The organism is Photobacterium sp. DNB23_23_1 (assembly GCF_052873815.1).
In genome coordinates, this window is sequence record NZ_JBNNXT010000011.1 from 57,672 (window position 1) to 115,342 (window position 57,671).

49 protein-coding genes, 1 tRNA gene and 1 riboswitch are annotated in these 57,671 nt (G+C 50.1%); of the genes, 27 read left to right on the forward strand and 23 right to left on the reverse strand.

The genetic code is table 11. The features are described from left to right. The first annotated feature begins 62 nt into the window (after nt 1-62). Nucleotides 63-138 (forward strand) — tRNA-Ile (locus tag ACVA53_RS09395). A gap of 454 nt (nt 139-592) precedes the next feature. On the opposite strand, the gene ACVA53_RS09400 is transcribed toward ACVA53_RS09395, so the two are convergent. Continuing rightward, nucleotides 593-1,732: a ParB/Srx family N-terminal domain-containing protein gene (locus ACVA53_RS09400; protein ID WP_446504948.1), complete on the reverse strand. Its 1,140-nt coding sequence runs from the start codon at nt 1,730-1,732 to the stop codon at nt 593-595. 410 nt (nt 1,733-2,142) lie between these two features. On the opposite strand from ACVA53_RS09400, the gene ACVA53_RS09405 reads away from it, so the two are divergent. After that, the gene (locus tag ACVA53_RS09405) at nt 2,143-2,919 is read left to right on the forward strand and encodes a PAS domain-containing protein (RefSeq protein WP_255043059.1); all 777 of its coding nucleotides are present in this window, start codon (nt 2,143-2,145) and stop codon (nt 2,917-2,919) included. A gap of 255 nt (nt 2,920-3,174) precedes the next feature. Here ACVA53_RS09405 and ACVA53_RS09410 read toward each other — a convergent pair whose 3' ends face one another. Continuing rightward, on the reverse strand, nt 3,175-3,738 hold the full coding sequence (locus tag ACVA53_RS09410; RefSeq protein ID WP_446504949.1) for a tyrosine-type recombinase/integrase: 564 nt from the start codon (nt 3,736-3,738) through the stop codon (nt 3,175-3,177). 45 nt (nt 3,739-3,783) lie between these two features. Beyond that, nucleotides 3,784-3,996, reverse strand: coding sequence for a hypothetical protein (locus ACVA53_RS09415; RefSeq protein WP_446504950.1), 213 nt, complete (start codon nt 3,994-3,996; stop codon nt 3,784-3,786). A 530-nt stretch (nt 3,997-4,526) separates the two neighbouring features. On the opposite strand from ACVA53_RS09415, the gene pykF reads away from it, so the two are divergent. Both pykF and ACVA53_RS09425 read left to right on the forward strand, forming a co-directional pair. Beyond that, on the forward strand, nt 4,527-5,939 hold the full coding sequence (gene pykF / locus ACVA53_RS09420; protein WP_255043056.1) for a pyruvate kinase PykF: 1,413 nt from the start codon (nt 4,527-4,529) through the stop codon (nt 5,937-5,939). Nucleotides 5,940-6,176: 237 nt separating this feature from the next. Next, nucleotides 6,177-6,845, forward strand: a complete 669-nt coding sequence (locus ACVA53_RS09425) for a GntR family transcriptional regulator (RefSeq protein ID WP_446504951.1) — start codon at nt 6,177-6,179, stop codon at nt 6,843-6,845. Between the two features lie 7 nt (nt 6,846-6,852). Here the strand turns inward: ACVA53_RS09425 and ACVA53_RS09430 are convergent, their stop codons facing one another. From ACVA53_RS09430 to ACVA53_RS09475, 10 genes are all read right to left on the reverse strand, one after another. After that, entirely contained in the window at nt 6,853-6,981 is a 129-nt protein-coding gene (locus ACVA53_RS09430) for a hypothetical protein (protein ID WP_255043054.1), read from the reverse strand. Nucleotides 6,982-7,128: 147 nt separating this feature from the next. After that, nucleotides 7,129-7,623 (reverse strand): acetolactate synthase small subunit, encoded by a 495-nt coding sequence (gene ilvN, locus ACVA53_RS09435; RefSeq protein WP_255043053.1) that lies wholly within the window; start codon nt 7,621-7,623, stop codon nt 7,129-7,131. A 1-nt stretch (nt 7,624) separates the two neighbouring features. Then, complete coding sequence (locus tag ACVA53_RS09440; RefSeq protein WP_255043051.1) at nt 7,625-9,343, reverse strand: acetolactate synthase 3 large subunit; 1,719 nt, start codon at nt 9,341-9,343, stop codon at nt 7,625-7,627. A 582-nt stretch (nt 9,344-9,925) separates the two neighbouring features. Next, the gene (locus ACVA53_RS09445) at nt 9,926-11,740 is read right to left on the reverse strand and encodes an AMP-dependent synthetase/ligase (RefSeq protein WP_446504952.1); all 1,815 of its coding nucleotides are present in this window, start codon (nt 11,738-11,740) and stop codon (nt 9,926-9,928) included. Between the two features lie 298 nt (nt 11,741-12,038). Further along, nucleotides 12,039-12,995, reverse strand: coding sequence for a transcriptional regulator LeuO (leuO, locus tag ACVA53_RS09450; RefSeq protein ID WP_255043049.1), 957 nt, complete (start codon nt 12,993-12,995; stop codon nt 12,039-12,041). A 346-nt stretch (nt 12,996-13,341) separates the two neighbouring features. Further along, nucleotides 13,342-14,448: an MJ1255/VC2487 family glycosyltransferase gene (locus ACVA53_RS09455; protein ID WP_446504953.1), complete on the reverse strand. Its 1,107-nt coding sequence runs from the start codon at nt 14,446-14,448 to the stop codon at nt 13,342-13,344. A gap of 14 nt (nt 14,449-14,462) precedes the next feature. Further along, nucleotides 14,463-14,966: a phosphatase PAP2 family protein gene (locus ACVA53_RS09460; protein ID WP_255043047.1), complete on the reverse strand. Its 504-nt coding sequence runs from the start codon at nt 14,964-14,966 to the stop codon at nt 14,463-14,465. A gap of 128 nt (nt 14,967-15,094) precedes the next feature. Beyond that, nucleotides 15,095-18,205, reverse strand: a complete 3,111-nt coding sequence (locus ACVA53_RS09465) for an efflux RND transporter permease subunit (RefSeq protein WP_446504954.1) — start codon at nt 18,203-18,205, stop codon at nt 15,095-15,097. Beyond that, on the reverse strand, nt 18,202-19,548 hold the full coding sequence (locus ACVA53_RS09470) for an efflux RND transporter periplasmic adaptor subunit (protein ID WP_446504955.1): 1,347 nt from the start codon (nt 19,546-19,548) through the stop codon (nt 18,202-18,204). Before ACVA53_RS09470 ends, ACVA53_RS09465 begins: the two co-directional genes overlap by 4 nt. Then, complete coding sequence (locus ACVA53_RS09475; protein WP_255043044.1) at nt 19,542-20,189, reverse strand: TetR/AcrR family transcriptional regulator; 648 nt, start codon at nt 20,187-20,189, stop codon at nt 19,542-19,544. The genes ACVA53_RS09470 and ACVA53_RS09475 overlap by 7 nt, the downstream gene beginning before the upstream one ends. A 593-nt stretch (nt 20,190-20,782) precedes the next feature. On the opposite strand from ACVA53_RS09475, the gene leuA reads away from it, so the two are divergent. From leuA to thiQ, 8 genes are all read left to right on the forward strand, one after another. After that, nucleotides 20,783-22,333, forward strand: coding sequence for a 2-isopropylmalate synthase (gene leuA, locus ACVA53_RS09480; RefSeq protein WP_446504956.1), 1,551 nt, complete (start codon nt 20,783-20,785; stop codon nt 22,331-22,333). Between the two features lie 2 nt (nt 22,334-22,335). Next, complete coding sequence (gene leuB / locus ACVA53_RS09485; RefSeq protein WP_446504957.1) at nt 22,336-23,424, forward strand: 3-isopropylmalate dehydrogenase; 1,089 nt, start codon at nt 22,336-22,338, stop codon at nt 23,422-23,424. Between the two features lie 23 nt (nt 23,425-23,447). Further along, nucleotides 23,448-24,881: a 3-isopropylmalate dehydratase large subunit gene (gene leuC, locus ACVA53_RS09490; protein ID WP_255043041.1), complete on the forward strand. Its 1,434-nt coding sequence runs from the start codon at nt 23,448-23,450 to the stop codon at nt 24,879-24,881. 16 nt (nt 24,882-24,897) lie between these two features. Next, on the forward strand, nt 24,898-25,500 hold the full coding sequence (gene leuD, locus ACVA53_RS09495; protein WP_446504958.1) for a 3-isopropylmalate dehydratase small subunit: 603 nt from the start codon (nt 24,898-24,900) through the stop codon (nt 25,498-25,500). Between the two features lie 164 nt (nt 25,501-25,664). Beyond that, on the forward strand, nt 25,665-26,447 hold the full coding sequence (locus ACVA53_RS09500; protein WP_255043039.1) for a DUF547 domain-containing protein: 783 nt from the start codon (nt 25,665-25,667) through the stop codon (nt 26,445-26,447). Nucleotides 26,448-26,554: 107 nt separating this feature from the next. Continuing rightward, a riboswitch (TPP riboswitch) is annotated at nt 26,555-26,654 on the forward strand. Nucleotides 26,655-26,763: 109 nt separating this feature from the next. Further along, nucleotides 26,764-27,744: a thiamine ABC transporter substrate binding subunit gene (gene thiB, locus ACVA53_RS09505; protein WP_255043038.1), complete on the forward strand. Its 981-nt coding sequence runs from the start codon at nt 26,764-26,766 to the stop codon at nt 27,742-27,744. Between the two features lie 13 nt (nt 27,745-27,757). Continuing rightward, the gene (gene thiP, locus ACVA53_RS09510) at nt 27,758-29,353 is read left to right on the forward strand and encodes a thiamine/thiamine pyrophosphate ABC transporter permease ThiP (RefSeq protein WP_446504959.1); all 1,596 of its coding nucleotides are present in this window, start codon (nt 27,758-27,760) and stop codon (nt 29,351-29,353) included. After that, complete coding sequence (gene thiQ / locus ACVA53_RS09515) at nt 29,347-30,066, forward strand: thiamine ABC transporter ATP-binding protein (RefSeq protein ID WP_255043036.1); 720 nt, start codon at nt 29,347-29,349, stop codon at nt 30,064-30,066. Before thiP ends, thiQ begins: the two co-directional genes overlap by 7 nt. An 85-nt stretch (nt 30,067-30,151) precedes the next feature. On the opposite strand, the gene ACVA53_RS09520 is transcribed toward thiQ, so the two are convergent. Next, the gene (locus ACVA53_RS09520; protein ID WP_446504960.1) at nt 30,152-31,528 is read right to left on the reverse strand and encodes a PhoH family protein; all 1,377 of its coding nucleotides are present in this window, start codon (nt 31,526-31,528) and stop codon (nt 30,152-30,154) included. Between the two features lie 346 nt (nt 31,529-31,874). Between ACVA53_RS09520 and rapA the strand changes: the two genes are divergently transcribed. The 3 genes from rapA (at nt 31,875) to ACVA53_RS09535 (ending at nt 36,691) form a co-directional block, all read left to right on the forward strand. Further along, the gene (rapA, locus tag ACVA53_RS09525) at nt 31,875-34,793 is read left to right on the forward strand and encodes an RNA polymerase-associated protein RapA (RefSeq protein WP_255043033.1); all 2,919 of its coding nucleotides are present in this window, start codon (nt 31,875-31,877) and stop codon (nt 34,791-34,793) included. A 159-nt stretch (nt 34,794-34,952) separates the two neighbouring features. Next, entirely contained in the window at nt 34,953-35,666 is a 714-nt protein-coding gene (rluA, locus tag ACVA53_RS09530; RefSeq protein ID WP_255043032.1) for a bifunctional tRNA pseudouridine(32) synthase/23S rRNA pseudouridine(746) synthase RluA, read from the forward strand. Between the two features lie 71 nt (nt 35,667-35,737). Beyond that, complete coding sequence (locus ACVA53_RS09535; RefSeq protein ID WP_446504961.1) at nt 35,738-36,691, forward strand: D-2-hydroxyacid dehydrogenase; 954 nt, start codon at nt 35,738-35,740, stop codon at nt 36,689-36,691. Nucleotides 36,692-36,809: 118 nt separating this feature from the next. On the opposite strand, the gene djlA is transcribed toward ACVA53_RS09535, so the two are convergent. Continuing rightward, nucleotides 36,810-37,646: a co-chaperone DjlA gene (gene djlA / locus ACVA53_RS09540; protein WP_446504962.1), complete on the reverse strand. Its 837-nt coding sequence runs from the start codon at nt 37,644-37,646 to the stop codon at nt 36,810-36,812. Nucleotides 37,647-37,846: 200 nt separating this feature from the next. Between djlA and lptD the strand changes: the two genes are divergently transcribed. From lptD to ACVA53_RS09570, 6 genes are all read left to right on the forward strand, one after another. Further along, the gene (gene lptD / locus ACVA53_RS09545) at nt 37,847-40,207 is read left to right on the forward strand and encodes an LPS assembly protein LptD (protein ID WP_446504963.1); all 2,361 of its coding nucleotides are present in this window, start codon (nt 37,847-37,849) and stop codon (nt 40,205-40,207) included. A gap of 65 nt (nt 40,208-40,272) precedes the next feature. Next, a complete protein-coding gene (surA, locus tag ACVA53_RS09550; RefSeq protein WP_446504964.1) occupies nt 40,273-41,577 on the forward strand; it encodes a peptidylprolyl isomerase SurA in 1,305 nt (434 codons plus the stop codon). Continuing rightward, a complete protein-coding gene (gene pdxA / locus ACVA53_RS09555) occupies nt 41,564-42,556 on the forward strand; it encodes a 4-hydroxythreonine-4-phosphate dehydrogenase PdxA (RefSeq protein WP_255043026.1) in 993 nt (330 codons plus the stop codon). The genes surA and pdxA overlap by 14 nt, the downstream gene beginning before the upstream one ends. Further along, nucleotides 42,553-43,365: a 16S rRNA (adenine(1518)-N(6)/adenine(1519)-N(6))-dimethyltransferase RsmA gene (gene rsmA / locus ACVA53_RS09560; protein WP_255043025.1), complete on the forward strand. Its 813-nt coding sequence runs from the start codon at nt 42,553-42,555 to the stop codon at nt 43,363-43,365. Before pdxA ends, rsmA begins: the two co-directional genes overlap by 4 nt. An 82-nt stretch (nt 43,366-43,447) precedes the next feature. Then, entirely contained in the window at nt 43,448-43,831 is a 384-nt protein-coding gene (gene apaG / locus ACVA53_RS09565; protein WP_255043024.1) for a Co2+/Mg2+ efflux protein ApaG, read from the forward strand. Nucleotides 43,832-43,840: 9 nt separating this feature from the next. Continuing rightward, a complete protein-coding gene (locus ACVA53_RS09570; RefSeq protein WP_446504965.1) occupies nt 43,841-44,659 on the forward strand; it encodes a symmetrical bis(5'-nucleosyl)-tetraphosphatase in 819 nt (272 codons plus the stop codon). A gap of 75 nt (nt 44,660-44,734) precedes the next feature. Here ACVA53_RS09570 and folA read toward each other — a convergent pair whose 3' ends face one another. The 7 genes from folA to rplU form a co-directional block, all read right to left on the reverse strand. Beyond that, nucleotides 44,735-45,214: a type 3 dihydrofolate reductase gene (gene folA, locus ACVA53_RS09575; RefSeq protein ID WP_255045164.1), complete on the reverse strand. Its 480-nt coding sequence runs from the start codon at nt 45,212-45,214 to the stop codon at nt 44,735-44,737. A gap of 30 nt (nt 45,215-45,244) precedes the next feature. Further along, nucleotides 45,245-45,718 carry a threonine/serine exporter family protein gene (locus ACVA53_RS09580; RefSeq protein ID WP_373689591.1) on the reverse strand — a complete coding sequence of 158 codons (474 nt, stop codon included), beginning with the start codon at nt 45,716-45,718 and terminating at the stop codon, nt 45,245-45,247. Continuing rightward, nucleotides 45,715-46,506 carry a threonine/serine ThrE exporter family protein gene (locus ACVA53_RS09585; protein ID WP_255045166.1) on the reverse strand — a complete coding sequence of 264 codons (792 nt, stop codon included), beginning with the start codon at nt 46,504-46,506 and terminating at the stop codon, nt 45,715-45,717. The genes ACVA53_RS09580 and ACVA53_RS09585 overlap by 4 nt, the downstream gene beginning before the upstream one ends. Before the next feature lie 127 nt (nt 46,507-46,633). After that, nucleotides 46,634-47,818, reverse strand: a complete 1,185-nt coding sequence (gene cgtA / locus ACVA53_RS09590) for an Obg family GTPase CgtA (RefSeq protein ID WP_255045168.1) — start codon at nt 47,816-47,818, stop codon at nt 46,634-46,636. Nucleotides 47,819-47,958: 140 nt separating this feature from the next. Then, nucleotides 47,959-48,882, reverse strand: a complete 924-nt coding sequence (locus tag ACVA53_RS09595) for a DMT family transporter (protein ID WP_446504966.1) — start codon at nt 48,880-48,882, stop codon at nt 47,959-47,961. A gap of 66 nt (nt 48,883-48,948) precedes the next feature. Then, entirely contained in the window at nt 48,949-49,206 is a 258-nt protein-coding gene (rpmA, locus tag ACVA53_RS09600; RefSeq protein WP_007467532.1) for a 50S ribosomal protein L27, read from the reverse strand. Between the two features lie 18 nt (nt 49,207-49,224). After that, on the reverse strand, nt 49,225-49,536 hold the full coding sequence (gene rplU, locus ACVA53_RS09605) for a 50S ribosomal protein L21 (protein ID WP_039456406.1): 312 nt from the start codon (nt 49,534-49,536) through the stop codon (nt 49,225-49,227). Between the two features lie 401 nt (nt 49,537-49,937). On the opposite strand from rplU, the gene ispB reads away from it, so the two are divergent. Both ispB and ACVA53_RS09615 read left to right on the forward strand, forming a co-directional pair. Further along, complete coding sequence (gene ispB / locus ACVA53_RS09610; RefSeq protein WP_446504967.1) at nt 49,938-50,909, forward strand: octaprenyl diphosphate synthase; 972 nt, start codon at nt 49,938-49,940, stop codon at nt 50,907-50,909. A gap of 152 nt (nt 50,910-51,061) precedes the next feature. Next, nucleotides 51,062-51,253, forward strand: coding sequence for a hypothetical protein (locus ACVA53_RS09615; protein ID WP_255045171.1), 192 nt, complete (start codon nt 51,062-51,064; stop codon nt 51,251-51,253). Between the two features lie 87 nt (nt 51,254-51,340). On the opposite strand, the gene mdh is transcribed toward ACVA53_RS09615, so the two are convergent. Continuing rightward, on the reverse strand, nt 51,341-52,279 hold the full coding sequence (gene mdh, locus ACVA53_RS09620; RefSeq protein ID WP_255045172.1) for a malate dehydrogenase: 939 nt from the start codon (nt 52,277-52,279) through the stop codon (nt 51,341-51,343). Nucleotides 52,280-52,647: 368 nt separating this feature from the next. Here mdh and argR point away from each other — a divergent pair, with 368 nt between their 5' ends. The 4 genes from argR (at nt 52,648) to ACVA53_RS09640 (ending at nt 57,665) form a co-directional block, all read left to right on the forward strand. Continuing rightward, nucleotides 52,648-53,118 carry a transcriptional regulator ArgR gene (gene argR, locus ACVA53_RS09625; protein ID WP_255045173.1) on the forward strand — a complete coding sequence of 157 codons (471 nt, stop codon included), beginning with the start codon at nt 52,648-52,650 and terminating at the stop codon, nt 53,116-53,118. Between the two features lie 332 nt (nt 53,119-53,450). Next, nucleotides 53,451-54,419 (forward strand): TAXI family TRAP transporter solute-binding subunit, encoded by a 969-nt coding sequence (locus ACVA53_RS09630; protein WP_255045174.1) that lies wholly within the window; start codon nt 53,451-53,453, stop codon nt 54,417-54,419. Between the two features lie 113 nt (nt 54,420-54,532). Then, nucleotides 54,533-57,112, forward strand: coding sequence for a TRAP transporter permease (locus tag ACVA53_RS09635; RefSeq protein WP_255045175.1), 2,580 nt, complete (start codon nt 54,533-54,535; stop codon nt 57,110-57,112). A 91-nt stretch (nt 57,113-57,203) separates the two neighbouring features. Next, nucleotides 57,204-57,665 carry a universal stress protein gene (locus tag ACVA53_RS09640; protein WP_274137513.1) on the forward strand — a complete coding sequence of 154 codons (462 nt, stop codon included), beginning with the start codon at nt 57,204-57,206 and terminating at the stop codon, nt 57,663-57,665. Nucleotides 57,666-57,671 lie beyond the last annotated feature (6 nt).

Here is a 57,671-nt window from a genome sequence, read left to right on the forward strand (position 1 = left end):
GCAAAATAAACACTTTATTCGCTAGACAAGGCCACAACCTTCCCATATAATTTCACCCAATCGGCCCCTTAGCTCAGTGGTTAGAGCAGGCGACTCATAATCGCTTGGTCCCCAGTTCAAGTCTGGGAGGGGCCACCAAATACAGAAAGGCCTGAGCGGTTAATAACCACTCAGGCCTTTTGCATTTCTGAACGCTGTGTAGCATATTTGTTCAGACGCTCTTCCTTCGCACTCTTTCAAGACACATTTTCACTCGCACTTTCTGCCAGACCTAATTGCCCCATAAAATGTTGTGATTTAATAAGCAATAAAACACACATGGATACCTTGCATGGCAAAGCGGGCCCCAAACTTTTTCACCTTCCTTGGTGGTATAGCGTGATCGCCTCTCTGGGCGGTCTAAAGCAGATTGCCCCTTATGTTGCTGCACTCTGCTGATCCCGGCTCCTTTGCCTTTCTGCGGGACTGGCAACTACAGGAAAAGTTTAAAGACACATCTCATCGCCGAGATATCAACAAACTCAAGACTTCAAGCAGCTTACAGAAAAAAGGCATTGGACAAACATCAATTGCCCAATACCTTAATTGAGTATTAGCGAGACAAATCGTAACGTTCTTTGTAGTCACTTACGTTGTTACAAGGAGATGGGAAGTCCTCGATATCAGTGCCACTTTGATAAAACGCCCAACCAAGTTTACCCAGCTTTAGCTTTCCATCTTCAGCATTTTTTTCATCCCATTCACAAATGAACTCTTCGATGATGCTTTGTGTATCATTGAACTCCAGTGCTGGTTGTTGACCTAGCTCAGCTGCAGTTTTATCACTATCACCTAACACGTAATAGCTTGGAAGACCGACCATGAAGCGTGATGCATCCAGAACGACTTGTACATATTCTTCAATGGTATCTGCACCCGCAACTTCAATCACGTGACGCAGCTCTTCAGCCCAATAATACTCAAGGAATGGGATCGACTCTGCGCTACCTTTATGCCAACCGATATCACGGGTGTGATAGACAAGAGCGCGATAATCATCATTGATTAGACCATCTGGGTTATCTTCACTAACTTGCCCTAGATCTTTTGGCAAGTCTTTAGGATCGATCGGATGACCGTTTTCGAACAGATATACGTTTTTGGTTTCTTGCATCTTGTTCCAAAATGCTTGCATATCAGTACGATTGTTATCTGCATCATATGCAAAGTTTTCTTCTACTCGCACCAACACTCTTGTGTCGCTACCACCATCATCCATACCATAGAAGCGACTGAACGTATGGTGCCCATCGGTTAGATACAAAGCACCATCGGGTCCGACAATAACAGGGTTAACCCAAGTCATAATGCGCTCAACGCCATTTTGGTCTTCTGATATTTCACCATCAGACTCTCGAGGCTCTTTACATTCGAAGCTGTCAGGATCATTGAAATCACTGTTTTCATCAAAAAACTCAACCGAATCACGAAGACCGTAGGTCTCACAAAACTCTTCGAAAAGCTTCTCTTCCTCAAACTGCCAGCGACCTAGCTTATAGTCATTTTGGAATTGACCTAACGTTTTTTGTGTTGGCATAAGATCACCAACAGTAACCCAGTGCACTTCACCAGGCGCAAAGCTAAGGTGCTCTTCCTTTCCTTTTTCGCCAAGGCTAATATCATTATTATTACTACTGCTATTACATCCAGCCAAAAGACCCGCAACAACCAATGCTACCACTGCTTTTTTCATCTTAATTCCATGTTACTAAAGGTATAAATTGCTCACAGATGGTAGTTTATTTTTGTTAAGCTTATCTTACAGAATTATTGTAAGTAGACCGTCATTACAGCCATTATGGAAGTTCATACCGTATTTTGAGTTTATCCCCCCAAAACACTTATTCACAAAACGCCGAGGTTATGATCTTCAAGCCACTCACATAAAGCGGACTCTTGTCGTTCTACAATATCAAGCAAATCATCAATTAGCTGAGATAGAGATTATGATACTTGTAGTTCAGTGAACAACTCACTGAATTGGCGTTAAGTAAGTTTTAAAAACAACGATCGATAAAGTTAATAGTCATACTTCTGAGTAATGAACTATTGGTTATCAAACAATACTTATTTATAATGTAAACCAAGCCAAACAGGCGCACAATGTTGTCACTAGTAAAATATATGAATATAACTAATCAACAATATCTATACACCATAGGTTTAAGATATAAACATTGCTCAAACCCTAGTGCTGTCTATGATAAAGATGGTAATTTTGTTTCTGTGAACAAAGCTTTCAAGAATGTTTTTGGCCTTGAAGGTAAAGAAATCATCGGGAAATCTCTTCTAAGATTAGAACATAACCTCACAGAGCACTCTGACATAATTAATGAGCAAAATAATAGTGTAGTTTATAATAGGGTGCAGTTATTTTCCTTGCATATCATAAAAACACATTCATCTTGCACAGCTTTTTACGTTTCAAAAATGCCTCTTATAAATGAAAGAGGCGATGTTATAGGTATAGATGTTAACTTGTATGAATCGGGATTAATACATACTTTCTCAGCAAGCCTAAACGACACATTTAATAAAAAATCAGCAGCTTTAAAAAATGCAACAACCGTAATAAACTCAAACAAATTGAATGATACTTTCACACCTCTTCAAGAAACATATTCTTATTTTATTCTATGTGGGTTTTCAAATGAATTCATTAGTGGGGTTTTAAACAGGTCAAAAAAAACAGTTGAAAACAACATTTCACGCTTAATAGACAAGGCACAAACAGTTTATTGTGGAGGGATATTTAACAGGAGAAGCTTCCGAGAATACTTGATAAGCAATAATATTACCAACTTATCACCCGCAGGAATAATGAACTCAAGAATTCAAACAATATCAGTATCTCCATTTCTGTTTGATAATACCATTTAGCCCAATTATAAGATAGGTTAAATAAAACCATTATAGGTTGAGGTATAACTCAGGAAAAGATACGCCTATTTTAGATGAAAAAACAACCTGTTCAACTTTACATCAATATTGGTTGATTCATATCGAGTGCCCCCCCTTTTTTATGAGCGAAGTAGAAAACCTTGCATAAGCTTTGTGACAAAGTCGCATTGCAGCCACTCAACTGTATAACTTCGCTGTAAAAAATCACTCTAACTCTCCAGTGAGTGCTGATTTTTATCCTGTTAATTCTGCGATAATCACAAGAAATACAAGTAATACTATTGGACTAATATACCACCAGTAAGCTTTACTTGAGCCACCATTAAAGAAGTAGAATATGACGATAGCAATACTTGCTAAACATGAAGCTGGCACCAAATTATACGCTAACGCCCACATTTCAGAATTACCTATACCAACGCCTAGGCCCAGAACAACCGCTAAAAAAGGGGCTAGGATCAACTGCACCAAGGTTCCGAAAGCAACCCCAAAAAAAGACATAGTTGCTCTTTTATTCATAACATAAACCAACCAATAGGAATTAACTATGTAATCTTCATTTTGAAATTTTATAAAAATCATGTCAAACGACATTGTAGGGCCGTATAGCAGAATAATCTGCCCCACCACTGCCGCCTTATGCTTCGGTGTCAAATGCGTATAGCGCAAAGTCATATTAAAATCAGCATAACCCAACAACTCGCGAACCATGTTGAGGTAGACGCCAGCCATAACCAGCTTGCTGACAAAGTGATGGCGCAACTTGAAATTACCGATAAAAGCGTCTTTCAGTACCAAGACCGTGGCTTTTTCACATCAGTCAGCGATTGGTCCGATTCTCCCTCATATATAGAGAGGGAGCCTGGATTCCCCCCAAACCCGGGATGGCGCCCCTTTTAAGGTATTTACGGTGTAGTTAATCGTCGCGGTTGCTTTACCAAGCTTGCGCTGTTCGCTGCGCCACTTTTCTATTCCCCATGCGGTGATTTGGTCGAGATCTTTTTCAAGCAAGAAATTAAACCGTGAACAAAGATGGTTAACAGTACGGCTAGTCATAGCCTTAATTTCGCCCAACCTTGCTATAACCTTAACCGACCAACTACTTTTGATTTATTTTCCCTTCCGAAATAAATCGTCAATTGATAAAAAACAAAAAAAATCTGTGAAATGTGTAGATAATCTTGGCTTCTCTTTGAGTGGGCGTTAAAAATTTGCGCGCTATCACAAGGTGATTAAACAGATTGACTGTGATAACATACGCCGCTTGTTTGACCTGCCAATTTATGTCAGGCAGACATACAAGCGTCATCCGGCTACATTATACTGATGACAGTTTGCCAATAACCCTAGGTGTTAACGGCTGCTTTAGTTCACAAGAGATGCCTTACACAAGCAATCCAACTGCTTTTGTAAGACAATATTTTGAAAAATTTGTATTGTCACAGACAACAACTGGAGTGACGTTGTATTTGTTTGACGTTCGCCACATTTTTTCGGCGTATTTCAACATCAATCGCACGTTTTTTCAGGTATAACCTGTGACTCAAATTTCCCATGGGTAAAAGTTCGTCCGGAGACCATTCTCAATGAAAAAGACCAAGATCGTATGTACGATTGGACCTAAAACAGAATCTGTAGAAATGCTTACTAAGCTAGTTGACGCTGGCATGAACGTAATGCGCCTTAACTTCTCTCACGGTAACTTCGAAGAGCATGCTGTACGCATCACTAACTTCCGTGAAGTAATGGCCAACACAGGTAAGCAACTTGCGATTCTTCTAGACACTAAAGGTCCAGAAATTCGTACTATCAAGCTTGAAGGCGGTCAAGATTTTTCTCTTGTTGCTGGTCAGGAGTTCACGTTCACAACTGACACTTCTGTAATCGGTAACCAAGACCGCGTGGCGGTAACTTACCCTGGCTTCGCTAAAGACCTGGCAAAAGGCAACACTATCCTTGTTGACGACGGCCTGATCGAAATGGAAGTACTAGAAACCACCGAAACTGAAGTTAAGTGTAAAGTACTTAACAACGGTGACCTAGGTGAAAACAAAGGTGTTAACCTACCTGGCGTTTCTGTAAACCTTCCTGCACTATCTGAAAAAGACAAAGCTGACCTAGTATTCGGTTGTGAGCAAGGCGTTGACTTCGTTGCGGCTTCTTTCATCCGTAAAGCGTCTGACGTTAAGGAAATCCGTGAGATCCTTACGGCAAACGGCGGCGAAAACATCCACATCATCTCTAAGATCGAAAACCAGGAAGGCGTTGACAACTTCGACGAAATCCTTGAGCAATCTGACGGTATCATGGTTGCTCGTGGTGACCTAGGTGTTGAGATCCCAGCTGAAGAAGTTATCTTCGCTCAGAAGATGATGATCGAGAAGTGTAACCGTGCTCGTAAGATGGTTATCACTGCGACTCAGATGCTTGATTCTATGATCAACAACCCACGTCCAACTCGCGCAGAAGCGGGTGACGTTGCGAATGCTGTAATGGATGGCACTGACGCAGTAATGCTATCTGGTGAGACAGCTAAGGGTAAATACCCTGTTGAGTCTGTTTCTATCATGGCTCAAATCTGTTCTCGCACTGATGGCGCGCTTAAAGCTGAGCTAGGTTCTCGCCTAGACAGCCCACGCCTACGCATTACTGAAGCAGTATGTAAAGGTGCGGTAGACACAGCTGAAAAACTAGCTGCTCCATTGATCGTTGTTGCCACTGAAGCTGGCAAATCTGCACGTTCAGTACGTAAGTACTTCCCAACGGCAAACATCATCGCTGTAACAACTAACACTAAGACTGCTGCACAGCTAGTTCTTACTAAAGGTGTTACTCCAGTTGTTGTTGAGTCTATCGACAACACTGACGCGTTCTACGCTCACGGTAAAGAGATTGCACTGAAAACTGGCCTAGGCGTTAAAGGTGATATCGTTGTTATGGTATCTGGCGCGCTAGTTGCTTCAGGCACAACTAACACAGCATCTGTACACGTACTATAAGTGTCATTTCGCTGATTGTTAAAACGGGGGCCTCGGCTCCCGTTTTTTTATGCCGTCGATATGGCATCCCTGCGGGTTTCCTAACCAATTACCAGAGTGATCTGTGGTGACCTCTCACAATTATGAAACTTAGCAATCGCCCTCCACTTTTTTCCTCGATATACTTCACCATATAGTATTCTCCCAAGGCATAGCCCTATACAAATAGCACTGTGCATTTTGCGCTGATCTAACACAATGAGGAAGAACGTGTCCAGCCCTACCCTTGCCGATAAAGTCATGGAAATGATCCGCCAGGATATATTGACAGGTGAACTACTCCCCGGCCAAAAACTGGTTGTGGCCGACCTGAAGCAGCGATACAACGTCGGTGCTTCCCCGATACGTGAAGCCCTTGTCCAGCTGGCTTGGCGCAAATACGTGCATTTTGCCCCACAAAAAGGCTGCTGGGTTGCCAACGTCTCGGCAACTGAGCTAGAAGATCTGTTCAATACCAATCAAGAGCTATCGAAGATCCTACTAAAACGTGCCATCGAGCACGGGGATGAGGCTTGGGAAATCAATATCCTCACCAGCTTTCACAAGCTGAGCAGATTGAACCCGGCACAAGCCGACACAGACTTTTGCGAATGGGAGCAACGACACAGCGACTTCCACCATGCGCTGCTAGCAGGTAGCCAGTCACCGACAATGTTGGCGTTATATCGCCAGGTCTATGAGCAGATCGAACGCTACCGCCATATCTGGGTTAGTCGCTACCGCCAGTATGAAGAGCGCTATCACGACAATGGTGAGCATGAAGCCATGATGAAGGCGGTACTGGATCGTAACACTGAGCAGGCGCTCGCAATTATGGCGACGCACTCAGAGCGCGCCCTAGAAATGATCAAAGGTGATTTGGTATAGCCGCCACTTACCAGAAGATTTCCTTATGGTGAGTATTGAGCACCAATATCGCCAGCAAGAAGTACAGCGCGCTAACCTTGAAACCGAGCAACAACAGGCCAAGTACTGTCAGCCTTGCCAAGAATTTATGATTCATCGCTTCCCCCTAGTGCCATACTACCCAGTTGGCACCTAGCCTTATTAGACTTTAGTCTAATAAGGCTAGACTTTCAGGGAGGCACAAAAACAAAACCCGGTGAAAGCACCGGGTGTTTTATACCTGAGACATTCTGTTGTTCAGGGACTAGGCCTTAAGCGCCCTCTCACCTCTGGCAATACCCACCACACCACTGCGGGCGACCTCGATAATCTCGGTCGCTTCTCCGACTGCCGAAATAAAAGCATCAAGCTTCTCACCGGTACCAGCCAGCTGGACGGTATAGATCTGGCTGGTCACATCGACAATTTGGCCACGGAAGATATCGGCAGTTCGCTTAACTTCCGCACGGGCAAAACCGCTTGCTTTAACCTTGACCAGCATCAGCTCACGCTCAAGATGCTCACTCTCGGTTACATTACTGACCTTGAGGATATCAATCAGCTTATGCAGCTGCTTCTCAATTTGCTCCAATGCCGCATCTTCAACATTGGTGGTAATGTTCAATCGAGATAAAGTGGAATCATCGGTCGGAGCAACCGTCAAAGACTCAATGTTATAGCCGCGCTGGGAAAACAGCCCCACAACCCGTGACAATGCGCCCGGCTCATTTTCAAGAAGTACTGATACAATCCTGCGCATATTAAGTTCTCTCCGTTTTACTCAGCCACATTTCGCTCATTGACCCACCTCGGATCAACATTGGGTAGACATGCTCGGTTTCATCGACACTGATATCAATAAACACCAGTTTATCTTTCATGGCCAGTGCCTTCTCCATCTCCTCTTCCAGTTTATTCGGATCGGAAATACGCACCCCGACATGGCCATAGGCCTCAGCAATCGCGGCAAAGTCCGGCACCGAATCCATGTAAGAATGGGAATGACGACCTTGGTATATCATATCCTGCCACTGTTTCACCATGCCCAAGAAACGGTTATTCAGGTTGATGATTTTGACCGGGATATCATACTGCAATGCCGTAGACAGCTCCTGGATGTTCATCTGAATACTGCCATCACCCGTTACACATACGACCTCGGCATCAGGCAGGGCAAATTTCACCCCCATTGCAGCGGGAAGACCAAACCCCATAGTGCCAAGACCACCGGAGTTCAACCACCGACGAGGTTTATCAAACGGGTAATATAGCGCAGCAAACATCTGGTGCTGGCCGACATCTGAAGCCACATAGGCATCACCGTCTGTCAGCTTGTGCAGTACCTCAATCACCTCCTGCGGCTTGATACGTTCGCTATCCTTGCTGTAGCTCAGACATTGACGACCACGCCACGACGCTATCTCACTCCACCAGCTATCAATCGCCGCATCGTCATTATGACCGTTTTGGTCATCGAGCATTTTCAACATGCAGTTAAGTACCGTATCAGCCGAGCCGACAATAGGAATATCAACCGAAATTGTTTTAGAGATAGACGACGGGTCGACATCGATGTGCATGATAGTGGCGTTCGGGCAGTACTTCTCGACATTATTAGTGGTACGGTCGTCAAAACGCACACCGATACCGAAGATCAAATCCGAGTTATGCATCGCCATATTGGCTTCATAGGTACCGTGCATCCCCAGCATACCCAGGTTGTTCCTGTGAGTACCTGGGAAAGCTCCCAGCCCCATCAGGGTATTGACCACTGGCATATTCAAGCTTTCAGCCAGTTTAAGCAATTGCGGGCTACAGTCTGCCATGATCGCACCACCACCAACGTACAACACTGGCTTCTTGGCGGCGAGCAAGGCTTTTAAACCACGCTTGATCTGTCCTTTGTGCCCCTGAGTCGTCGGGTTGTACGAGCGCATCGCAATCGACTCTGGATACTTATATGGGTAGCTCTCGGCGGGATTGAGCATATCTTTGGGGATATCAATGACAACCGGGCCAGGACGACCGCTTGCGGCTATATAAAAGGCTTTCTTGATGATCTCTGGGATATCTTCCGGCTTTTTCACTAAGAAGCTGTGTTTGACGACAGGACGGGAAATACCCACCATGTCACACTCTTGGAAGGCATCGTTGCCGATGAGGTTACTCATAACCTGGCCAGAGAATACGACCATTGGAATGGAGTCCATATATGCAGTTGCAATACCGGTAATTGCATTGGTCGCCCCGGGACCGGAAGTTACCAGCACCACACCGACATCGCCAGTGGCACGGGCATAACCGTCTGCCATGTGTACTGCCGCTTGCTCATGGCGTACCAGTACGTGCTCAATATCACTTTTCTCATGCAGCGCATCGTAGATGTCGAGCACTGAACCGCCAGGGTATCCGAAGATATGTTTCACGCCTTGATCGATCATTGAGCGAACAATCATATCGGCGCCGGACAACATTTCCATATTTCTGCCTCCAGGTCGCGTATACCATCCTGTATAGCTAATTCATTCCGGGAGCTGTGCTAGCGGCCTAATGCCAACTGCTTGACTGGAGGGACAAACAATAAACATCAGCATGGGTTGCGCTAGCCTGTTGCCGGAAATACAGCAGCCAATGAAACATAACCGCCTCAATTAGCTATACAGGCTGATATCACATAGTTAGGGCTTATTCTTAGCCTAATGAAATGAAAACAAAAAATTGTTTCCATGCTATGTCATCTGCTCAGTGTGATAACACAAGCAGTAAACCGTAACAACTGTAACGTTTTTTTAGCAAGCAAGTCTATTGGCTGAAGGCAGTTAACAAGTATTATCTGAAATGAGCAAATATCCATCAGGATAATGACTGAGCGAATAGTATCAACAGGAATATACTTTCATCATTACCTTTATTATCGGCATATTACACTGCTCAAACCAGAGGGTAGTCCAGAGCCGAGCTATCCCCCTCATCGCCATACGAGGGCGATAAACAGGCCGAATCGGCAGATAGAAAAAAAGAGAGCCGAGGCTCTCTTTTCCCAATCCAATTGGCACTGAGTACTACTTACTCGTCGCCTTGTGGCTTTCTTCGTACATACGTTCGATTTGCTGGTGATAACGATCATGGATCACCTTGCGACGCAGTTTCTGGGTCGGTGTCAGTTCACCTTTATCCATCGAAAAGGCGCTCGGTAGCAGGGTGAATTTCTTCACCTGTTCAAAACGCGCCAAGTCTTTTTGCAATTCAACCACCCGCTTTTCAATCAACTCGATGATCTGACTATGTTTAACCAGCTCCATCCGATCTTGATACTTGATGTTCAACTCACGGGCATGCTCTTCAAGCGTTTCAAAGCAAGGTACAATCAAGGCTGATACAAACTTACGCGTATCGGCAATCACCGCGATCTGCTCGATAAAATGATCTTTACCAATGGCACCCTCAATTACCTGCGGAGCAATGTACTTACCGCCGGAGGTCTTCATCAGCTCCTTGATACGGTCGGTAATAAACACATTACCTTCCTCATCAATGTGGCCCGCATCACCGGTTTTCAGGAAACCGTCCTCGGTGAAGTTCTTGGCAGTTTCTTCCGGCATATTGTAATAACCGCGCATCACCATCGGGCCACGTACCAAAATTTCATTGTTTTCGCCAATCTTCACTTCGGCACCCGGCATCGACATACCGATTGAATCTGGGTTGAAACTCCTGTCATCCCAGCACGATACCGTTGCCGTAGTTTCCGTCATACCGTAGCCCAGCTTGACGTTGATACCGATAGCATGGAAGAAACGGCCGATGCTCTCATCGAGCTTGGCACCACCACACGGCATAAACTTGATGTTGCCACCAAGAATAGCGCGTAGCTTCGACAATACCAGCTTGTCCGCCAGCGCATGGCTTTTTTTCAACATCCAAGATGGCTCTCGGCACTCCTGACGCGCCAGGGCCATGCGGGCGCCCATATTGACAGCCCAAGTAAAGATCACCTTGCGTTGGAAAGGTGCGCGGGAAACCTTATCGTGGACGGTAGAGAAAATCTTCTCGTAAACCCTTGGCACAGCCGCCATGACATTTGGCTTCACTTCGGCCAAGGCGTCTTTAAGCAAGTTCGTATCAGACAGGTAACAGTTCACCCCGCCACGGTGTAATACATAGAAGGTCCATGCACGCTCAAAAACGTGCGAAAGAGGAAGGAAACACAGCGATACATCGCCCTCTTCCAATGCCAGTTTCTGATCGTGGCCTTCAAGTTGTGAACCGATGTTGGCGTAATCGAGCATCACCCCTTTCGGTGTCCCCGTAGTGCCCGAGGTGTAAATCAAGGTCAGCAGATCATCCATTGCCGCGTCATCTAAACGTTGGGCCAAGGTGCCTTGCGCCGCCGTTTCAGCCGCCGCCACAAAGTCCTCAAAACGGATGACTAACGGGTGTTCGGTCAGGCTCTCTACCTCACCCATCACCACGATATGCTCAAGATCAGGGCATTCACCAGCCACTGAAACAGCAGCATCAAGTTGAGATTGCTCGCCAACAAACAGGATGCGGATTGCTGCATCATTGATAATGTATGCAGCTTGCTGCGGGGTATTGGTTGGGTAAATCGGGACAGTTACAGCTCGGTTATACAGTGTTGCAAAGTCAGCCACTGTCCATCGTGGCATGTTATTGGAGAAAATACCGACTTTGTCTTGGACATTCAGACCATGTCCAACCATAGCCAGCGCGAGCTGTTGGATCTGCTCACCAAACTCACTCCAGCGGATATCCTGCCATTGACCTGCCACTTGGTGGCGTAATGCAACCTGATCACCTAAACGTTCAACTTGGGAACGAATGCGGTTGACGATATGAAATTCACGTTTAGCCATAACTACTCTGCCGTTCTGGCTTACACCTGTAAGCCTATTTTGCAAGGAGTCTACCCGTGACGTAGGGAGAAAGGCAACTCTGTGACCTCACAAAATCCCCATTTGCCTGGTACGACCAGAATTGAAAAGCCAGGTATTACAAAGGCTCTACCTTTCCCTAATAGTGCTGCTACAAAGTGTAAGGAAATACGTCTAACTTCCGCTTACTAAAGAGTATAACGGCACAAATTCACACGCTCATAATAATTAAGAAGCCAGCAACTGCTGACTTCTGCTCGAACAACGGTATTAAATTCGATTAGATAGAACTGTCACCGCACACGGCAAGCAGCTGATCACGCATCCAGATATGGCCCTTGTCCTTCTGTGAAGACTCGTGCCAGCTGAGATAACCCGAAATCTTGGCTGACTCAACCGGTAGTGGCAAGATCTTCAGCTGTTGGCTGGCAGCAGTCACGTTGGCCAGCCAGCGTGGTACCACAGCAATCAGTTCAGACTGGCTAACGACATACATAATGTTGCTCAGGCTCGTCCCTTGGTAGGCTTCCTGGTAGCTTGCGTGGTTATTGTAGATATGATCGGCAAACATCTTCACGCCAGGGGTAGACTTCATAACCGCATGCAGCTCTTGAGTGAAAACCGCTTCACTAATGCTCTCACCAATACGTGGGTGGTTACCGGCTGCAACCACGACAAGCTCATCACTGAACAATTCGGTACTGCAGAAGCCCGGTTCGTCAAAGCGCACATAATCAATCACAAAATCGATATCTTGGTAATGCATCTTCTGGGTCAGCTTGGCATCCAACTCGACTTCAACCTGTACACGCACGTCTGGTGCCTGCTCGGCCACATTGCTTAAGATTCGAGGCGCAAAACGCATATCTGACGGGCTGCAAACAGCCAGCTTAAAGGTACGGGTTGACGTCTCCGGCGAAAAAATAGAAGACGGCAATTCATTTTTCACCAGCTGCAGCGCCTGGCGAAGTGGACCGAATAACTGCTTAGCACGCTGGGTCGGCTGGATCCCACGACCATAACGGATAAACAACTCATCGTTAAACATCACTTTCAATCGAGCAACGGCATTACTCACTGCCGGTTGGGACATACCCAGGTTGTGCGCAGCGCGGGTGATATTTTGCTCCTGCATGACCGCGTCAAACACGGTCAATAGATTGAGATCAACACTACGTAAGTTGGATTCCATTTTATACCCATCAGCAGGGTGAATAGATGAATTTCTGCGTGCCATTATTTGCCTCTATAGATTACCGTTATGGGGCAAAATCCGTTATGCCGCCGGTGAATAGTTGGGCAATCCGATGCCTCTGAAAACTGACTCCCTCTTGCGGGGTGAGGCCAGTATGTTTCAAATAGATTGACGAAATAAATAGGCGAGTATCAGCAAATTGGTGCAGTTATATATAAAAAACTGAATTCAGAATACAAACACATACAATACATACGCTTAAGGCTGATATAAAAAGATCTAAAATATCTATAATTAAAATAAAGCTATAATTATAAGCAAAATTAAAAAGTTAGAAGAAAGAAAAAAGGGCCTATTTAGGCCCTTGTCCAACCACAGCTGTGGAATGCTAAACCGTCGTTATCGCCGATTTATAGCTATTGACGTTATGATTGGTATACCACTCAACCATTGCTTCTTCGACGACCTCTGGGTACTCCACCTGTTCCCACAGCTGCTGCCATAATTCATCACAGTTATGCCAGTTCCCCGCTAACACCCAGCGAGCAATAGCCGTCGCTACATCTGGCATTATCACCCGGCCGACAGAATCACTGTCCAGCCAGTTTCTCACCGCAGCGGGATCAAGGTAGCTCATCGAACTGGCCAGTCCCATCATTTCTAGGGTCATAACATTACTGATTTGCTCATACTGGCCATGCAATGGCTTGAGCAACAGTCTCTTGCCCAAGTTCATCGCCTCTGAAGGGAGCTCGAAACCACCGTTGGCTATCACGCCACGGCAAAGGTGTAATTGATGGTGAAAGCTATCCCGGTTAAGTCTGCGGATACTGACATTGCCATACTCGCTGTCATGGCTAGCCTCGGGGTGATAGCAGTAAAAACGGACTTGAGTAAAGCGGGTAAGCAAATCAAGCACCGCCTGCAGGTTCTCGAAAGGCAGGTAAACCAACACCGATTGATCACAGTCTTGCGATACTTCGCTAATCGGTACAATCGGCGGCAGGATCATCTGGTCGAAATGAAACCAGTGGACGCCCAACTGCTGAGCTGTCGGGGCAAAACGGCGCAGTACCATGCTATCAAACCAAGTCTGCCCCTGAGTCGGAATGTCTTGCAAAAATGCATTCTGATGGCTGAGCCCGATACTATGGACTTTCTGCTTTTTCGCCGCCCAGGCAGAGACTGGCTCAAAATCATTGAGTACCACATCGTAGGCCGATAAATCGAGGTTACGAACATCACGCAAGAACGTCGCTGAATGATTACTGGTGAGAGTTTTCCAACGGCTTACCTCACCATTTTCAGTGACAAAGGTCAGCCCGCGTCGGACTTTGAACTCACCGAAGCATTCCATATCAAAGTAGCGGTTATCGGGGCGACCTGAAAACAGGAAGTCGACATCCCCCCCCAATGTCGAAAACGCTCTGGCCATTTCGCGAGCCCGTGAAATATGGCCATTGCCCGTCCCCTGAACACCATAAAGGATCTTCATCTATTGGCTACTCCTTAGAAACTCACCAGCTGAAAGCACAATACGCCCAGCAGTGCCCCTGCAATGACATCGGTAATGTAGTGCACCCCCAGCAGCACACGGGAAAAGCCTATCGCTGCCGCCCACGGCCAGATAAACCAAGCGGTATCCGGATAAAATGCTGTGATGAGCGAGGCCATAACAAAAGCTGCGGCCGTATGGCCCGATGGTAAGCTGTACTTATCCGACGGCGTAATAAAGCTCGGCAGCGCTTCCGGACGGTTGCGCTTAAAGCAATTTTTCAGAACAAGGTAAACCGGAATTTCGAAGGCGAAGGCAAGTAACCCAGTTGCCACCACATCTGCTCCCTGCAGAGGATCAGCAACCCATGCCAACGCCGCAAAAATCACATACAGGTGACCATCCCCGGTATGGGATATCGCACGACTAAAACGCGCGACTTGAATATTGAAACGGTGACATAGGCAAAGCGCCGAAAATGCGTAATCAATTCGCTGTAACGGTGTCAGTAAGGTCATTGTCGAGATCCTAAGCTGATTTAACTCTGGATCAGATTAGGAAAGGGATATGACAACGCAGTGACGCTTTAAAGGAGGGATAATGACAATCCTTCCACACCGTGCAGGAGGATTGCCAAAGGGGACAATTAAGCAGAGGCTAAATTTTCGTGGCGGTGTACCAACTTGAAGTCAGACAAGATCACGTATGCCGCAGGGATCATGAACAGTACCAACAGGGTTGAGGTAAAGATCCCAAAAACAATCGAGATCACCAACGGCTTGATGACCTGGGCCTGCAAGCTGGTTTCCAACATCAACGGCAACAAGCCAGCAGCGGTGGTTAGCGATGTAAGGAAAACCGCCCTGAAGCGCTCTCGACTGGCCTCTACCACGGCTTTTTCAATATCGTCGCCATCATCGAGGTGGTGGCGAATATACTGCACCAGCAAGATGGAATCATTAACCACTACCCCAGCCAACGAAACAAAGCCCATCATGCTCGGCATACTGAGCGGGTGCCCTAGCAGCAAATGGCCCCAGAACACCCCAATCAAAGCCAGTGGAATAGCCAGCAGTACCACAAAGGGTTCGAGGTAGCTGCGGAACTGAAAGCTTAGGATCACAAACACCCCAAAGATCCCCAGCATAAACCCTGTTGCCATCGACTGTCCGGTTTCTGCGGTGTCCTTGGCCGCCCCTTCGAAATCAAAGCGAAGCCCCGGGTAATCCTGTTGCAGTTTAGGCATCAACTTGGTTCTAAACTGGTTCAACACCTCGCCAGAACTGATCACACTCTCTTGCAAATCACCATAAACGCTGAGAGTACGCAACCCGTTAATTCGTTGGATACGGACATAGTTTCGCTGATGCTCGAGGATGGCCACCGAGGCCAGCGGGATCTGACTACCATCAGATAAAATGATCGGAAAACTTGCAAGGGTCTGCAGATCCGCCGCCCGCTCTTTGTTGAACATCACCTCAATTTCAATGTTTTCAGGCCCGATTTGGATTTCATCGGCGGTCTGGCCGAAATACGCAGCCCGAAGCTGTGAAGCAATCATTTGACCATCGACCCCGAAAGACTCAGCTCCCGGGCGCAGGCGGATCAACACTTCGGGCTTACCCATCCGCATATCATCCAGCACACCCGAGACCCCGGCAAATTCATTGAAAAACTGCTGGGTCTCGATAGAAGCCGCTTTGAGCATCGCCAAGTCATCATGCTGCATCCGCACTTCAATGGCCCGGCCACCCGGCCCCATCGCTGGTTGCTTGAAGACCAAGGCTACCGGTGAAGCAAGCTCACCGACTTCTTCCCGCCACGCATCAATAAACTCATCGACCAAGCTATTGCGGATCTCGGCACTGAGCAAATCGAGCCTAACAGTCGCGACATGCGGGCCACTCTCATCGGCATCGGCATTGAAGTTGAACTGCTCGGTAATATTCTTAACCAGTGGCATGCCACCTTCGTTACGTTCACTCCACTGGACATTAAGGCGTTTTGCCGAAGCAACCACTTCGCTCACAACGGCTTCCGTCTGGCTAAGCGTAGAGCCTGGGGGCAAGATGATCCGCGCTTCGGCAATATCGCCATCCAATTCCGGAAAGCCGACAAACTTGAGCCCACCACCAGCCAATAAGGCAAAAGAAGCAAACAACAAACCAATCACCCCGCCGACAAACAGGTAGCGCCACTGCACCACCAGCGCGACCATCTTGACGAGGCGTTCATTGCGAAAGTGCTCGAAGCGGGCCAGGAAGTTTTGCTTCCATTTTGGTGGCAGTTTCTCCTGCTTTTGCCGGTGCAATGAATGGCTGAGGTGACTGGGTAAAATCAGGAAGGCTTCAATCAAGCTGATCGTCAGTACCAAGATCAGTACCTGCGGTACCACCCGCAATACCGCACCCATCTCCCCTTCGAGGAAGATCAAGCTACCGAAGATACAGATAGTGGTGAGGAAAGATGACACCACTCCCGGCAGCACTTTCTTCACGCCGTTATACACCGCATCCTGGATCTTCTGCCCACGATCCAGATGGGAAGCAATCGACTCGGAGATCACTATCGCATCATCCATCATGATCCCGATGGCCATCAGCAGGCCGACTAACGACATAATATTGATAGACAAAGAGAAAGCAGCCATCAAGTACATACTGCCAAGAAAAGCGACCGGCAAGCCTGCGGCGATCCAGAAGGAATAGCGGAACGAGAAGAATAGCCACATTACGGCAAAGACCAGCACGACCCCCTGCCAGCCATTTCTGACCATCATGGTCAGGCGATCCCATAACAGTGACGAGAGATCGTTGGTCAGCGTCAGGGTCACTCCGGTCGGTGCCCGCTGGTTTTCAGCTTCGACAAACGCCGCCACCCGCTCTTTGATCCGCAACGCATCATCAGCCTTGTTCTTGCTGATCCGCAGCATTGCCGACGGCATACCGTCAAACAACACCTTCTGCTCATCAAGGGCAAAGCGATCGGTAATGGTGGCGACATCTCCCAAGCGCAAAACTGCGCCAAGGGTGTCCGCCCCGACAACTGTTCGGGCAATGGTCTCCGGGGTAATTTTCTGCTCATCGAAGCGGATCAATAAATTACGATCTGCCAGTTCTATATTACCGCTCGGCAACTTAATATTTTGCCGGCTCAATTTGTTGGCAATATCACTGACACTCAAGCCTAGCTGGCGTATCGCAACTTCATCAAGTTCGACCCTAAGCTGGTGGTCGGAGAAACCACTGACGTCGACCAATGAAACACCATAGTCAAGCTTAAGAGTACGCTTGAGTTGTTCGGCATACGCCTTGAGGTGTGGCAGGCTGGTATCGGCTTTGATCGCCACATCAACCACCGGCTCATTCCAGTCCAGCTCACGGACTATCGGAGATTCAATTTCAGACGGAAAATCATTAATCGCGTTGATCTGGGTCTGTACATCCACCAGCATCCGCGATACCACCTCGCTACTGGTCAGCTTAAGGATCAGCGATGCCGAGCCTTCTACCGCTTCACAGCGGGTCTCTATGATATTAGACAACCCATCCACGGCATCTTCCATCCGCATACAGATGCTCTCTTCCACTTCCTGAGGCGAGGCTCCAGGGTAGACCACCGAGGCAATGATGTAAGGGGGGGCAAAATCCGGGAAGGTTTCACGCTTGATCTTAGGCAGGGACACCAGCCCCAAGATGATCAACGCCAGCATCATCAGGTTAGCGGCGGTTGGGTGACGGGAGAAATAACGGATCATGAAGCTGGCTCCTGATCGTGCTCTTGAACCTCTTCAACTGGCTGGCCATTTACGGTCACAATTCTCAACGCCATTCCCGCAACAGCAGGCAGCAGATCATTGACCACCAACTGAGTACCGGACGCCAGTTCGCCACTGATCGCCACTTGGCCATCACGGCGGAACAGTACTGTCACCGGCTGGATTTTCAAATTACTCTCACTATCGATCAAGTAGACTTTATCGCCATGCAAAGCCCGCTCAGGGATCACCCAGTGCGGGTTGGGCTGGCCAGATACCCGCGCTTCGACAAACATCCCATTAACCAAGGGCGGAGCAGTTTCCGGTGATAGCTGGCTGTAATCCTGATCAACCTCAAGGATCACTCCGACGGTGGCCTGATTGGCACTCACCGTATCACTGATACGGGTCACTTTTGCTGGCCATTGCTGGATAAAGCTGCCACTGGACAACTGGATTCTAGCACTGAGATCGAGCTGGTCAGCCCGAGGCTTGCCATCGGCATGGGCGGTATACTGAGTCAAGCTAGCAGCCAGCACCTGCATATCATGCAGGGCGATTTGGGCATCAATTTCCACGGTATCAATACCGTGCGCCACCACCATCACCTGCTGGGTATTCACTACCTGATCCTGTTCGATATCCACGTTGGAAATCCGAGCATCGATCGGCAAAGTGATCACGGTTTTCTGCAAAGAGCGCTTCGCTTCGCTCACCTGCGACAAGTTCACCTCCAGCTGAGCCTGGGTGACCTTGCGTTCGTTAGGCAACACGATGAGCTGGTTCTCGATTTCCTGCACCACTTTCTGGCTCGCCAACGTATTTTGCAGCTCCAAATCGACGGTCGACTGCGAAGTTAGCCCCTTGGTGCGCAGTTCCTGTTTGCGCGCCAGCTCTTTCTTGCTGATTGCTAATCTGTTTTTTTCTATCTTGAGGGTGGTTTTGAGGTTTTGCTCTTCCTGCGATAGCTTAGCCAGCTGTGCCTGACTGGCACTGACATCAGCTTCAGCCTGCGCCAGACGCAACTCATAATCCAAGGGGTCAATATTGAGCAATATAGTACCCGCGTCCAATACCCGACCTTTATTCAGATCAGGGTGACGGTATACCACCTTACCCGTCACTTCCGCGATGGCTTGCCACTCCACCTTCGGCGCAACCCGGCCAAACCCCGCCGCCACTGGCGCAAGTTGTTGCTGCTCAAGGTTGATCACATCGACCACCCTAGCACGCTCGAGTGCCGGCTTGACGTCCGGCGACGGACGCAAATTTATCGCCAACACCAAGATCACCACACCAGCCAGTACAGCAGGAAACAGGAGTAGTTTACGGTTCTTCAGCATGGTTTATTCTCTTCCTTTAGTATCATCAATCCACGTACCAATAAGTTGACATTGTGCTCGGCAAGTTCAGCCAAATACGCTTCATCCATTTCTATATTTTGCAGGGTCAACATTGAGGGTGGGATCAGAAAAGGAAACACCATCAAGCTGATAAAACTCATTCTTGCCTTATTGGGACAAACATCAGACCTCAGCTCCCCTTGGGTCTGCAATTGCTTAAACATCACGTCGATCGCCGGGCGGGCCACCTCGTTGAAAATCTTTTCCATGGTTTGACGCTGGAGATCGGCGGGCTCCATCATCATGGCGCGAGCAATCAACTTGGGCATATCTGGGTTGGGTGCCATGATCCGATAATAAGTACGCATCAAATCACCAATGGAGGCAAAATCCCCCTTGGCCAGGGCGACTTTCAACTGGGCATGGATAGGCTTCACCGTTTCCCTCAGCATGGCTTCATACAACCCAGCCTTGTTGGCAAAGTAGTAGCGGATCAACGCCACATTAACGTCTGCACGGTTAGCTATCATCCGCGTCGACACCTTGTTGTAAGGCAAGCTGACAAACAGCTTCCTCGCTTCGGCAATCAACCTATCTCTGGCGTCAGACTCCCCGACCGGACGCCCGGCTTTACCCACCATGCAGCCTCCTCTGTTTTTGCTGTTTGATGAACATGCTGCTCCTAGATAGCTCAATTAATCACATGATTAATTTTAAATCCTCTCCCGTATACCAACAGGACAATAATTCCCCACAATTTAATCAATTGATTAATTTTACTATAAGAGAGAATGCCTCACCTTGATGTGGATTCAACAAACAAATAACATTCCCACGCTGTATCTCCACCATACCCTCCGTTCGTCCGCCAACTACACAGGATCCTCCACACTGCATACAACTGGTCAGATTTGTTGTGACCACCATTAAATATCAACTGAATAACCATAAAAATAAAATAAACATGCAATTAATGGTTGACGGTCCACCTGTCTATTTGGTATTCATTTGTTAACCAAGTTTGTGGATATATTTCAATTATGAAAATGCGTTTCTCATCTCTTCTCCTAAGCCTCCTCCTTATCGTGAATACATCGCGCGGGTAGCTTATGAGTGGGAAACACCACTAAGAATTCAAAAAACCCGCGCAGTCAGCGCGGGTTTTTTCTTATACAGGCCAGCGCAAGCGGATGCAGATAATGCCAATACCGGCAGCCAAAGAAAGGAAGTAGCAATGAAAGATCAGGTCATCATTTTCGATACCACGTTACGTGACGGTGAACAGGCGCTATCCGCCAGCCTGACGGTAAAAGAAAAACTGCAGATCGCTTATGCCCTTGAACGCCTCGGGGTAGATGTCATCGAAGCTGGCTTCCCGGTTTCATCTCCGGGTGACTTCGAGTCGGTCCAAACCATTGCCAAACACATCAAGAACAGCCGAGTCTGTGCCCTATCTCGCGCAGTCGCCAAAGACATTGATGTCGCAGCCGAATCATTGAAAGTGGCCGAGGCATTTAGGATCCACACCTTTATTTCTACTTCCACCGTCCATGTTCAGGACAAACTGCGCCGCAGCTACGATGACGTGATAGAAATGGGTGTCGCCGCCGTTAAGCGTGCCCGCAACTACACCGATGATGTCGAGTTCTCGTGTGAAGATGCAGGCCGAACTCCAATTGATAACCTATGTCGGATGGTGGAAGCAGCCATTAATGCCGGTGCCAGCACCATTAACATTCCTGATACTGTTGGCTATACCCTACCGAGTGAATTTGGCGGCATCGTCAGCCAGTTGTTCGAACGCGTCCCGAATATCGACAAGGCTATTATCTCGGTGCACTGCCACGACGACCTAGGTATGTCGGTTGCCAACTCGATGGCTGCGGTGCAAGCCGGTGCCCGCCAGGTTGAAGGAACAATCAACGGATTGGGCGAACGGGCGGGCAACTGTTCGCTAGAAGAGATCGCCATGATCATCAAAACCCGCGCTGAGTTATTGGGTGTACACACCAACATCAAACACGATGAGATCCACCGCACCAGCAAGATGGTCAGCCAACTTTGCAACATGCCGGTACAAGCCAACAAGGCTATCGTGGGTGCCAATGCCTTCAGCCACTCGTCGGGTATCCATCAGGACGGCATGCTGAAGAACAAGAACACCTACGAAATCATGACACCCGAGTCGATTGGCCTGAAGAACCAAGCGCTGAACCTGACGTCGCGTTCAGGCCGCGCCGCGGTGAAGAGCCACATGGATGCACTGGGTTACACCGAAAACGAATACAACCTGGATGACCTATACGCCGACTTCCTGAAGCTAGCCGACCGCAAGGGCCAAGTCTTCGATTACGATCTTGAAGCACTGATGCACTTTGCCAACCTGCGCGACGAAGATGACTTCTTCAAACTCAACTACCTAAGTGTGCAATCCGGTAGCGTGATGGCAACCACCAGCATCAAGCTGCAGTGTGGTGATGAGGAAAAATGCGAAGCCGCTGTCGGTAACGGCCCTGTCGATGCACTATACCAATGTATCTATCGCCTTACCGGTTATGAAATCGTACTGGACAAGTTCGATCTTACCGCCAAGGGTGAAGGGGAAGATGGTCTGGGTCAGGCCGACATCATCGCCAACTACAAAGGCCGCAAGTACCACGGTACAGGCTTGGCGACCGATATTGTCGAAGCGTCAGGACAAGCACTAATTCACGTGATAAACAGTATTTATCGCGCCGATCAAATTGCAGAAATTAAACAGAAATCCCAAATGGAGACAGTATAACCATGGCAGGTACATATAAAATTGCCGTTCTACCGGGTGACGGTATTGGCCCAGAAGTTATGCAGCAGGCCCACAAAGTATTGGCCGCTGTACAAGAGAAATTCGGTTTCACCCTAGACTGCGACGAGTACGATGTCGGTGGTATCGCCATCGATAACCATGGTTGTCCATTGCCTGAGGCTACAATGAAAGGCTGTGAAGCCTCAGATGCCATCCTGTTCGGTTCAGTGGGCGGCCCGAAATGGGAGCACCTACCACCTAACGATCAACCTGAGCGCGGCGCATTGCTGCCATTGCGCAAGCACTTCCAGCTGTTCTGCAACCTGCGTCCGGCACAGATCCACAGTGGCCTTGAGGCATTCTCGCCACTGCGTGCCGATATCTCCGAGCGCGGCTTCGACATCGTGGTGGTACGCGAGCTAACTGGCGGTATCTATTTCGGCCAGCCGAAAGGCCGCGAAGGGGAAGGCCCGCAAGAGAAAGCTTACGATACCGAGATTTACCACCGTTACGAAATCGAACGTATTGCCCGTATTGCCTTCGAATCAGCCATGCTACGTAACAAGAACGTTTACTCCATCGATAAAGCCAACGTGCTGCAGAGCTCTATCCTGTGGCGTGAAGTGGTAGAAGAAGTGGCGCAGGACTACCCAGAAGTCACGCTGAACCACATGTACATTGATAATGCGACGATGCAACTGATCAAAGATCCATCGCAGTTCGACGTCATGCTGTGTTCGAATATCTTCGGTGACATCATCTCGGACGAGTGCGCGATGATCACAGGCTCCATGGGGATGCTGCCATCAGCCAGCCTGAACCAAGATAAGTTCGGTATGTACGAACCTGCAGGTGGCTCAGCGCCAGATATCGCAGGAAAGAATATTGCCAACCCGGTGGCACAGATCCTATCTGCTGCCCTGATGCTACGTTACAGCTTGGGCGAAGAGCCCGCTGCACGCGCTATCGAACAGGCCGTATCGCAAGCGCTGGAAGCCGGTGAGCTGACCGCTGACCTAGCGGGTAACAGCGCAGCACTAAGCACGAGCGAAATGGGCGATAAGATAGCCCAGTACGTTCGCCAAGCCTAATCGCAGCAAGGAGCAAATGAGCAATGTCTAATACTAAAGCGCCTCAGACGCTATACGAAAAAATCTATGATGCCCATGTTGCGGTTGCCGCCCAAGGCGAAAACCCGATCTTGTACATCGACCGCCATCTGGTACATGAAGTGACTTCACCGCAGGCCTTTGATGGTCTGCGTGAAAAAGGCCGCAAGGTACGCCAAGTCGGCAAAACCTTCGCCACCATGGATCACAACGTCTCGACTCAAACCAAGGACATCAATGCCTCGGGCGAAATGGCCCGCATCCAGATGGAAACACTGGCCAAGAACTGCCAAGAGTTCGGTGTCACCCTTTACGATCTGAACCACAAATACCAAGGTATCGTCCATGTCATGGGCCCTGAGCTCGGCATCACCCTGCCGGGCATGACGATTGTGTGTGGTGACTCGCACACCGCCACCCACGGCGCATTCGGCTCGCTGGCATTCGGGATCGGTACCTCGGAAGTCGAGCACGTACTGGCAACCCAGACCTTAAAACAAGCCCGTGCCAAGACGATGAAGATCGAAGTCAAAGGCAAGGTGGCTGAGGGCATTACGGCCAAGGACATCGTGCTGGCTATCATCGGCAAAACCACCGCTGCTGGCGGTACTGGTCACGTAGTGGAGTTCTGTGGTGAAGCCATTACCGATCTTACCATGGAAGGCCGTATGACGGTCTGTAATATGGCCATCGAGCTAGGTGCCAAGGCAGGCCTTATCGCTCCGGACCAAACGACCTTCGATTACATCACGGATCGCAAGTTCTCTCCGACCGGCGGCGATCTTGACGCGGCTATCGAATACTGGAAGACGCTAAAGACTGACGACGATGCCAAGTTCGATGCGGTTGTGACCCTAGATGCCAAAGACATCAAGCCGCAGGTCACTTGGGGGACAAACCCAGGCCAGGTCATTGCTGTCGACCAACCCATCCCAGGCCCGGCTGACTTTGTCGATCCGGTAGAGCAGGCGTCGGCTGAAAAAGCACTGGCTTACATGGGTTTGGAAGCAGGTAAAAAACTGTCTGATTTTGCAATCGATAAAGTCTTTATCGGCTCATGTACTAACTCACGTATCGAAGATATGCGTGCAGCAGCAGCGATTGCCAAAGGCCGCAAGGTTGCATCAAACGTGCAGGCACTGGTTGTTCCGGGATCGGAGCAAGTGAAAGCCCAGGCTGAAAAAGAAGGACTGGATAAGATTTTCATCGAAGCCGGTTTCGAATGGCGCCTACCAGGCTGTTCAATGTGTCTGGCGATGAACAACGATCGCCTAGGTCCGGGCGAGCGCTGCGCATCAACCAGTAACCGTAACTTTGAAGGCCGCCAAGGTCGCGACGGACGTACCCACCTAGTCAGCCCTGCGATGGCTGCGGCAGCCGCTTGTGCTGGCCACTTTGTTGATATCCGCGAACTAGACAACGTTGCAGTGACGGCTTAAGAGAAGGAACGAAACAATGACAGGATTTAAACAACATACCGGACTGGTCGTTCCATTGGATGCAGCCAACGTCGATACCGATGCCATCATCCCTAAGCAGTTTTTGCAAAAGGTCACCCGTACCGGTTTTGGCAAGCACCTGTTCCATGACTGGCGCTTCCTTGATGATGCTGGCGAGCAGCCAAACCCAGAGTTCATCATGAATGCCCCACGCTACCAAGGGGCAAGCATCTTGCTGGCGCGCGAAAACTTTGGCTGTGGTTCTTCGCGCGAGCACGCACCATGGGCACTGGCCGATTACGGTATCCAGGTTATGATTGCGCCTAGCTTTGCCGATATATTCTACGGTAACTCCATCAACAACCAGATGGTGCCGGTACGCCTGACCGAGCAGGACGTTGATGAGATCTTCCAATACGTCGAAGCCAGCGAAGGTGCTGAGGTCACCGTTGATCTAGAAGCGATGCTGGTAACAGCCAACGGCAAGCAGTACGGTTTTGAAATCGATGAGTTCCGCCGCCACTGCCTGCTAAACGGTCTGGATAATATCGGTCTAACCTTGCAACATGAAGACAAGGTTGCCGACTATGAGCGTAACATCCCAGCGTTCCTAGCTTAGCCGAGCATACCTTAACGGTAAAAAATGACGCCCCAAGCCTGTGCTAGGGGCGTTTTATTTTGTCTTTTTTGCAATAAAATCATTCCCTACCGGGTCGTCTAAGCTAATGATAGCCAAGAATCTTGTCGCCACTTCAGACAATGATGTTTCACAGAGGATCCCCTATGCGTTTTATTGTCAGTTTGCTGTTTATCCTGCTATCGGCCAGCGCCTTTGCAGCCCCCAAGGCCAATCTATGGTCCTACTGGCAGCAATACGCCACCACCAATTCACAAACGGTTGATCATAACCGCTGGCAGCGCCTGCTCGATAAATACCTTGTCGTCCAGCCAAACCAAACCTTGTTCCGCTATGGCCGGGTAACGGACAGTGACAAGTATGAACTGGATCGCTACCTGCGCGATCTTACCAAACTCGATCCGCACCAGCTAAACCGTAACGAGCAATTTGCCTACTGGGTAAATCTCTACAATGCCCAAACGGTTAAGCTGATCCTCGATAACTACCCTATTACGTCCATCACCAAACTGGGTGGCTTCTTCAGCTTTGGACCATGGGATGAGCAAGTACTCACAATTAATGGCAAAACGCTCTCCCTCAATGATATCGAGCACCGTATCTTACGGCCTATCTGGCGTGACCCGCGTATCCACTATGTGGTCAACTGTGCCAGCCTAGGCTGCCCGGATCTCCAGCCAGACGCATTCACCGCCAGCAACAACGAACGCCTGCTGGAAAAGTCAGCCGTACGCTTTATCAACAGCCGTAAAGGCGTGAACCCACAAAGCGGCAAAACCACACTTTCTTCAATTTATGACTGGTACGGCAGTGACTTTGGTAACCAATCTCAACTTCAAAAACACATCAACCAATACCGGCAGGGGGCACAGGTTACGCTAGGCAATGTCAGTTATGACTACAACTGGTCACTCAATGATGCAAAATAGCCCCTTCTGGAGCAACAAACAGCCAACGCGCCGCTCATCCGATATCTGGGTTAGCATAAAAGAATGTTCCTACTGGCAACCCGTACCTCAGCACATTACAATAATCAGCGTTCTCATTGGGGAGCGCTTGTCGCTGAGATTGCTAAGGCAAAACCCACAGAACCTGATCCAGTTAATGCTGGCGTAGGAATTGAGTTCTATACGGTATGCCTTGTTATCCCGCGAGGCTGGCATGATGCCAGCCTTATGCTCAACCCTGTGCCGCTCATACGATTTTTATTCCTCTTGCCGGACGCAAGAGCATCAGGAGCGCATAGTGAAAAAATTACTCCCTCTTCTAACCTTGGCTGCCGCTCCGGCATTGGCCGTGGACAATACCCTGACGGTTTACACCTACAGCTCATTCGCCTCAGACTGGGGACCGGGTCCGGCGATCGAAAAAGCCTTTGAGGCACAGTGCGAATGTAATTTGGAATTTGTCGCGCTTGATGATGGTGTATCCATCCTCAACCGCATTCGCCTTGAAGGTAAGCGCACCAAAGCCGATGTATTGCTTGGCCTTGATAACAACCTGATCGCCGAAGCCAAGAAAACAGGACTACTGGCTGAGCATCAGGTTGATACCAGCAAGTTAACTCTGCCAAACGGATGGAGCGACACCACCTTTGTTCCTTATGACTACGGCTACTTCGCCTTTGTCTATGACAGCACCAAGCTGGCGAACCCACCCAAGAGTTTGGATGAGTTGGTCAACCGTGATGACTTGAGCATCATCTACCAAGATCCGCGTACCTCGACACCGGGCCAAGGCCTGATGCTGTGGATGAAATCGATCTATGGCGATAAAGCCTCAGACGCTTGGCAGCAACTGGCACAGAAAACAGTCACGGTCACCAAAGGTTGGTCTGAAGCCTATAGCATGTTCCTCAAGGGCGAGGCCGATATGGTGCTCTCTTACACCACCTCCCCGGCCTACCACTTAGTTGCCGAGCAGGATGACAAATACAAAGCAGCCGACTTCAGTGAAGGGCATTACATGCAAGTAGAGGTTGCCGCCAAACTGAAAAGCAGCCCTAACCAGGCACTGGCCGATCAGTTTCTGGCCTTTATCCTGACCCCAGAGTTCCAATCCGTGATCCCGACGGGTAACTGGATGTACCCGGTGACGAATGTCGCGCAGCCCGCTGAATTCAACGTGCTAACCCTGCCCGCAAAGGCGCTGGAGTTTTCTGCCCAGGATGTTGCCAAGCAGCGCAGAAGCTGGGTACGCGAGTGGCAACAAGCACTGACCAAGTAGCGGGCACTCACTTTTGAACGCACGTACCCCCCAACTGGTGCCCGGCCTGATGACTGCCGGGCTCATTCTCTTTCTCGTGTTCGGGGCCCTTGCCGCCTTGATCAATGAAGCCAGTGATCTTGATATTGCCTTACTTTGGAATGATCCATACCTGCGGCATATTACCGGTTTCTCCTTTACCCAAGCCCTGCTCTCGACACTGCTGAGTATTGTGCCTGCCATTCCTGTTGCCTATGCCCTATCGCGCCGGCAATTCCCAGGCAAAGCCCTGCTAATGCGGATCTTTGCCATGACCTTGGTACTGCCGGTGCTGGTCGCAGTATTCGGCCTGTTGGCGATCTACGGCAACAATGGGTTGCTGGCCAGTGCACTGGCTCAACTAGGATGGCAGGGAAGCTTCTCGCTCTATGGCCTGCAGGGGATATTGTTGGCGCATGTGTTTCTCAACCTTCCCCTGGCGACCCGGCTGTTTGTCCAAAGCCTTGAGGGGATCCCGTTTGAGCAGCACCAGCTATCCACCCACCTCGGGATGTCCAGCTGGCAAACCTTCCGCTTTGTCGCCTGGCCGAGACTACGCCAGCAGCTACCCCATGCCATCGGCCTAGTGTTCATGCTGTGCTTTACCAGTTTTGCCGTCATTATGGCGCTGGGTGGCGGCCCTAAGGCCACCACTATTGAACTGGCCATTTACCAAGCCCTACGCTATGACTTTGATTTAGCTGGTGGAGCCATACTGGCCCTGTGGCAAATGCTGCTGTGCTGCAGTTTGGTATTACTGAGCCAACGCTTTGCCAAGCCACTGGCAACATCCAGTCAATCCATCACCAATCCGCGCCAAAGTCAGTTTGATAGCCTAGCCAGCCGCTGCTGGGATGGATGCTGGATAGGGTTGGCTCTGCTGCTGGTATTGCCCCCGCTGTTGTCCGTTGTCCTTGCCGGACTTAATAGCCAGACCCTTGATGCCCTGCGCAACCCTGGACTCTGGTTGGCGGTACAACACTCACTGCAAATTGCCAGTATTGCCAGCGTGCTGGCTCTGACTGGAGGAACGGCCATTCTCCTTACCAGTCGGCAATGGCGACTCCAGCACCGCCGCTGGCAGGCTGACGGCTTGGATCTGATCGGCACCATTATTCTGGTTACACCGGGGCTGGTATTAAGTACCGGGATCTTCCTGTTGCTACGCCAGTTCACCGATGCCTTTGCTGCTGCGTTTTGGGTGGTCATTGCCGTCAATGCCCTGATGGCACTGCCGTATGTCCTCAAAACCCTCAGTCAGCCAATGCTCCATGTGGCCCAGCAATATGACCCCCTGTGCCAGAGCTTAGGCATGCGTGGACTATCGCGGCTGATGCTGGTGGAGTGGCGAGCCTTGAAAAAGCCGTTTGCCCAATCATTGGCTATCGGGTTTGTGTTGTCTCTTGGCGATTTGGGCGCCATTGCCCTGTTCGGCAGCCAAGACTTTCAAACCCTGCCACTCTATCTATTCCAGCTACTCGGCAGTTATCAAATGGACGCGGCCGCCGTAGCGGCACTGCTCCTGCTTACCCTTAGCCTTGGTCTCTTCTCCTTGGTCGAAAGACTGATCACCCGGACTCCGTCATGTTAACTTTGCAGCGCTTACAACATTGCTTCCACCATCCCAAGCAATCAAGCCAATCCACCCAGCTCTGTTTCGACCTCAAAGTGGAAACTGGCGATATCGTTGCCCTGCTCGGCCCGAGCGGCGCAGGCAAAAGTACATTGCTTGCCATGGTAGCTGGCTTTCTTGCCCCTGATAGTGGCAAGCTCACGGTCAACGGCCACCCCATTGAGCAGTTGCACCCGGCCAAGCGCCCGCTCTCTATCTTGTTCCAGGAGCATAATTTGTTTCCCCACCTGAGCGTCTATGAAAATATCGGCCTCGGGTTGAGCCCGGCACTCAAGCTGAGCAACGAACAAAAAGAAGACATTATTGTTGCGGCCGAGAAAGTAGGGTTACAAGGCTACCTCGATCGCTTGCCGGAGCAGCTATCCGGCGGCCAACGGCAACGGGTCGCACTGGCGCGGTGCCTGATCCGTCAGCGCCCCCTGCTGTTGCTCGACGAGCCCTTCTCGGCGCTGGATCCGGCATTGCGCAAAGAAATGCTCGAGCTAGTCAGAAAGCTAGCGCGAGAGCAGGGTACGACCGTACTGATGGTCACCCACAGCCCGGAGGATGCACTGAAGATTGCCGACAAGTGTGCCTTTATCTGTCAAGGACAGGTGAAAGTGTTTGGCCCGAGCCAAGATATCTTGGTTACGCCGAGCGATCCCGCCCTCACGCAATACCTTGGCCATTAGAACAAGAAATTAAAGCGACCATACATGAAAAAGCGAGCCAAACGGCTCGCTTTTGCTATTGGGTTAATGACCGGACCTGCAGTCGCTACAGGTTCTCCTCGGCAAATTCAGCCAACCGGCTGCGGACAACGCCATTGAGATAGATGTTGGCACTGCCTTCGAAATTCTTGAAACGCTCGACGATATAGGTCAAGCCCGACGTAACAGGAGAAAGGTAACTGGAGTCAATTTGGGCTAGGTTACCTGAACAAACCAATTTGGTGCCTTCCCCACAGCGGGTGATGATGGTTTTGATCTGTGAGGCAGTGAGATTTTGACACTCATCCAGCAGTACAAAGGCATTCTGGATTGAGCGTCCCCGCATAAAGTTAACCGATTTAAATTGAATATTAGCCTTGTCGAAAATGTACTTCATTGAACCATCAGTACACACATCGTTTTTGTGCAAAGCCTCCATGGTATCGGTGACTGCCGCAAGCCAAGGCATCATTTTCTCTTCCTCGGTGCCCGGTAGGAAACCGATAGACTCGGCAATTTCAGGGGTATTGCGGGTCACGATGATCTTGTCGTACATTCCTTTTTCAATTACCTGCTCCAGCGCCGCAGCCATGGCTAAGATGGTCTTACCACACCCGGCAGGGCCAGTCAGGATCACCAAATCAATCTTCGGATCCATCAAGGCATCAAATGCCATCCCCTGGTAGATGTTTTTTGGGTGGATCCCCCATGCCTGCCGGCTAAGCAAGCGTTCGTGGCCGATATCTTTCAGGGTCAGGGTTCCGGCGTCGATAGACTGGACCCGACCGGCAAAATCACTGTCCTCATCAATTAAGTATTGGTTAATAAACGGTGCTTCGAACAACTCCGACGGCAGGGTATGCACCGTCGAGCGGCCCTTATTCTCCGAATAACACTCACCGACTCGCTCCCAGAAATTACCACTAAACTTGTGGAACCCCTTGGTCAGCATTTTGACGTCATCAATCAGCTGATCGGTACGGTAATCATCGACAAAATACACCCCGGCGCCTTTGGCACGCAGTCGCATATTGATGTCTTTGGTGATCAGAACCACTTCACGCGGTGCGTAATGGGCTTGGAGAAACAGCACGCCATTTAGGATACGGTTATCCCCGGCTTTGTCGGCAAAGGCATGGACCGTTTCGGTGACTTCGTAATCGGCAAAAATCGAGACCTTGCCAAGTCCGCCACCTTCGGGGCCAAGTGGGATCCCTTCGGCAATTTGCTCGGGAGTTGCGTCATGGAAGATATCTTCTAAGGCGCGGATGGCAACACGGGCATCACGGGACACATCCCGCTTACTGTCCTTGATGCGATCAAGCTCTTCGAGCACGGTCATCGGGATAACAACGTCATGCTCTTTGAAGGAATAAACTGCGAGGGGCTCATGAAGCAGAATATTGGTGTCTAGAACGAAAACTTTCCTACCAGCTTCATCCATAGGTACCTCCTTGGTAACAAAACGGTGGGTTTTCCACCAGAGTTTTTCCTGTGCCCGTAAAAACGGGTTGTTACTATTAAAGACCGGAGATAATTAAATAAATGTGACAGTTACAGTTTGGTACTTTCTTATCACAATGACCGTGACCTTGCTCACGGGTTGCAGTAACATTACTCCCCTTTTTACCGGTGCGAATTCTGGCTTACACTTATATACCAATACCCACTGCTAACAGCAGCTGATGGATACCATCTAGTACGGTATTACTTTGAGTGTAGTTCATAAATGCTGGCGCATCGGCTTCGCATTTTCCTTAATTTCAAATAATTAGAAGGTTTTAACCACTATGCCATTTGCTTTGGGTCAACGTTGGATCAGTGATACTGAAAGTGATCTGGGTCTAGGTACCGTCGTGGCTTCCGATGCCAGGACTGTGACTCTGATGTTCTCTGCCTGTGAAGAGAACCGCCTTTATGCTCGCAATGATGCACCTGTGACCCGTGTAATGTTCAATGTCGGTGATGTGGTTGAAAGCCATGACGGCTGGTCACTTAAGGTCGAGCAGGTCGATGAGACCGGCGGCATTTTTACTTACATCGGTACCCGTACCGATACCGGCGAAGAAAACGTCGCCCTGCGTGAGATTTTCCTCAGCAACCAAATCCGCTTCAACAAGCCGCAGGACAAACTGTTCGCCGGCCAAATTGACCGCATGGATCGCTTTGCATTACGTTACCGTGCCCTCAAAAACCAGTATGAGCAGCACAAAAGCCCGCTGCGTGGCCTTTGCGGCATGCGCGCCGGTTTGATCCCCCACCAGCTATACATTGCCCATGAAGTGGGTCGTCGCTATGCCCCGCGAGTCTTGCTGGCTGATGAGGTTGGTCTGGGTAAAACAATCGAGGCCGGAATGATCATCCACCAGCAAGTGCTGTCTGGTCGTGCTGAACGTATTCTGATCTTGGTGCCGGAGACTCTGCAGCACCAATGGCTGGTCGAAATGATGCGCCGCTTCAACCTGCACTTCTCGATTTTCGATGAAGATCGCTGTGTTGAAGCCTTTGCCGACTCTGCCAACCCGTTCGATACTGCCCAATACGTACTGTGTTCACTGGATTTCCTGCGCAAGAGCCGCCGCCGCTTCGAGCAAGCGCTAGATGCCGACTGGGATCTGCTGGTTGTCGATGAAGCCCACCACCTCGAGTGGAGTGAAGACAAGCCAAGCCGTCAATACCAGGTGGTGGAAGAGCTAGCCGATAAAACAGCGGGGGTATTGCTATTGACGGCAACCCCGGAGCAATTGGGCCATGAAAGCCACTTTGCCCGCCTGCGACTGCTCGACCCTGACCGCTTCTACGACTACGAAGCATTTGTCGAAGAAGAGCGCCAGTATGCCCCGGTTGCCGATGCCGTATCACGACTACTGTCAGGTGAAAAACTGGACAACGAAGCCAAGAACACCTTGGTTGAGCTGCTACCAGAGCAAGATATCGAGCCGATGCTCCGTATTATTGAAGCCGATGATGCAAACTCAGAGCAACAACAAACGGTTCGCCACGAACTGATCGACAACCTGATGGACCGCCACGGTACCGGCCGCGTGCTGTTCCGTAACACCCGTGCCGCCATCAAGGGGTTCCCGCAGCGCCACCTCAACATGTATCCACTGGACTTGCCAACACAGTATCAAACGGCAATGCGTGTCGCCGCGATGATGGGTGGCAAAATGAGTGTTGAGCAAAAGGCTTTCAAGCTGTTGTACCCTGAAGACATCTACCAAGAATTCGAAGGCGATTCAGCGACGTGGTGGCAGTTCGACCCACGCGTTAACTGGCTGCTGGACATGCTTAAATCCAATCGCCAGGAAAAGGTTCTGGTGATCTGCTCCCGTGCCCAAACCGCCCTGATCCTCGAACAGGCATTGCGCGAACGCGAAGGGATCCGTGCCACCGTGTTCCACGAGGGCATGTCGATCATCGAGCGCGATAAGGCTGCCGCCTACTTTGCCCAAGAAGAAGACGGCGCACAGGTGCTGCTATGTTCTGAAATTGGCTCGGAAGGACGCAACTTCCAGTTTGCCAACCAATTGGTGATGTTTGATCTACCGAACAACCCTGATCTGCTTGAACAGCGTATCGGCCGCCTTGACCGCATCGGTCAAAAGCGTGATATCGAAATTCATGTCCCACACCTGCAAGGTACCTCACAAGCCCTGCTGGCGCGCTGGTACAACGAAGGCCTTAATGCCTTCGAAGAAACCTGTCCGACCGGTCGTGCCATCTATGATGCCTTCAGTGACGATCTGCTTGAACTTCTGGCCAGCAACCAACAAGACGGTGACCAGTTAGATGAGCTGGTTGAGAAAAGTGCCACGATGCACCAAGAGCTCAAAGGCAAGCTGGAGCAAGGCCGTGACCGCCTGCTGGAAATCCATTCCAACGGTGGCAATGACGCCCAGAAACTGGTTGAGGAAATCAGCAGCAAAGATGGTGATACCAATTTGGTAAACTTTGCCCTGGGTCTATTTGACACGATCGGCCTGAATCAGGACGACAAAGGCGAAAACGCCATTGTCGTCACGCCTTCTGAGCACATGATGGTCGCAAGCTACCCGGGCCTACCTTACGACGGCTGTACTATCACCTTTGAGCGTGAAACCGCCTTGTCACGCGAAGACCTGCACTTCATCAGCTGGGAACACCCGATGATCCAAGGTGGCATTGACCTGCTGCTATCGGAAGGTGTTGGCACCACGGCGGTATCGCTGCTAAAAAACAAGGCACTGCCAGCCGGCACCCTGCTACTGGAATTAGTGTATGTAGTCGATGCCCAAGCACCAAAGCAGTCCGGTATCGGCCGCTTCTTGCCCAAGACACCGATCCGTATTTTGCTCGATGCCAAAGGCAATAACCTGTCGGCCAAAGTCGAGTTTGAAGGCTTTAACCGTCAGCTCAGCCCAGTTAACCGCCACCTTGGTAGTAAGCTGGTCAACTCGGTACAGAAAGATATCCATGCCCTGATCGAAAGCGCCGAGCAGGTCGTCGCCAGCGAGCTAGTCACGATCCGTGAGTCAGCCCAAGCAGAGATGGAAGCGACACTACATGCCGAGCTGGATCGTCTTCAGGCCCTCAAAGCAGTAAACCCAAATATCCGTGACGACGAGCTGGAGTTGATTGAAACCCAAATCCAAGATCTCACCGGCTATATCACCAAAGCGCAAATCCAGCTGGACTCGCTACGCTTGATTGTCGTGAGCCACGGTTAACCACTAACAACGGTAGATTAAGCCGCCTGCACAGGCGGCTTTTTTATATCCCCCAAATTTGGTGTCAAGGATATTGCCTTCTCAGCCATTGCTGATATTATCGCCGCCTTCCAATACCACGGACCTTTCACTGGCCCTTTTTAGTAGATCCTGCACCCCATGAGCACACTGCCCAAGATTGACTACAACCCCCCCAAAGATCCTTGGTTGGATATCCTGTACCAAGACGACGATATTATTGCGGTAAATAAGCCTTCGGGCCTGCTATCCAACCCCGGGCGTGATCCAGCCTTCCATGACAGTATCTATACCCGAGTTCGGGCTGATTTTCCCGATGCTAACCTCATCCATCGTCTTGATATGGCAACCTCTGGTGTCATTGTCCTCGCGCTGAACAAACAATCCGAGCGCAATATCAAAATCCAGTTTCAGGACCGTCGTACCGAAAAAGTGTATTACGCCCGTGCATTTGGCAACATCGAGCAAGATAGCGGCACTATCGACTTACCGCTGATCTGTGACTGGCCGAACCGGCCGAAACAAAAGGTGTGCTTTGACGACGGCAAACCGTCGGTGACCCACTATCAGGTGCTCGAACGTAGCAATGACACCAGCTTGGTGCGCCTGCGCCCGATCACTGGCCGCTCACATCAACTGCGGGTTCACTTGCTCGCCTTAGGCCACCCAATTCTGGGGGATGGCTTTTATGCCCATCAGGACGCCAAGGCAATGGCACTTCGCCTGCAACTGCACGCCGCGGAGCTGAGCTTCTTTCATCCGCGTAGCGGTGATCCGATGCATCTGTTTGCGCCGTGTGAATTCTTTGCCGAAGCTCCGCAAAAGACCCTACCGGATCACTATTCCAAACCATAGGACTTGAGTTGGCTGCCAAGGATAGTGTGTACTGAGTGCATTATCCTTGACTCTTGAGCCTCACTTTCGCCATGGAACAGATTGTCTTTCTTGACCGGGATACCATTCCGGCCCATATTTCCCTGCCATCGCCAACATTTGCTCACCGCTGGACCCAATACCCAGCAACACGTCCCGAGCAGGTTATTGAACGCCTTGCTGATGCAACTACTGCCATCACCAACAAAGTCATTCTGGATGCCGCTATTTTGGCCCAGCTCCCCAAACTCAAGATGATCGCCATTGCCGCCACCGGCATCAACAATGTCGATCTTGCTTATTGTCACGAGCATGGCATCACCGTGTGCAATATCCGAGGCTATGCGGTCGACTCAGTGCCTGAGCACGCCGTTGCCATGATGTTCGCCCTGCGCCGCAACCTGTTGGGCTACCACCGAGATATTCAACAAGGCGTGTGGCAGGAAAAAAATCAGTTCTGTTTTTTCACCCATCCCATCAAAGATATTCGCGGGGCTACGCTGGGACTTATCGGCAGTGGAGGATTGGGGCAAGCAATGGCAACGCTTGGACAAGCATTGGGCATGAAGGTTATCTTTGCCGATAGAAAAGGAGCCCAAAGCAGCCGTGAGGGGTACCAGCCTTTCAATACGGTATTGGCACAAGCCGATGTACTCAGCCTGCATTGTCCGCTCAATAGCGGGACACGCAACCTTATCGGCCGCGATGAGCTAAAAACAATGAAAAACAGCGCAATCTTGATCAATACCGGCCGTGGTGGATTAGTCGACGAGCAAGCCTTGGTCGATGCCTTGCACGCAGGAGACATAGCTGGTGCTGGATGTGATGTCTTCACCGAAGAGCCAGCTGGCAATGACAACCCGTTGATCGCCAATAGCCACTTACCAAACTTGTTGCTAACCCCACATGTCGCCTGGGGTTCAGATAGTGCGATTCAAACCTTGGCCAATCAACTCATCGACAATCTCAATGCGTTTGCGGCAGGTAAACCACAGAATCAGGTTTGAAAGGGAGTTTTCATTAACGAGAGAGTAAAAAGGCAAGATCGCCGATCTCGCCTTTGTTCTGCTTCTAGAGCCTGCTTTTGCTAGTTCCGGTGCCTAAGGCGCAACGCCCGCTCTTGCCCTACTTAAACCCTTTTTCCTTGCGGATCAGATCGTAGGCAGCCTGTAGCTCCTGGGTCTTCTGCTTGGCCAGCTCCATCATCTCAGGTGGCAAGCCTTTGGCGGCTAACTTATCCGGATGATGCTCATTCATTTGTTTGCGGTATGCTCGCTTTAACTCTTGTGAGGTGGCGGTATCTTTCACGCCTAGTACTTCATAGGCATCAGCAAGCTGATCCTTGGTCGGGGCTTGTTGGAAGCCACCTTGTTGCTGGTTGAAGCTACCTTGCTGGAAACGAAACGCCGCTTCTTGCATGCGCAGCCGTTGTTCTAGCTGACGCTCAGAAAAACCTAATGAACGGGCAATAACATGTAACAGCTGGCGTTCACTCGGGTGCAAACTGCCATCAGCAAACGCAGCCTGAATTTGCAATTCAAGGAAAAACTGCACTAAATCGGCTCGCCCTGCAAAACCTACGCGTACTTTGCCAAGTATTTCTTGTAACGGGAAACCGTCCTCTTTGCCATCACGAAAGGCATTCTGAGCTTGACGGCGCGATTCGCCATGAAGCCCCATCCTGTCCATAATATCGCTGGCAACTCGGATTTCATCCTCGGTCACTCGCCCTTTAGCTTTCGCCACATGCCCCATAACGGCAAAGCCGGCGTGGAAAAATTCGGCTTGACGCTCAGCGCTGGATGCCTGATTTCCGCCAAATCCCGCAAAACTTCGCCTTTGGTAAACTATTGATCGCGCTTTATCGAACTTATGGCCCAAAAAGAGACCTAACAACAGACCAAACGGCCCGCCAAGGAGGAAGCCAAAAAATGCCCCAAGTATTTTGCCCCAAACCTGCATTCGCTACTCTCTGGTAATTTGCTAAATTTAGAAATAATTCTCATGCATTACACCCGATAGCAAAAGCCAAAAAATGAGCCAAAAGATGCCGTCGGATAGAATTTGCATTATCATAGCTGGCATTGACTGGGAAAGCTTGTCAAAACCCAGTTTACAATAACAAATGCGCTAAAAACTTTATTACAGGAACGTTTAGTTAGATGTCATCTACTTCCCGCAGCTTATTGGCGACCATGATCAGCCTGGCACTTTTCGGCCCGACGGTGGCTTACGCAAACCAAGCCGCCTCAGAGAATGCCAACGGCGGCTCTGCGGTCAGTGATGAGACTGACGAACTGGCGATGGTCCGTGGGGTGTGTATCGCCCCCGAACAGATGCCTGCCGATCCGAACAATGAGCCGATCAAGGTCACCGCAGATCAAGCCGAAGCACTCAACAACAAAAGTGTCACCTACACCGGTGATGTCATCGTTCGTCAGGGCAACCGCACAGTAGCCGCGGATATTGCGACTCTCGAACAACCCGCAAATGTTGTCACAGCCGAAGGTAACGTCTATTTCCATGATGGCACCATCGAGGTGTATTCTGACCGTATCAAGAGCAACCTCGATACTGAAGACTCCCAGCTGGAGAACGCCGTCTACAACATGACCTGTGAAGCCGGCCGCGGCGAAGCTGAGCGTGTGACCAAAAACGGTATCTCGTACTACCGGCTGAAAAACGGCACTTACACCACCTGTCCAGCGGGTGATAAAAGCTGGCAGTTCTCAGCGACCAGCATCGAAAGAGAAGCAGACTCCCCCTTTGCCGATCTCTACAACGCCCGCTTCGAAGTCGCTGATGTCCCGGTATTCTACATGCCGTACCTGCGAGTTCCTGTTGGTGATGAGCGCCTGACCGGCTTCCTCTACCCGTCAGTCAGCTATGGCTCCCGTGATGGTTTTGAGCTGGAGACGCCGTTCTATTGGAACATCGCGCCCAACTATGACATGACCATCACGCCAAAATACATGAGTAATCGAGGCCTGCAGCTCAACGCCGACTTCCGGTATTTAACCGAATTAGGCACAGGTAGTTTATCCGGTGAATACCTGGGCAATGACCAAAAAGACTCAGACAACGATCCGCGTTGGGGCTTTAACTGGTCTCACAATGGTATGTATAACCAACACTGGTTATTCGAGATTGACTACAGCAAGGTCAGTGACCCTACTTACTTCTCCGATATCGACTCCAGTATTGGTGAACGAGAAGACAACAATCTGCTACAAACTGCCGAAGTGTCTTATCGCGATCGGAATTGGGATTCGACCCTGCGAGTCAGGGATTTTCAACCATTAACCCTTGGCGTATCATCAAGTTACCGCCTGATGCCGCAGGTAGAAGCGAACTACTATTATGACGATATGCCGTATGGATTGGATTTCTCGCTCAATAGCCATGTCAGCCGGTTTGAAAATGACGATCCTGACAAGCCGACTGCGGACCGCGTCCATTTTGAGCCAACCCTGACACTGCCTTATGCGACGCCTTGGTGGTCGGTGACCAGCGAAGCTAAGCTGATGTATACCTATTACAATCAGGACTTTGATCCAAACGCACAGGAACTCACCGATAAAGGCCTTGAGCTAGAGGGAAGCGTCTCGCGTACCGTCCCGAGTATCCGCCTGCACAGTGGTTTGTATCTCGAGCGTGATACACTGATCTGGGGTGATAGCTACACCCAAAGCCTTGAGCCACAAGTCCAATACCTGTATGTCAAAGATGTCGATCAAAAAGGCATTTACGATGCATACGACACCACCTTGATGCAAACAGACTACTACGGACTATTCCGTGACAAACGCTACTCCAGTGTCGACCGTATTGCCGCTGCCAACCAGTTTACCATCGGTGCAACGTCTCGCTACTTCGATAACCAATTCAAGGAACGTTTCAATATTGCAGTAGGACAAATCTTCTACCTCAATGAATCGGGCCGAAACCTGGATAGTAATAACGAAACTAGCCCGAATTACTCGGCAACCGCACTCGAGTCTGATTTCAATTACGATGACTGGCTGTTTTTCCACGGCGGCGTGCAGTATGACGCCAATAAAAAAGATCTCCAGTTTGCCAATGGTGCCATTGAGTATCGTGAGGGGAGTACCTTCAGCCAGCTCAACTACCGTTATATATCGAAAGAGTATCTGCTAGATAACATCCTCGACGAAGACCAGCTAAACCGTTATACCGAAGACGGGATCTCACAGCTTGGTTTTTCGACTGGTTTCCCTATCTATGACGGGGTATCACTGCGTGGTGATTACTACCACGATTTGACCGAAAACCAGATGCTTGAAGGGCAGATCAGCCTGAACTTCCGCACGTCTTGTTGGATGATTAGCTTGGGCTACAACGAATACTTAAAAACACGTTCGAACGTATCGAGCAGCTCTACAGAATACGAGCAGAACTTCAGTATTTCGTTCAGCCTGATTGGGCTTGGGTTGGCCCCAATAGGGACGACCAGCGACAATAACTCGATTGGCTACGGCCGCCCTTTCTACCTCAATAACTAATAGATGGAAGGGCCAGCCCTTCCCATCAAGAATCAACGCGCCCCGGCGCCCGATGGAAACGAACTATGAAAAATTGGAAGTCTAGTCTGCTCGGTATTGCACTATTGGGCCTTTCTGCTGGCACTATTGCCGCACCGCAACAACTTGATAGTATTGTCACGATCGTCAATGACAGCGTGATCTTACAAAGCGATGTCGATGCCATGCTGAAAACCGTACGTATGAATGCCGCCGGTCAGAACCAACCGCTTCCGCCGGACGATGTGCTGGTTAACCAGATCATGGAAAAACTGGTGATGGAGACCCTGCAACTCCAGCAGGCCGAGCAATTCGGGATCCGTATCGACGATAACCGCCTTGATCAGGCCATCAACCAAATGGCTGCTGAGCAGCAGATGACAGTGGGCCAGTTGCAGCAAACGCTGGCAGCCAATGGCATCAGCTTCTCAATTTTCCGCGAGCAAATGCGCCGCGATATGACCGCCAGTGAAGCCCGTACCATTCAGGTGCGCCGCCGGATCAACATCCTGCCGCAGGAAGTTGAAACCTTGGCAGGTCAACTCAGCCAGCAAGAACAACAGGGCGTGCGCTACAACGTCAGCCACATCCAACTTCGCGTTGAAGAAGGAGCCACGGCGGTTGAACGTGATGAAGTCGCCAAAGAAGCCCAGCAGATCGTCAACCAGCTAAAAGATGGTGCCGATTTTGCCAACTTGGCTTACAGCTACTCCAAAGGCCCTAAAGCCCTTCAGGGCGGCGAGTGGGGCTGGATGCGCAAGGAAGAAATGCCCACTATTTTTGCTGATCAAATCCAATCTCAGGGCACCGGTGCTATTGTCGGGCCATTCCGCAGCGGTGTCGGCTACCATATCTTAAAAATCAATCAGGTTGATGGTTTAGAGACCGTCTCGGTTACCGAGGTCAACGCCCGCCATATCCTGGTGAAGACATCGGTGATCCTCAGCGACGAAGGTGCACAGGAACAGCTTGAGCAAGCCCGTCGTGCGATCTTGGCCGATGAGCGTAGCTTTGCCGATGCCGCCCAAGCCCTGAGTGCTGACCCAGGCTCTGCTGCCAACGGCGGTGAACTAGGCTGGCAAACACCTGATCTCTATGTACCAGAGTTCAAGGATAAGGTGGAAACCTTGCCTGAAGGCATGATCAGCGAACCGTTCAAGACGGTTCACGGCTGGCACATTGTCGAGGTTCTTAACCGCCGCGATGTCGATCGTACCGATGCCGCCGTGAAGAACCGTGCCTATCGCATCTTGTTCAGCCGTAAATTCAACGAAGAAGCACAGGCTTGGCTGCAGGAACTGCGTGCCGGCGCTTTCATAGAACAGCCGGAACGTACTAATGACCAAGGTTAAACGTATTGCGATAACCCCTGGCGAGCCTGCTGGGATCGGCCCTGATTTGGTGCTAGCCCTTGCTCAGCAAGATTGGCCGCACCAACTTGTCATTTGTGCTAACGCTCAGCTTATGGTAGAACGTGCAGCCCAGCTCGGTTTGCCATTGGCGATTAAGGCCTATGACTCCAGCCAAACGGCCAAGCCCCACCAGGCTGGCACCTTGGTGGTTGCCGATCTGCCTCTGGCAGCGGCTGTCGAGGCTGGCACGCTAAACGAGCTGAATGGGCATTATGTGTTAAGCACCTTGGAACGTGCAGCACAGGGCTGTATGGACGGCGAATTTGCTGCTGTTATCACAGGTCCTGTGCACAAAGGAGTGATCAACCGAGCGGGAGTGTCGTTCAGCGGTCATACCGAGTTCTTTGCCCAGCAGTCCAATACCGCTCAGGTCGTGATGATGCTGGCAACCGAAGGACTTCGAGTCGCTCTGGTCACCACCCACATACCGCTGGCCAGTGTCTCCAAAGCCATCACCGAAGAGCGTTTACAGCAGGTTATCCGTATCCTGCATGCTGATCTTGTCAGCAAATTCGGCATTGCCGAACCAAAGATTTATGTCTGTGGCTTAAACCCACATGCCGGCGAAGATGGCTGCCTAGGCTCCGAGGAGATCGATGTGATCAGTCCGGCGCTGGAGCAGCTCCGCCAACAGGAAGGAATGGATCTGATTGGCCCACTGCCAGCAGATACCATCTTCCAGGAAAAATATCTGGCCGATGCCGACACGGTACTGGCCATGTATCACGATCAAGGGCTGCCAGTGCTGAAATTCAAAGGCTTTGGTAAATCAGTCAACATTACGTTAGGCCTGCCCTTCATCAGAACCTCAGTAGATCATGGTACCGCACTGGAACTAGCCGGTACCGGACAGGCGGACACCGGTAGCCTTTGGACAGCGCTATCGCACGCCCTTGAATTGGTAGAAAAGCAAACATGAGCAGCGATCAGGTCCACCTAGGCCACCGCGCGCGTAAGCGCTTTGGTCAGAATTTCTTGAATGACCCATACATCATTGACGGTATCGTATCGTCAATTAACCCTCGTCCAGGCCAAAACCTGGTAGAAATCGGCCCGGGTCTGGGTGCGATCACCGAGCCTGTCGGCAAAATGGTCGATAAGTTTACTGTTATCGAACTTGACCGTGATCTGGCCGAGCGCCTACGCAATCATCCGGATCTTGGTGATAAACTAACGATCCATGAAGGCGATGCAATGCGCTTTGACTTCACTCAGCTGATCAAAGAAAACAACAAGCTACGCATTTTCGGTAACTTGCCATATAACATTTCAACGCCGTTGATGTTCCACCTTTTCTCGTTCCATGAGCATATTGAAGATATGCATTTCATGCTACAGAAAGAAGTGGTTAACCGCTTGGCAGCCGGCCCTGGCAGCAAAGCGTATGGTCGCCTGACCGTTATGGCCCAGTACTACTCTCGAGTAATGCCTGTACTGGAAGTACCGCCAGAGTCGTTTGTACCAGCACCAAAGGTTGACTCTGCCGTTGTGCGAATCACACCCTATGAAACTCTGCCATATCCATGTACTAACCTTAAATGGTTGGATCGTGTTTGCCGCGAAGGTTTCAACCAACGCCGCAAGACAATTCGCAACTGTTTCAAGGCACTGTTGACTGTCGAGCAGCTGGAAGCGCTGGGGATCAACCCTGGTCTGCGCCCAGAAAACCTGACGCTTGAACAATTTGTCGATATGGCAAACTGGCTGGATGCAAATCACAACAAATAAATGTGCAGGCGCCAGTGACATTGACCTCGCTACCGGGCTCTTGACATAGACCCGGTAGCTTGCCAAGAAAGGATGCATAACAATGACAACGAACATGACGCCAACCATCAAATGCCGAGTCGTAACGCACTACATCGAAGAGCAATCCGAACCGGACAACCAACGCTATGTCTTTTCCTACACTATCACCATTGCCAATTTAGGCACTGGCCAAGCCCAGCTGCTCAGTAGGCGCTGGCTGATCACCGATGCCAATGGCAAGAAACTGGTGATTGAAGGAGAAGGTGTGGTCGGTGAGCAACCGATCATTGCGGCCCATGAAGAATACACTTACACCAGCGGCACAATTATTGAAACGCCACTCGGGGTCATGGAAGGGCATTACGTCATGATCAATGAAAACGGTGACGAGTTTGTCGCAGAAGTTTCACCATTTCGCCTGTCAGTGCCTAATATTCTCCACTAAAGGATCATTATGTCGACCTACCTTGTTGGCGATATCCAAGGCTGCCTTGATGACTTGCGCCAACTTCTCGATACTGCCGGTTTCGATCCGCAACACGATGAACTTTGGCTAACCGGCGATCTTGTCGCCCGCGGCCCTCTCTCGCTTGAAACACTCCGTTTTGTCAAAAGCCTCGGTAAGCAAGCCACAACGGTATTGGGTAACCACGACCTCCACCTGCTCGCTGTCGCCGAAGGTATTGCCAAGAGCAAAACCAAAGACAAGCTTCAGCCAATCTTTGATGCACCAGACCGCGATGAATTGCTACACTGGCTTCGTCAGCAACCGTTACTGGCTGAGCACCCAACCCTTCCCTTTGTCATGACCCATGCCGGCATTCCTGCCCACTGGAGCCTCAAACAGGCCCAGAAGCAAGCCAGAGAGGTCGAGCAAGTACTACAAGGGGATAACCACCTTTGGTTATTGAAGAATATGTATGGCAATGGCCCCGATCACTGGTCTTCAGACTTGCAAGGTATCGAGCGCTACCGCTATACCATCAATGTCTTTACCCGTATGCGTTTCTGTTACCCGGATGGTCGGCTCGACATGGCGTGTAAAGTCTCTCCCAAAGAAGCGGCTAGCAACCAGCTAGTGCCATGGTTCACCCTTCCGCGCCCTGAGCTAGGCAAGAAGATGATCTTCGGCCACTGGGCGGCACTGATGGGATATGAAGACGATCAGGTGATAGGCCTCGATACAGGCTGCGTATGGGGCAATAGCATGACTCTGCTGCGCTGGGAAGACGGCGCGCGCTTCGAGCAAGCCTGCCCGGTACATGCCAGATAGGCACTTCCCCTTACACCAATCATAAAAAGGCTTGCCAATTGGCAAGCCTTTTTAATCCGATCGCTACTGGGTTGGTTAGCGTTCCAAAATCACAAACCGCATATCATGGGCATTTTTCTCGTCTGCCGTATACGATTCGCAGTGCACTTCCTGCCAGTTTTCTCCCCAATCAGGAAACTGGGTATCACCTTCAACATCCAAATCAATAAAGGTCAGGTAAAGGCGGTCGGCCTCTTCCAAGCAAGCAGCGTAAATACTGCCGCCACCGATCACCATCAGTTCATCGACATCGCCGGCAGCTTGTTTGGCCGCATTGATATCAGCAACCACAGTGACCCCTTCGGCTTGGTAATCAGCATTGCGGCTGATCACGATATTGTGCCGGCCCGGCAAAGGGCGGCCAATGGACTCGAAGGTTTTGCGGCCCATCACCACCGGCTTGCCCATCGTGACTTTCTTGAACCAAGTAAAGTCGGCAGGTAGATGCCACGGCATGGCATTATCTTTACCGATGATCCGCGCCTTAGCCATCGCGGCAACCATACTGATCTTCATTGCTTTCTCCTCTATTCCTGTCGGCAAGAGTTATACCACAGGACGACGGCGATAAAACAGCAAGCCGGGCATCGCCAGGCCGATTGCGAGAGATGCCACGATAAATACCGCCTTAAGCATGTTTTCAACTAACAATCCCCACAGCTCAGGGGTAAATCCCCGGTGGTTGATTTCAACCAAGGCAATCATCGCTTTAAAGGCGAACACCCCCGGTACCATAGGGATCATCGCCGCGACGGTAAACACCTTGGGGTGGGCCAGAAAACGGTGTGACCAATGAACACCTATCACCCCGACCAACGTCGCTGCACACAAGGTCGCCCACTCAATCGGCAGCCCCCCGTGCATTAAAGCAAAACGACAGCCATGGCCCAGTGCGCCACCAATGGCACAATACTTCAGTGCCTTCGGCGGCACATTGAACACCAACGCAAAGCCGACCGCTGGGATCATGGCAAAAAACATATCATTGAGCAGAGCGAGCAAAAATGTGGTGGAAATCATGATAGCCATCCCCATACACCCAGTACATTCATGGCCGCTACGATTCCCATACTGGTCGACAAGGTCAGCAAGCTGGCCATGGTCCAGCGGGCGATCCCCATATTGGAATATCCTTTGACCATGTCTGAAATCGCGTTAATAAGCGGGAAACCTGGCACCAGCATCAATACCGATGAGGCCATAGCCAAAAACGGAGCTTCGCCGATTTGATACACTTGCCCGACCCCGGAAATCAGGGTGGTCACAAAAGCGGTAACACCGAAGTTGAGCAGTGGATTGAAATGGCAGTGAGCAATCTCCTGACGGACAAACATGCCCACCGCCGATGCCACGAAGGTCAAAGCGAACACTGGCCAATCCCCGCCCGCTAGGCGGCTGAAAGAAGCACACGACAGACCGATCATCACGATCACCAGATACCGGTTATAGCGCATGGGCTTGATCTTCTCTAGCCGTTGGTGTACTCCGTTGACATCCAGCACCCCTCGTTCGGCCATGATGCACACCCGCTGGATTTCGGTCACCACCTGCATGTTGATACCGCGGTCTTGGCATCGGCGAGTGGTCGTGATGCAACGCCCATGGCTAAGGGTCGTCAGCACCATGGAACTGGCAGACAAGGAGACCTCAACACTGTCGACACCCAAAGCTAACCCCAAGCGTCTGGCTACATCCATCACCAAAGTACTTTCCGCTCCATGTTGCAACAACCGCTGTCCCGCCAATACCGCAAGGCGAGAAATCTCCCGCTGTACCGGCTCGGTCAATGCCCCGCTTGACTCTTCCATTGTGTCTTCTGCCTCAAATCTGTGAACTGGATGATGAATTATCATACAATTTTACAAATATCATCTTGATTAGGCACAAAAAAACCGCCCTTGCAGGCGGTTTTTCATCGTACTGAGTACTTCTTGGTTACGGCTTGTAGATGATCTCTACATCGTAATCGTCTTCGTTCCAATCATCCCAGTCGTCATCATCATCGTCATCACTCTTCTCAGCGTTTTTAATTTGCTGTTCGTGATAATCATCCCACTTGAACTCAACTTTCTTCTCTTCAGACTCTTCGTCATTATCTTCAAAGTCAACAGCAGGCATTGATTCGATCTGACGCATAAGATCGTAGGTAAGCTCTTTGGTTCCCGTACGATTTAGTGCCGAGATACAATAGTAATCATCGTCCCATGCCAGAGCGTCTAAGATCTCTTCGATCTTCTCTTGCGCTTCTTCTTCTGGCATCAGATCAGCTTTGTTAAATACCAGCCAACGCGGTTTATTGGTTAGCTTTTCACTGTACTGGTTAAGCTCGTTGATGATTGTAAATGCATTTTCAATCGGGTCTGAGCCATCAGCGGGTAGCAGATCGATCATGTGCAAGAGTACACGACAGCGCTCAAGGTGCTTCAAGAAACGAATACCCAAGCCGGCACCGTCAGCAGCACCCTCAATCAAACCCGGAATATCGGCAACAACAAAGCTACGCTCGCTATCAACACGAACCACACCTAAGCTTGGCACCAGAGTGGTGAACGGATAATCAGCCACTTTTGGTTTTGCCGCTGATACAGAACGGATGAATGTCGATTTACCTGCATTTGGCAGACCAAGCATCCCCACATCAGCCAATAACAATAGCTCTAGTCGAAGGTGACGAACCTCGCCCTTGGTACCCATTGTTTTCTTACGCGGAGCACGGTTTACAGAAGACTTAAAACGGGTGTTACCCAAACCATGGAAACCACCTTTAGATACCATGATCTTCATGCCATGCTGCGTCAAATCGGCAATGACTTCACCGGTCTCTTCATCGACAGCACGGGTACCAACTGGAACGCTTAAGACCTTGTCGGCACCACGTTTACCAGTACAGTTACCACCGCGACCATTTTCGCCACGTTCAGCGGCATAAAATTTTACAAAGCGATAGTCAATCAATGTATTGAGGTTTTCATCGGCCAGTAGGTAAACATCACCACCGTCACCGCCGTCACCACCGTCAGGTCCGCCTTTCGGTACATACTTTTCGGTACGGAAACTAACGGTACCATTACCACCGTCACCAGCATCGGCTCGAATCACCGCTTCATCTACAAACTTCATCTCTTTCTCCGCACTGTGGCGTTAAAACTCTTCAACCCGGATCGCTCTGTCCAAGTAGCTATTAACCTATTGTACAACCAAATGTCATGCTTATCTGACCTTTTGACACGCACAACCGCGGGCAACGCTGGTGCCCAGTATTACTTTCGCTTCAGCAAGCGATGACCGATAGCACTGAACATCGCACCACCGACAACGACCATAGCTCCGGCATAACCCCATTGGTTCAGGGCTGCTGGCACGACATAGTCAGGCCAAATTAAGCTGGCCAGATCCACAAACAGGATCGTGAACAAAGGCGCCAAAGTGATCACCGCACTAACCTGTGATGCCTGCCAGCGTGCCATCGCTTCGGCGAACGCCCCGTATCCCACTAGCGTGTTGAGGCAGCAAAAAATCAGCATACCCAACTGGCGGGGATCCATTATCTGGATCTGGCTTGGTGTGGCGACCGGCGTCAGGATCAAGGCGCAGATCACGTAGATCATTAACAAGATCTGCGACGACGAAAACTGACGTAGCATTCGCTTTTGGGCCAAGGCATAAACCACCCACACCATCGCAGCAGCGACCGCCAGCAACACACCGGTGGTATACGCGCTCATGCTGGTAAACAGCTCAGCCAGACGCTCGTTAAAAAACAGTAGCAACCCGGTCAATAGGGCTATCACGCCCACAACCTGGTGCTTGCCTAGCGTTTCTTTAAACAACCAGACGCTGGACAACAGCAACATCATTGGTGCCAGCTGCATAATCACCTGGACAACAGCCGGGTTTAGGTACGACAACGAACTGTTGAACAGTACAAAGTTACCTGCAAGCCCCAAGCTTGCCAGCAACATAAGAATAGCTCCCTGACGCCCTAGCCTACTAAGGCTTGGCAGATTACGTCGGTAAGCTAGCCACAGGCCTAATCCAGTGGCCGCTGTCATGAATCGATACCAGACGATGGTAAAGGGATCCATCACCTCGACAGCCTGCTTCATTGCAATGGGCAGCGCTCCCCAAAATACGGCGGTCAACAACGCCAGGGACATCCCAACAAAGGGATTTTGCTGTGGCATAAAGCCCCCCATAAACAAAAAGCCCCGCCAGTAGGCAGGGCTTTATCATTCGTGTCGAGACTGAAATTATTCAGCTTCGATAGAAACGAATTTACGGTTCTTAGGACCTTTAACTTCGAACTTCACTTTACCATCAGATAGAGCGAATAGAGTGTGGTCTTTACCTAGGCCTACGTTGTTACCTGCGTGGAACTTAGTACCACGCTGACGTACGATGATGTTACCTGCTAGTACAGATTCGCCACCGAAACGCTTAACACCAAGACGTTTACTTTCTGAATCGCGGCCGTTACGAGTAGAACCGCCAGCTTTTTTGTGTGCCATCTTTAAATTCTCCTGTTATTAAGCGCTGATGCCAGTAATTTTGACTTCAGTGAACCACTGACGGTGGCCCGCTTGCTTACGAGAGTGCTTACGACGACGGAACTTAACGATTTTTACTTTATCGCCACGACCGTGTGTAACTACTTCTGCAGTTACTTTACCGCCAGCTACAAAAGGTGCGCCTACAGTCACTTCTTCGCCGTTAGCGACTAGAAGAACTGAGTCGAATTCAATGCTAGCGCCAGTTTCAGCGTCTAGTTTTTCTAAGCGTAAGGTCTGGCCTTCGCTTACACGGTGTTGTTTACCACCACTTTGGAAAACAGCGTACATGTCTTACTCCGCTTGTCCGCATAGGCCATTTGCCACGTATAACTTGGGCAATGGGTATGCGCTTAATCTTGTCATCAATAGGGCGCGAATGTTACGCGAAATCAGGGCTACTGGCAAGCGCTTGTGCAAAGAAAATTGGCGAAAAGCTGGTCAGTAATAAAAGTCATTGATTTAAACGCAATCGAGGTTATGAAGATTGCAGCATTTTAGTGTAATATTCGATAATTAATTTATATCGGTTGATGAACAAATCTTAACTATGCAACCCCTTTGAACCTTACTGTGAGCCACTTCCCATCCTAATTGGGCTGGTTTTTCAGCTTGGGTCAAAACCCGTTAAGCCATCAACCGACACGCATAACAATCCGCCGGGTGCGGCACATTATTTTGCTGGATGTACAATGGATTTCAAAGCTATCCAAGCGCTCACTGCCAATGATATGGCACAAGTCGACGCGAAGATACTGGCTCAACTGAACTCAGATGTAGCCCTCATTAATCAACTAGGTTTTTACATTGTCAGCGGCGGCGGCAAACGCATACGCCCGATGCTTGCTGTACTGGCAGCCCGTGCCCTTGGTTACCAAGGTGAACAGCACACAACCGCTGCGGCATTTGTGGAATTTATCCATACTGCGACTCTGCTACATGACGACGTCGTCGATGAGTCAGATATGCGCCGTGGTAAAGCCACCGCCAATGCTATGTTCGGTAATGCGGCCAGTGTCTTGGTGGGCGATTACATCTACACCCGCTCATTCCAGATGATGACTAGCCTACGATCGTTGCGGATCCTTGACGTCATGAGCGAAGCAACCAATGTCATCGCTGAAGGGGAAGTACAGCAGTTAATGAACTGCAACGATCCCGACACTACCGAAGACAGCTATATGCAGGTCATCTACTCCAAGACAGCCCGTCTGTTCGAAGCCGCAACCCAGATCTCCGCCATCTTGGTAGACGCACCAGAAGAGATTGAGCGGGCCCTGCAAGACTACGGCCGCTACCTCGGCACCGCCTTCCAACTGATCGACGATGTACTGGACTACAATGCCGACGGTGATGAGATGGGTAAAAACGTCGGTGACGACCTGGCCGAAGGCAAACCGACCCTTCCTCTGCTTCACGCGATGCAACATGGTAATACAGAGCAATCTGCGATGATCCGAGAGGCGATTGAGAAGGGCAATGGCCTTGATAAGCTAGAGCCGATCCTTGCGTGTATGAAGCAGGCCGGATCGCTTGACTATACCCAACAACGAGCGGAAGAAGAGGCCGAGAAAGCGATTGCCAGCCTAGCTCCGATTGGCGAAAGCGAATACAAAGTCGCCTTGATTGAACTGGCCCACCTAGCGGTCCACCGCAACAAATAACGCTATCATATTGCTTAATTAAGCCTGCCAATCGGCAGGCTTTTTTTATGACCCGATCCCAGCCAAAGATCGTCATCACTCATTGCAATTACAATATTCTATAGTTATATCAATAAAGGCTGGATCATTGATGATCATGTCAGGAGGCCATTATGCAAGCAAAAGAGCTCAAGTCTGGTATGTGGGTGGAGTTTCAAAATGGGGTCGCCGAAGTCATCGACGTGGATCAAGAACACAACACCGTGATCATTGAGAGCATGAAAGATCACCGCCGGATCAATATCAACTGCAATGATCTTGTCGACCAGCCTCAACTGCACACCGGCTGTGATCATTATTATTAATTAATGACGACGATCTTCCCTCATTTTCACTCTGTGTAGATAAAAAAGAAGCGGCCCATTGGCCGCTTCTTTTAATTCGCTTACAGATTACTTCGCAGCAAACTCTTCGCCTTTGGCGATGTCACCATGAAGCGTATCCATCATACCTTCCAGCGCTTCTTGCTCGAATGCACTCAGCGTACCGTAATCCATCACTTCTTCGACGCCTTCTTTGCCTAGCAAGATAGGTTGTGCGAAGAAACGTGCATGCTTGCCATCACCTTCGACATAAGCACACTCAACCTGGCCAGTCTCACCTTGCAGTGCACGAACCAAAGAAAGACCAAAGCGACAAGCCGCCTGACCCATAGAAAGAGTTGCAGAGCCACCGCCCGCTTTTGCCTCTACCACTTCGGTACCGGCATTCTGGATACGTGGTGTCAGCGCCTTAATTTCTTCTTCTGTGAACTCAACACCTTCTACCTGTGAAAGTAGCGGTAGAATTGTCACACCAGAGTGACCGCCGATTACCGGTACACGGATCTCACCTGGGTCGACATTTTTCAGCTCAGCGACAAATGTCTCAGAGCGAATAACATCCAGTGTGGTCACACCAAACAGCTTGCGCTTGTCATAAACACCCGCTTTTTTCAACACATCAGCTGCGATAGCAACAGTGGTGTTTACAGGGTTAGTGATAATACCCACGCACGCTTTTGGACAAACCACGGCAATTTTTTCAGCCAATGACTTCACGATACCTGCGTTCACATTGAACAAGTCGGCACGATCCATTCCTGGTTTACGGGCAACCCCCGCAGAGATAAGAACAACATCAGCACCTTCTAGTGCAGGCGTTGGATCTTCACCGGCATACCCCTTGATAGAAACAGGAGTTGGGATATGGCTCAAATCAGCCGCAACACCTGGTGTTACAGGGGCAATATCATACAAAGCCAGATCCGAACCCGCTGGCAGACGATTTTTAAGCAACAGGGCAAGAGCCTGACCGATACCACCGGCCGCACCAATTACAGCAACTTTCATGTTCGTTCTCCTTACGATAGAAGTATATAATTTCAGACCTAATCATATGAAATCACAGTTGATTTAAAACACTGATTTCATATCACAAGCAGAACTGACGTTATAGTAACCGATAAAGAAATTCAATCAGATGCCACCAGCTTTGCGATATCACGCATAGGCAAGAACAAAATGTGCTACATCCCTATAACATCCCCTCTTGAATCATTGACGTTCACATAGAGTAGAGCCTGCATATTCATCAATAACTATTCACTTTCTACGTCTAGAATGGTGATGCATGCACCAGTTTACTTGAACACTGTTTGCTTGAATCCAAAAAATTGTGCCAGAATACAGCACCTCGTCCCTGGACATGATATTTACTTATGCGAAATTCAGATAAACAGGAGCGCTTAGTCAAAGCGTTCAAATTAATTCTAAAAGAAGAGAAATTCAGCTCTCAAGGCGAAATCGTCGACGCATTGAAAGCTCAGGGGTTCGACAATATCAACCAATCCAAAGTCTCTCGCATGTTGACGAAGTTCGGTGCAGTGCGTACCCGTAATGCGAAGATGGAAATGGTCTACTGCCTGCCAATCGAGCTTGGCGTACCCACAACAAGTAGCCCTCTCAAAGAGTTAGTGATGGAAGTTGGCTATAACAGCGCTTTAGTTGTTATCCATACCGGCCCGGGTGCAGCCCAAGTTATTGCCCGCTTACTAGACTCTCTTGGCAAAGCTGAAGGGATCTTAGGAGTGGTTGCTGGCGACGATACCATCTTTATCACCCCAACCAATACCATCTCAACAGAAGAGCTTTACGACTCTGTCTGCGATCTGTTCGACTACAGCAAGTAATTGCTTATCCATACCACGATACTAGGCAGCAAACGATGCGATTGACTGCCTAGTATAGTGAGAGTTCTGTCACAATAAGACAAACTTTCACCGAATCGCCACGCCTAGCACAAGCCATTGATTGCTTTAAATAATTATTCCATCCCCTCTTACTGTCAGTAACTATTTCCACGTTGTAATCGCCCCACCCTCATTAACATAGTTTTAAACTTATTACTTTGTTTTGATATCATTAACCAGATTCAGCGATGAATTACCCTCAGGTAAGCACGCCTTACCACAGATGGAAAAGGCTTTTCTCTGGAAATAACAACAATTAGGAAGGGACAAACATGGCATTTAAGCGATTCGTCAAAGTCAGTGCACTTGCTGCTGCAGTAATGACCACTGGCATGGCCAATGCCCAAGACTTCATCACTATCGGAACCGGCTCTGTAACGGGTGTTTACTACCCGACTGGTGGTGCAATTTGTAAGCTCGTCAACAAAGACCGTAAAGAACACAATGTTCGCTGTTCAGTCGAGTCTACTGGTGGCTCGATCTATAACGTCAACACCATGCGTGCTGGCGAGCTAGACTTCGGTATCGTCCAGTCTGACTGGCAGTACCATGGCTATAACGGTACCAGCAAGTTCGAAGAACAAGGGCCATACAAGAAACTACGCGCAGTGTTCTCACTGCACACCGAACCGTTCAACATCATTGCCCGTACCGACGCTGGCATCAACGGTGTCGAAGATCTGAAAGGTAAGCGTGTGAACATCGGTAACCCTGGCTCAGGCGACCGCGCCACCATGGGTGTTGTCATGGACGCGATGGGCTGGACCAACAAAGACTTCAAACTGGCTTCTGAGCTAAAAGGCTCCGAGCGTTCACAGGCGCTTTGCGACAACAAGATTGACGCCTTTGTTTATGTCGTCGGTCATCCAAACGGTTCGATCAAAGAAGCCACCACATCTTGTGATGCCAAGCTGATCCCAGCAACGGGTCCTAAAATTGACCAAATCGTGGCAGACAATCCGTACTACGCCAAAAGCACCGTACCGGGTGGTATGTATAAAGGAACAGATGGTGACGTCAATAGCTTCGGTGTTGCAGCAACACTGGTGTCTTCTAGCGACGTATCAGATGACGTTGTCTACGCTGTCGTGAAGTCAGTGTTCGAAAACTTCGATACCTTCAAACGTCTGCACCCGGCTTTTGCCAACCTCAAGCCTGAAGATATGGTCAAAGATGGCTTGTCTATCCCGCTACACCCTGGTGCCGTGAAATACTACAAAGAAGCAGGCTACCTGAAGTAAGCCTGCTGATAGGCAACACTGTCCAGCAAGTGCCGCATCATGGCGCTTGCTGTTTCTCGTATTTATCCCAAGAAATTCTAATCACACCCTAGCCCATCGAAGAAGGATTATGCATGACGAAGACAACGCAATCGTCGACAGATGTGCAAGATATGGTGGCTCAGGCGGATACCGGGGCACGGAGCCCGATTGGACTGGCTGGACGTATCCTGTGGTTTGTTCCACTCTGTTGGTCTCTGTTCCAACTTTGGTACGCTTCACCGTTACCGTTTATTTTCAATTTTGCCGTCCTGAACGACACCGAAGCCCGTTCTATTCACTTGGCCTTTGCCATCTTTCTGGCATTTACTGCCTACCCAGCACTGAAACGCTCACCACGTGACCGGATCCCACTGGTCGACTGGATCCTTGCTCTTGCAGGGAGTTTTGCCGCTGCCTATATCTATTTGTTCTACACCCAGCTAGCCGGCCGCTCCGGTGCACCGACCCAAATGGATATCGTGGTCGCGGTCATCGGTATGGTGCTGTTGCTTGAGGCAACCCGACGCGCACTGGGGCCACCTCTGATGGTCGTCGCAGCCGTATTCTTGCTTTACACCTTCGGCGGCCCGCACATGCCGGATGTCATTGCCCATAAAGGGGCCAGCCTCAATAAGGCAATGTCGCACCTTTGGCTAACCACTGAAGGGGTGTTCGGTATCGCGGTCGGCGTATCGACCTCGTTTGTCTTCCTCTTTGTATTGTTCGGGGCCATGCTCGAGCGAGCAGGTGCTGGAGCCTACTTTATCAAAGTCGCCTTTTCGCTACTGGGTCACATGCGGGGCGGTCCAGCCAAAGCAGCGGTTGTCGCCTCCGGGCTATCAGGTTTGGTCTCTGGCTCATCGATTGCCAACGTAGTAACGACCGGTACCTTCACAATCCCGCTAATGAAAAAAGTCGGTTTCCCGGGCACCAAAGCCGGTGCCGTAGAAGTCGCGGCCTCAACCAATGGCCAGTTGACTCCACCGATCATGGGGGCAGCAGCCTTCCTGATGGTTGAGTATGTGGGGATCTCGTATGTCGAGGTCATCAAGGCTGCCTTGCTGCCGGCACTCATTTCCTACATCGCTCTGATCTACATTGTTCACCTAGAAGCCTGCAAAGCAGGGATGTCTGGTCTGGAACGTCGTTACAAGCCGACACTTGCCCAGAGCCTGTTGTCTTTCTGCGGCACCATTCTCGCCTTGGTCGTTCTTAGTGCGCTGGTATATTACGGGGTCGGTTGGACCAAAGATGTATTTGGAGCCGCAGCAACACCGATGATTGCCATGGTGGTCCTGATCGCTTATGTGGCACTAATCAAAGTCGCTGCTGACTATCAAGATCACACGCTAGAAGATCCAAACGCTGAGATCACCGAAGTCCCGGATCCGGGGCCGACGATGAAGTCCGGTCTTTACTTCCTGCTGCCTATTGTCGTCTTGGTATGGTGCTTAACGGTTGAACGCTTCTCGCCGGGGCTATCCGCTTTCTGGGCGACCGTGTTTATGATCTTTATTCTATTAACTCAACGCCCGTTACTGGCGATGTTCAATAAGGAAAAGACGCTAGCTGAAGCTGGGAAGGAAGGGGTGGTCGACTTGCTTGAAAGCTTGGTATCCGGTGCCCGCAACATGATTGGGATCGGTGTGGCAACAGCGGCAGCCGGTATCGTGGTTGGCGTGGTTACCCTAACCGGGATTGGGCTGGTAATGACCGAGTTTGTCGAGTTTATCTCGGGTGGTAACATCATATTGATGCTGCTTTTCACCGCGTTGATCAGCTTGATCCTCGGAATGGGTCTGCCGACTACCGCCAACTATATCGTGGTCTCAACCTTGATGGCACCGGTTATCGTCACCCTTGGGGCTCAGAACGGCCTGATCATCCCATTGATCGCCGTCCACTTGTTCGTGTTTTATTTCGGAATCCTTGCCGATGACACTCCTCCGGTAGGCTTGGCAGCCTTTGCGGCAGCCGCCATCGCCAAGAGCGATCCTATCCGGACCGGTATCCAAGGCTTTACCTACGATATCCGAACCGCCATCTTGCCGTTCATGTTTATCTTCAACACCCAACTGTTGATGATGAATATCGACTCTTGGTGGCACCTAATGCTGACAGTCACTTCGGCAATAATAGCGATGCTAACCTTCTCCGCGGCGACACAAGGATGGTGGTTTACCAAAACGAAATGGTGGGAGGTCGTGGCATTGCTGCTGATCACCTTCACTTTGTTCCGACCGGGATTCTGGTGGGATATGGTCTACCCGCCGAAGCATGAGATGCCAGGCACCTTGATCGCGGATGCGGCGGATAAGCTCGCTATTGGTCAACCGTTAGAACTGCAAGTTAGCGGGGAAAACCTGGAAGGAAAGTTTGTCACCAAACACGTGCTACTGCCGTTTGATGAAGAAGCGGTATCTCCCGATGATCGTATCGACTCCACCGGCCTGATGCTGCGTCAGGATGACGATAAAATGATCGTCGACATGGTTGAGTTTGGTAGCCCAGCCGAGCAGGCTGGCATCGACTTCGACTGGGAAATCACTACTGTTAGCCTTCCGGCTGCTCGTCCAATGAAAGAGTGGGTATTTATACCTACGTTACTGCTATTAGGGACACTAGGCTGGAATCAACGCAGGCGGGCTAAAACCTTAAGCCACATCAAGTAAACCGCAAATCTGGCCCTTTCATCACGAAAGGGCCAGCCTTATTTGGTATACACTAAAAGAAGCCTCTCCCTTCGAGAACAAAGAGAATAGTATGTATAAGCAAATCTTGGTTCCGGTCGACCTTAATGATAAAGGATTCGCAGACAAAGCGGTTGAATTGGCTGTCTGGCATGCCCAGCACTCCAATGCCACCATCCACTTGCTTAACGTGCTTCCCGGCATTCATATGGCTATGGTATCCAGCTATTTTCCCAAGGATGCAGCCCGCAAAATGATGCAGGACACCCAGCAGCAACTCAAAGCTTTTGCCGAAACCTACATTCCGCCGGAAATTGTCCATCACCAGCATGTCTCTGAAGGGAAAACATGGACGACGATTTTGGATCATGCCGAGCGGGTTGGAGCTGATTTGATCATCATGCCTAGCCACAAAAGATCTGGGCTGGACAAAGTGATGCTGGGTTCGGTCGCTGCTAAAGTGGTAGAAAACTCCCCGATCAATGTGCTGGTTCTCAAACCGCAGGCCCATCTGGCCGAATCTGGCGGGAGTTAACAACAT

Excerpts from the sequence above, each read along its gene's own strand:
- ACVA53_RS09400 (WP_446504948.1), bottom strand. The coding sequence starts at position 1,732 with ATGAAAAAAGCAGTGGTAGCATTGGTTGTTGCGGGTCTTTTGGCTGGA.
- ACVA53_RS09405 (WP_255043059.1), top strand. The coding sequence starts at position 2,143 with ATGTTGTCACTAGTAAAATATATGAATATAACTAATCAACAATATCTA.
- ACVA53_RS09415 (WP_446504950.1), bottom strand. The coding sequence starts at position 3,996 with ATGACTAGCCGTACTGTTAACCATCTTTGTTCACGGTTTAATTTCTTG.
- pykF (WP_255043056.1), top strand. The coding sequence starts at position 4,527 with ATGAAAAAGACCAAGATCGTATGTACGATTGGACCTAAAACAGAATCT.
- ACVA53_RS09425 (WP_446504951.1), top strand. The coding sequence starts at position 6,177 with ATGAGGAAGAACGTGTCCAGCCCTACCCTTGCCGATAAAGTCATGGAA.
- ACVA53_RS09430 (WP_255043054.1), bottom strand. The coding sequence starts at position 6,981 with ATGAATCATAAATTCTTGGCAAGGCTGACAGTACTTGGCCTGTTGTTG.
- ilvN (WP_255043053.1), bottom strand. The coding sequence starts at position 7,623 with ATGCGCAGGATTGTATCAGTACTTCTTGAAAATGAGCCGGGCGCATTG.
- ACVA53_RS09440 (WP_255043051.1), bottom strand. The coding sequence starts at position 9,343 with ATGGAAATGTTGTCCGGCGCCGATATGATTGTTCGCTCAATGATCGAT.
- ACVA53_RS09445 (WP_446504952.1), bottom strand. The coding sequence starts at position 11,740 with ATGGCTAAACGTGAATTTCATATCGTCAACCGCATTCGTTCCCAAGTT.
- leuO (WP_255043049.1), bottom strand. The coding sequence starts at position 12,995 with ATGGCACGCAGAAATTCATCTATTCACCCTGCTGATGGGTATAAAATG.
- ACVA53_RS09455 (WP_446504953.1), bottom strand. The coding sequence starts at position 14,448 with ATGAAGATCCTTTATGGTGTTCAGGGGACGGGCAATGGCCATATTTCA.
- ACVA53_RS09460 (WP_255043047.1), bottom strand. The coding sequence starts at position 14,966 with ATGACCTTACTGACACCGTTACAGCGAATTGATTACGCATTTTCGGCG.
- ACVA53_RS09465 (WP_446504954.1), bottom strand. The coding sequence starts at position 18,205 with ATGATCCGTTATTTCTCCCGTCACCCAACCGCCGCTAACCTGATGATG.
- ACVA53_RS09470 (WP_446504955.1), bottom strand. The coding sequence starts at position 19,548 with ATGCTGAAGAACCGTAAACTACTCCTGTTTCCTGCTGTACTGGCTGGT.
- ACVA53_RS09475 (WP_255043044.1), bottom strand. The coding sequence starts at position 20,189 with ATGGTGGGTAAAGCCGGGCGTCCGGTCGGGGAGTCTGACGCCAGAGAT.
- leuA (WP_446504956.1), top strand. The coding sequence starts at position 20,783 with ATGAAAGATCAGGTCATCATTTTCGATACCACGTTACGTGACGGTGAA.
- leuB (WP_446504957.1), top strand. The coding sequence starts at position 22,336 with ATGGCAGGTACATATAAAATTGCCGTTCTACCGGGTGACGGTATTGGC.
- leuC (WP_255043041.1), top strand. The coding sequence starts at position 23,448 with ATGTCTAATACTAAAGCGCCTCAGACGCTATACGAAAAAATCTATGAT.
- leuD (WP_446504958.1), top strand. The coding sequence starts at position 24,898 with ATGACAGGATTTAAACAACATACCGGACTGGTCGTTCCATTGGATGCA.
- ACVA53_RS09500 (WP_255043039.1), top strand. The coding sequence starts at position 25,665 with ATGCGTTTTATTGTCAGTTTGCTGTTTATCCTGCTATCGGCCAGCGCC.
- thiQ (WP_255043036.1), top strand. The coding sequence starts at position 29,347 with ATGTTAACTTTGCAGCGCTTACAACATTGCTTCCACCATCCCAAGCAA.
- ACVA53_RS09520 (WP_446504960.1), bottom strand. The coding sequence starts at position 31,528 with ATGGATGAAGCTGGTAGGAAAGTTTTCGTTCTAGACACCAATATTCTG.
- rapA (WP_255043033.1), top strand. The coding sequence starts at position 31,875 with ATGCCATTTGCTTTGGGTCAACGTTGGATCAGTGATACTGAAAGTGAT.
- rluA (WP_255043032.1), top strand. The coding sequence starts at position 34,953 with ATGAGCACACTGCCCAAGATTGACTACAACCCCCCCAAAGATCCTTGG.
- ACVA53_RS09535 (WP_446504961.1), top strand. The coding sequence starts at position 35,738 with ATGGAACAGATTGTCTTTCTTGACCGGGATACCATTCCGGCCCATATT.
- djlA (WP_446504962.1), bottom strand. The coding sequence starts at position 37,646 with ATGCAGGTTTGGGGCAAAATACTTGGGGCATTTTTTGGCTTCCTCCTT.
- lptD (WP_446504963.1), top strand. The coding sequence starts at position 37,847 with ATGTCATCTACTTCCCGCAGCTTATTGGCGACCATGATCAGCCTGGCA.
- surA (WP_446504964.1), top strand. The coding sequence starts at position 40,273 with ATGAAAAATTGGAAGTCTAGTCTGCTCGGTATTGCACTATTGGGCCTT.
- pdxA (WP_255043026.1), top strand. The coding sequence starts at position 41,564 with ATGACCAAGGTTAAACGTATTGCGATAACCCCTGGCGAGCCTGCTGGG.
- rsmA (WP_255043025.1), top strand. The coding sequence starts at position 42,553 with ATGAGCAGCGATCAGGTCCACCTAGGCCACCGCGCGCGTAAGCGCTTT.
- apaG (WP_255043024.1), top strand. The coding sequence starts at position 43,448 with ATGACAACGAACATGACGCCAACCATCAAATGCCGAGTCGTAACGCAC.
- ACVA53_RS09570 (WP_446504965.1), top strand. The coding sequence starts at position 43,841 with ATGTCGACCTACCTTGTTGGCGATATCCAAGGCTGCCTTGATGACTTG.
- folA (WP_255045164.1), bottom strand. The coding sequence starts at position 45,214 with ATGAAGATCAGTATGGTTGCCGCGATGGCTAAGGCGCGGATCATCGGT.
- ACVA53_RS09580 (WP_373689591.1), bottom strand. The coding sequence starts at position 45,718 with ATGATTTCCACCACATTTTTGCTCGCTCTGCTCAATGATATGTTTTTT.
- ACVA53_RS09585 (WP_255045166.1), bottom strand. The coding sequence starts at position 46,506 with ATGGAAGAGTCAAGCGGGGCATTGACCGAGCCGGTACAGCGGGAGATT.
- cgtA (WP_255045168.1), bottom strand. The coding sequence starts at position 47,818 with ATGAAGTTTGTAGATGAAGCGGTGATTCGAGCCGATGCTGGTGACGGT.
- ACVA53_RS09595 (WP_446504966.1), bottom strand. The coding sequence starts at position 48,882 with ATGCCACAGCAAAATCCCTTTGTTGGGATGTCCCTGGCGTTGTTGACC.
- rpmA (WP_007467532.1), bottom strand. The coding sequence starts at position 49,206 with ATGGCACACAAAAAAGCTGGCGGTTCTACTCGTAACGGCCGCGATTCA.
- rplU (WP_039456406.1), bottom strand. The coding sequence starts at position 49,536 with ATGTACGCTGTTTTCCAAAGTGGTGGTAAACAACACCGTGTAAGCGAA.
- ispB (WP_446504967.1), top strand. The coding sequence starts at position 49,938 with ATGGATTTCAAAGCTATCCAAGCGCTCACTGCCAATGATATGGCACAA.
- ACVA53_RS09615 (WP_255045171.1), top strand. The coding sequence starts at position 51,062 with ATGCAAGCAAAAGAGCTCAAGTCTGGTATGTGGGTGGAGTTTCAAAAT.
- mdh (WP_255045172.1), bottom strand. The coding sequence starts at position 52,279 with ATGAAAGTTGCTGTAATTGGTGCGGCCGGTGGTATCGGTCAGGCTCTT.
- argR (WP_255045173.1), top strand. The coding sequence starts at position 52,648 with ATGCGAAATTCAGATAAACAGGAGCGCTTAGTCAAAGCGTTCAAATTA.
- ACVA53_RS09630 (WP_255045174.1), top strand. The coding sequence starts at position 53,451 with ATGGCATTTAAGCGATTCGTCAAAGTCAGTGCACTTGCTGCTGCAGTA.
- ACVA53_RS09635 (WP_255045175.1), top strand. The coding sequence starts at position 54,533 with ATGACGAAGACAACGCAATCGTCGACAGATGTGCAAGATATGGTGGCT.
- ACVA53_RS09640 (WP_274137513.1), top strand. The coding sequence starts at position 57,204 with ATGTATAAGCAAATCTTGGTTCCGGTCGACCTTAATGATAAAGGATTC.